Source organism: Micromonospora psammae, from assembly GCF_036902725.1.
Taxonomy (GTDB): Bacteria; Actinomycetota; Actinomycetes; order Mycobacteriales; family Micromonosporaceae; genus Micromonospora.
Genome location: NZ_JBAKHM010000025.1, coordinates 1 through 57671, shown reverse-complemented (window position 1 = coordinate 57671; position 57671 = coordinate 1). Strand labels below are relative to the sequence as shown.

General features: G+C 74.0%; 51 protein-coding genes (1 of these 51 running past the window's edge). 31 read left to right on the top strand and 20 right to left on the bottom strand.

What is annotated here, in order from left to right:
* Positions 1-355 carry the 5' portion of a thioesterase family protein gene (locus tag V6U79_RS24600; RefSeq protein WP_334527422.1) on the bottom strand. It extends 50 nt beyond the left edge of the window, so 355 of the gene's 405 nt are visible here — the first part of the coding sequence; its start codon is at positions 353-355; its stop codon lies beyond the left edge, outside the window.
* A gap of 135 nt (positions 356-490) precedes the next feature.
* Between V6U79_RS24600 and V6U79_RS24595 the strand changes: the two genes are divergently transcribed.
* Positions 491-1561 carry a phosphatase PAP2 family protein gene (locus V6U79_RS24595; RefSeq protein ID WP_334527419.1) on the top strand — a complete coding sequence of 357 codons (1071 nt, stop codon included), beginning with the start codon at positions 491-493 and terminating at the stop codon, positions 1559-1561.
* Positions 1562-1633: 72 nt separating this feature from the next.
* Here the strand turns inward: V6U79_RS24595 and V6U79_RS24590 are convergent, their stop codons facing one another.
* From V6U79_RS24590 to V6U79_RS24580, 3 genes are read right to left on the bottom strand one after another with little or no spacing between them, the layout of a single operon-like run.
* Positions 1634-3211, bottom strand: a complete 1578-nt coding sequence (locus tag V6U79_RS24590; protein ID WP_442933819.1) for a PH domain-containing protein — start codon at positions 3209-3211, stop codon at positions 1634-1636.
* Positions 3208-3726: a PH domain-containing protein gene (locus V6U79_RS24585; protein ID WP_334615980.1), complete on the bottom strand. Its 519-nt coding sequence runs from the start codon at positions 3724-3726 to the stop codon at positions 3208-3210. Before V6U79_RS24585 ends, V6U79_RS24590 begins: the two co-directional genes overlap by 4 nt.
* A gap of 22 nt (positions 3727-3748) precedes the next feature.
* Positions 3749-3979 carry a hypothetical protein gene (locus V6U79_RS24580; RefSeq protein ID WP_334615979.1) on the bottom strand — a complete coding sequence of 77 codons (231 nt, stop codon included), beginning with the start codon at positions 3977-3979 and terminating at the stop codon, positions 3749-3751.
* A 235-nt stretch (positions 3980-4214) separates the two neighbouring features.
* On the opposite strand from V6U79_RS24580, the gene V6U79_RS24575 reads away from it, so the two are divergent.
* From V6U79_RS24575 to V6U79_RS24565, 3 genes are read left to right on the top strand one after another with little or no spacing between them, the layout of a single operon-like run.
* Positions 4215-5324 carry an AAA family ATPase gene (locus tag V6U79_RS24575; RefSeq protein WP_334527410.1) on the top strand — a complete coding sequence of 370 codons (1110 nt, stop codon included), beginning with the start codon at positions 4215-4217 and terminating at the stop codon, positions 5322-5324.
* Positions 5303-6304, top strand: coding sequence for a DUF58 domain-containing protein (locus tag V6U79_RS24570; protein ID WP_334527508.1), 1002 nt, complete (start codon positions 5303-5305; stop codon positions 6302-6304). The genes V6U79_RS24575 and V6U79_RS24570 overlap by 22 nt, the downstream gene beginning before the upstream one ends.
* Positions 6301-7251, top strand: a complete 951-nt coding sequence (locus tag V6U79_RS24565; protein WP_334615978.1) for a VWA domain-containing protein — start codon at positions 6301-6303, stop codon at positions 7249-7251. Before V6U79_RS24570 ends, V6U79_RS24565 begins: the two co-directional genes overlap by 4 nt.
* A 45-nt stretch (positions 7252-7296) precedes the next feature.
* Here the strand turns inward: V6U79_RS24565 and V6U79_RS24560 are convergent, their stop codons facing one another.
* Entirely contained in the window at positions 7297-7455 is a 159-nt protein-coding gene (locus V6U79_RS24560) for a hypothetical protein (RefSeq protein WP_334527404.1), read from the bottom strand.
* 176 nt (positions 7456-7631) lie between these two features.
* Complete coding sequence (locus tag V6U79_RS24555) at positions 7632-8237, bottom strand: hypothetical protein (RefSeq protein ID WP_334615977.1); 606 nt, start codon at positions 8235-8237, stop codon at positions 7632-7634.
* A 266-nt stretch (positions 8238-8503) separates the two neighbouring features.
* Between V6U79_RS24555 and V6U79_RS24550 the strand changes: the two genes are divergently transcribed.
* The 5 genes from V6U79_RS24550 to V6U79_RS24530 all read left to right on the top strand — a co-directional run bounded on the left by V6U79_RS24550 (position 8504) and on the right by V6U79_RS24530 (position 12517).
* Entirely contained in the window at positions 8504-8809 is a 306-nt protein-coding gene (locus tag V6U79_RS24550; RefSeq protein ID WP_334615976.1) for a hypothetical protein, read from the top strand.
* A 264-nt stretch (positions 8810-9073) separates the two neighbouring features.
* Positions 9074-9778, top strand: coding sequence for a 3-oxoacyl-ACP reductase FabG (fabG, locus tag V6U79_RS24545; RefSeq protein WP_334527396.1), 705 nt, complete (start codon positions 9074-9076; stop codon positions 9776-9778).
* 24 nt (positions 9779-9802) lie between these two features.
* The gene (gene fabI, locus V6U79_RS24540) at positions 9803-10570 is read left to right on the top strand and encodes an enoyl-ACP reductase FabI (protein WP_334527393.1); all 768 of its coding nucleotides are present in this window, start codon (positions 9803-9805) and stop codon (positions 10568-10570) included.
* A 100-nt stretch (positions 10571-10670) separates the two neighbouring features.
* Positions 10671-11702 carry a ferrochelatase gene (locus V6U79_RS24535; RefSeq protein ID WP_334615975.1) on the top strand — a complete coding sequence of 344 codons (1032 nt, stop codon included), beginning with the start codon at positions 10671-10673 and terminating at the stop codon, positions 11700-11702.
* On the top strand, positions 11651-12517 hold the full coding sequence (locus V6U79_RS24530; protein ID WP_334527388.1) for an HAD-IIA family hydrolase: 867 nt from the start codon (positions 11651-11653) through the stop codon (positions 12515-12517). Before V6U79_RS24535 ends, V6U79_RS24530 begins: the two co-directional genes overlap by 52 nt.
* 33 nt (positions 12518-12550) lie before the next feature.
* Here the strand turns inward: V6U79_RS24530 and V6U79_RS24525 are convergent, their stop codons facing one another.
* Entirely contained in the window at positions 12551-13345 is a 795-nt protein-coding gene (locus V6U79_RS24525; protein ID WP_334527379.1) for an Rv1486c family protein, read from the bottom strand.
* Positions 13346-13624: 279 nt separating this feature from the next.
* Here V6U79_RS24525 and V6U79_RS24520 point away from each other — a divergent pair, with 279 nt between their 5' ends.
* Positions 13625-14437: a DUF3097 domain-containing protein gene (locus V6U79_RS24520; protein ID WP_334615974.1), complete on the top strand. Its 813-nt coding sequence runs from the start codon at positions 13625-13627 to the stop codon at positions 14435-14437.
* A gap of 28 nt (positions 14438-14465) precedes the next feature.
* Here V6U79_RS24520 and V6U79_RS24515 read toward each other — a convergent pair whose 3' ends face one another.
* Complete coding sequence (locus V6U79_RS24515; RefSeq protein WP_334615973.1) at positions 14466-15782, bottom strand: serine hydrolase domain-containing protein; 1317 nt, start codon at positions 15780-15782, stop codon at positions 14466-14468.
* An 88-nt stretch (positions 15783-15870) separates the two neighbouring features.
* Between V6U79_RS24515 and V6U79_RS24510 the strand changes: the two genes are divergently transcribed.
* From V6U79_RS24510 to V6U79_RS24485, 6 genes are all read left to right on the top strand, one after another.
* Positions 15871-16344: an NfeD family protein gene (locus V6U79_RS24510; protein ID WP_334527370.1), complete on the top strand. Its 474-nt coding sequence runs from the start codon at positions 15871-15873 to the stop codon at positions 16342-16344.
* A gap of 5 nt (positions 16345-16349) precedes the next feature.
* Positions 16350-17456: an SPFH domain-containing protein gene (locus V6U79_RS24505; RefSeq protein WP_334615972.1), complete on the top strand. Its 1107-nt coding sequence runs from the start codon at positions 16350-16352 to the stop codon at positions 17454-17456.
* Between the two features lie 153 nt (positions 17457-17609).
* Positions 17610-18416, top strand: a complete 807-nt coding sequence (locus V6U79_RS24500; protein ID WP_334615971.1) for a hypothetical protein — start codon at positions 17610-17612, stop codon at positions 18414-18416.
* 167 nt (positions 18417-18583) lie between these two features.
* Positions 18584-20824 carry a transglycosylase domain-containing protein gene (locus V6U79_RS24495; RefSeq protein ID WP_442933818.1) on the top strand — a complete coding sequence of 747 codons (2241 nt, stop codon included), beginning with the start codon at positions 18584-18586 and terminating at the stop codon, positions 20822-20824.
* A 49-nt stretch (positions 20825-20873) separates the two neighbouring features.
* On the top strand, positions 20874-21749 hold the full coding sequence (locus V6U79_RS24490) for a TrmH family RNA methyltransferase (protein ID WP_334615969.1): 876 nt from the start codon (positions 20874-20876) through the stop codon (positions 21747-21749).
* A gap of 53 nt (positions 21750-21802) precedes the next feature.
* Positions 21803-23584 carry a PucR family transcriptional regulator gene (locus V6U79_RS24485; RefSeq protein WP_442933817.1) on the top strand — a complete coding sequence of 594 codons (1782 nt, stop codon included), beginning with the start codon at positions 21803-21805 and terminating at the stop codon, positions 23582-23584.
* Positions 23585-23715: 131 nt separating this feature from the next.
* Here V6U79_RS24485 and V6U79_RS24480 read toward each other — a convergent pair whose 3' ends face one another.
* Positions 23716-25071: a MurL-like N-terminal domain-containing gene (locus V6U79_RS24480; RefSeq protein WP_334615967.1), complete on the bottom strand. Its 1356-nt coding sequence runs from the start codon at positions 25069-25071 to the stop codon at positions 23716-23718.
* Positions 25072-25161: 90 nt separating this feature from the next.
* Here V6U79_RS24480 and murD point away from each other — a divergent pair, with 90 nt between their 5' ends.
* Positions 25162-26511 (top strand): UDP-N-acetylmuramoyl-L-alanine--D-glutamate ligase, encoded by a 1350-nt coding sequence (gene murD / locus V6U79_RS24475; protein ID WP_334615966.1) that lies wholly within the window; start codon positions 25162-25164, stop codon positions 26509-26511.
* A 42-nt stretch (positions 26512-26553) separates the two neighbouring features.
* Here murD and V6U79_RS24470 read toward each other — a convergent pair whose 3' ends face one another.
* Complete coding sequence (locus V6U79_RS24470; RefSeq protein ID WP_334615965.1) at positions 26554-29157, bottom strand: MXAN_6230/SCO0854 family RING domain-containing protein; 2604 nt, start codon at positions 29155-29157, stop codon at positions 26554-26556.
* A 193-nt stretch (positions 29158-29350) separates the two neighbouring features.
* The gene (locus tag V6U79_RS24465; protein WP_334527343.1) at positions 29351-30325 is read right to left on the bottom strand and encodes a hypothetical protein; all 975 of its coding nucleotides are present in this window, start codon (positions 30323-30325) and stop codon (positions 29351-29353) included.
* A 257-nt stretch (positions 30326-30582) separates the two neighbouring features.
* Here V6U79_RS24465 and V6U79_RS24460 point away from each other — a divergent pair, with 257 nt between their 5' ends.
* On the top strand, positions 30583-31884 hold the full coding sequence (locus V6U79_RS24460) for an aspartate aminotransferase family protein (protein ID WP_334527340.1): 1302 nt from the start codon (positions 30583-30585) through the stop codon (positions 31882-31884).
* On the top strand, positions 31881-33371 hold the full coding sequence (locus tag V6U79_RS24455) for a CoA-acylating methylmalonate-semialdehyde dehydrogenase (protein ID WP_334527337.1): 1491 nt from the start codon (positions 31881-31883) through the stop codon (positions 33369-33371). The genes V6U79_RS24460 and V6U79_RS24455 overlap by 4 nt, the downstream gene beginning before the upstream one ends.
* Here V6U79_RS24455 and V6U79_RS24450 read toward each other — a convergent pair.
* On the bottom strand, positions 33343-34770 hold the full coding sequence (locus V6U79_RS24450; RefSeq protein ID WP_334615963.1) for an acyltransferase family protein: 1428 nt from the start codon (positions 34768-34770) through the stop codon (positions 33343-33345). The genes V6U79_RS24455 and V6U79_RS24450 overlap by 29 nt on opposite strands.
* A gap of 192 nt (positions 34771-34962) precedes the next feature.
* On the opposite strand from V6U79_RS24450, the gene ngcE (V6U79_RS24445) reads away from it, so the two are divergent.
* From ngcE (V6U79_RS24445) to V6U79_RS24435, 3 genes are all read left to right on the top strand, one after another.
* Complete coding sequence (gene ngcE / locus V6U79_RS24445) at positions 34963-36378, top strand: N-acetylglucosamine/diacetylchitobiose ABC transporter substrate-binding protein (RefSeq protein WP_334615962.1); 1416 nt, start codon at positions 34963-34965, stop codon at positions 36376-36378.
* 63 nt (positions 36379-36441) lie between these two features.
* Positions 36442-37350: a carbohydrate ABC transporter permease gene (locus V6U79_RS24440; protein ID WP_334527328.1), complete on the top strand. Its 909-nt coding sequence runs from the start codon at positions 36442-36444 to the stop codon at positions 37348-37350.
* On the top strand, positions 37347-38246 hold the full coding sequence (locus V6U79_RS24435) for a carbohydrate ABC transporter permease (RefSeq protein ID WP_334527325.1): 900 nt from the start codon (positions 37347-37349) through the stop codon (positions 38244-38246). The genes V6U79_RS24440 and V6U79_RS24435 overlap by 4 nt, the downstream gene beginning before the upstream one ends.
* A gap of 591 nt (positions 38247-38837) precedes the next feature.
* On the opposite strand, the gene V6U79_RS24430 is transcribed toward V6U79_RS24435, so the two are convergent.
* Positions 38838-39827 (bottom strand): N-acetylglucosamine kinase, encoded by a 990-nt coding sequence (locus V6U79_RS24430; RefSeq protein ID WP_334615961.1) that lies wholly within the window; start codon positions 39825-39827, stop codon positions 38838-38840.
* A 198-nt stretch (positions 39828-40025) separates the two neighbouring features.
* On the opposite strand from V6U79_RS24430, the gene V6U79_RS24425 reads away from it, so the two are divergent.
* Genes V6U79_RS24425 through V6U79_RS24405 form a run of 5 tightly spaced genes read left to right on the top strand, consistent with a single transcriptional unit; the run spans position 40026 to position 45041 of the window.
* A complete protein-coding gene (locus V6U79_RS24425) occupies positions 40026-40973 on the top strand; it encodes a MurR/RpiR family transcriptional regulator (RefSeq protein ID WP_334527320.1) in 948 nt (315 codons plus the stop codon).
* Positions 40970-41719: a sugar isomerase domain-containing protein gene (locus V6U79_RS24420; protein WP_334615959.1), complete on the top strand. Its 750-nt coding sequence runs from the start codon at positions 40970-40972 to the stop codon at positions 41717-41719. The genes V6U79_RS24425 and V6U79_RS24420 overlap by 4 nt, the downstream gene beginning before the upstream one ends.
* Positions 41720-41744: 25 nt before the next feature.
* Complete coding sequence (gene ngcE / locus V6U79_RS24415; protein ID WP_334615958.1) at positions 41745-43181, top strand: N-acetylglucosamine/diacetylchitobiose ABC transporter substrate-binding protein; 1437 nt, start codon at positions 41745-41747, stop codon at positions 43179-43181.
* 20 nt (positions 43182-43201) lie between these two features.
* Positions 43202-44110 (top strand): carbohydrate ABC transporter permease, encoded by a 909-nt coding sequence (locus V6U79_RS24410; protein ID WP_334615957.1) that lies wholly within the window; start codon positions 43202-43204, stop codon positions 44108-44110.
* A gap of 1 nt (position 44111) precedes the next feature.
* Positions 44112-45041: a carbohydrate ABC transporter permease gene (locus tag V6U79_RS24405; RefSeq protein ID WP_334615956.1), complete on the top strand. Its 930-nt coding sequence runs from the start codon at positions 44112-44114 to the stop codon at positions 45039-45041.
* 37 nt (positions 45042-45078) lie between these two features.
* On the opposite strand, the gene V6U79_RS24400 is transcribed toward V6U79_RS24405, so the two are convergent.
* Together V6U79_RS24400 and V6U79_RS24395 are read right to left on the bottom strand one after the other, a co-directional pair.
* On the bottom strand, positions 45079-46809 hold the full coding sequence (locus V6U79_RS24400) for an ABC transporter ATP-binding protein (protein WP_334615955.1): 1731 nt from the start codon (positions 46807-46809) through the stop codon (positions 45079-45081).
* A complete protein-coding gene (locus V6U79_RS24395) occupies positions 46806-48623 on the bottom strand; it encodes an ABC transporter ATP-binding protein (protein ID WP_442933816.1) in 1818 nt (605 codons plus the stop codon). The genes V6U79_RS24400 and V6U79_RS24395 overlap by 4 nt, the downstream gene beginning before the upstream one ends.
* A 123-nt stretch (positions 48624-48746) precedes the next feature.
* On the opposite strand from V6U79_RS24395, the gene V6U79_RS24390 reads away from it, so the two are divergent.
* Positions 48747-50426: a bifunctional 3'-5' exonuclease/DNA polymerase gene (locus V6U79_RS24390; protein ID WP_334615954.1), complete on the top strand. Its 1680-nt coding sequence runs from the start codon at positions 48747-48749 to the stop codon at positions 50424-50426.
* A 93-nt stretch (positions 50427-50519) separates the two neighbouring features.
* On the opposite strand, the gene V6U79_RS24385 is transcribed toward V6U79_RS24390, so the two are convergent.
* Both V6U79_RS24385 and V6U79_RS24380 read right to left on the bottom strand, forming a co-directional pair.
* The gene (locus V6U79_RS24385) at positions 50520-51398 is read right to left on the bottom strand and encodes a PhzF family phenazine biosynthesis protein (RefSeq protein WP_334615953.1); all 879 of its coding nucleotides are present in this window, start codon (positions 51396-51398) and stop codon (positions 50520-50522) included.
* A gap of 300 nt (positions 51399-51698) precedes the next feature.
* Positions 51699-51995, bottom strand: a complete 297-nt coding sequence (locus V6U79_RS24380; RefSeq protein ID WP_334615952.1) for a winged helix-turn-helix transcriptional regulator — start codon at positions 51993-51995, stop codon at positions 51699-51701.
* 163 nt (positions 51996-52158) lie between these two features.
* Between V6U79_RS24380 and V6U79_RS24375 the strand changes: the two genes are divergently transcribed.
* From V6U79_RS24375 to V6U79_RS24365, 3 genes are all read left to right on the top strand, one after another.
* Positions 52159-53148 carry an NAD(P)H-dependent flavin oxidoreductase gene (locus V6U79_RS24375; RefSeq protein ID WP_334615951.1) on the top strand — a complete coding sequence of 330 codons (990 nt, stop codon included), beginning with the start codon at positions 52159-52161 and terminating at the stop codon, positions 53146-53148.
* Between the two features lie 658 nt (positions 53149-53806).
* Positions 53807-54400 carry a nucleotidyltransferase family protein gene (locus V6U79_RS24370; RefSeq protein WP_334527301.1) on the top strand — a complete coding sequence of 198 codons (594 nt, stop codon included), beginning with the start codon at positions 53807-53809 and terminating at the stop codon, positions 54398-54400.
* Between the two features lie 85 nt (positions 54401-54485).
* Positions 54486-54986 (top strand): hypothetical protein, encoded by a 501-nt coding sequence (locus V6U79_RS24365; protein ID WP_334615950.1) that lies wholly within the window; start codon positions 54486-54488, stop codon positions 54984-54986.
* 79 nt (positions 54987-55065) lie between these two features.
* Here V6U79_RS24365 and V6U79_RS24360 read toward each other — a convergent pair whose 3' ends face one another.
* The 3 genes from V6U79_RS24360 to V6U79_RS24350 form a co-directional block, all read right to left on the bottom strand.
* Complete coding sequence (locus V6U79_RS24360; RefSeq protein ID WP_334615949.1) at positions 55066-55992, bottom strand: amidohydrolase family protein; 927 nt, start codon at positions 55990-55992, stop codon at positions 55066-55068.
* 3 nt (positions 55993-55995) lie between these two features.
* Complete coding sequence (locus V6U79_RS24355) at positions 55996-56805, bottom strand: metal-dependent hydrolase (protein WP_334615948.1); 810 nt, start codon at positions 56803-56805, stop codon at positions 55996-55998.
* Between the two features lie 99 nt (positions 56806-56904).
* The coding region (locus tag V6U79_RS24350) for a serine/threonine kinase C-terminal domain-containing protein (protein WP_503629764.1) at positions 56905-57671 on the bottom strand (767 nt) is incomplete at its 5' end.

Genomic DNA, 57671 nt, shown 5'->3' with positions numbered 1-57671 from the left:
CGCGCTCCACCCGGCCCCGCGCCACCTGCTCGCCGCCGTCGGTGACCGTCACCTCGAACACCAGCCGCCGGCCGTCGGCCTCGGCCAGCCGGGCCTGCGCCACCACCGTCCGCCCGACCGGCGTCGCGGCCAGGTGCTCCAGCTCGACCCGGACCCCCACGGTGGTCGACCCGGCCGGCATCCGGCCGGCGGTGGCGGCCACGGTGGCCGCCTCGGCCAGGGCGAGCACCCGGGGCGTGCCCAGCACCGGCACGTCTCCCGAGCCCACCGCCTGCGCGGTGTCGGCGTCGCTGACGGTCAGCTCGACCCGGGCGGTCAGCCCGGGCGGGAAGGGAAGGTCCGGCTGCTCCTGCATGCGCTCAGCCTAGGTGTTGCGCGGCGGCCCGGGGCGCCGGCGGCGGCGAACCCACCGACCCTCGACGGCCGCGGCGGAGCCGGGAACGGTGGTCGGCGTGGGTCGATCCGTCGCCCGCCGTTAACCTTGACCGCGATGGCCGTCGTGACTGACCCCCAGCCCCCCGCCCCGACCGGACCCCCCGCGTCCCCCGACGGCGGGCGCCGCCGCGTGACCGCGATGGCGGTCTGGGGCGTCGCCTTCGTCGCCGCCTGGCTCGGGATCGGCCTGCCCACCGACCCGGCGTACGCGTTCCTCTGGATCTGGGCGGCCACCGTCGCCTGGAACTCGTCCCGGCCGTGGCGCAGCCACCTGCGCTTCGCCCGGGACTGGGTGCCGGTGGTGCTGCTGCTGGCCGCGTACAACCTCTCCCGGGGGTTCGCCGACAACGGGGCGACCCCGCACGCCTACGAGCTGATCGTCGCCGACCGGTTCATGTTCGGCTGGGCCACCGGCGGCGAGGTGCCGACCGTCTGGCTCCAGGAGCGCCTCTACCGGCCCGACGTGCACTGGTGGGACGTGCTGGTCAGCTGGGTCTACTTCTCGCACTTCGTGGTGGCGCTGGCCGCCGCCGCGGTGCTCTGGCTGCGGGACCGGGGGCGGTGGGCCGCGTTCATGCGGCGCTGGGGCTTCCTCTGCGCCACCGGGCTGGTCACCTACTTCCTCTACCCGGCGGCGCCGCCCTGGTGGGCGGCGCAGAACGGGCTGCTCACCGAGGTGGCCCGGATCTCCACGCGCGGGTGGAAGGCGTTCGGCATGCACGGCGCCGGCAACCTGCTCAACGCCGGTCAGATCGCGTCCAACCCGGTCGCCGCGATGCCCTCGCTGCACACCGCGTTCGCGCTCTTCGTGGTGCTGTTCTTCCTGCGCGCCGCCCGCAGGCGGTGGTGGCCGCTGCTGCTGGCGTACCCGCTGGCGATGACCTTCACCCTGGTCTACTCCGGCGAGCACTACGTGATCGACGTGCTGGTGGGCTGGGCGTACGTGGGGATGACCTTCCTGGTGGTCGGGCTGGCCGAGCGGTGGTGGGCGGCCCGGCAGGCGCGCCGCCGCCCGCCGGCCGAGGTCCCCTCCGCCGAGGAGGCCCCCGTCGAGGCCACCGCGCCCGTCGAGGAGACCGTCCCGTCCCGTCCCGCCGGGGAGCCGGCCACGCCGGTCCGTCGCTGAGGCGGCCACCGGCCCGGCGGCCCCGATCGGTGCCGGCGACGTTCGTCGCCGCCGGCCCGCGCGGGGCCGCGGTCAGCGGTGACGCCGGGCCGCGTGCGACCGGGCGGTCAGCTCCGCGGCGAGGGCCCACGCCTCGGACAGGTCGCGGTCGTACGCCGCCGCGCCCGCGCCGCCCGCCGTGTCGGCGTGCACCGTCGCCAGCCGCAGCAGCCGCTGCACCGGCCCCTGCACCACCCGCACGCTCTGGATCCGGGCGTACGGCACGATCGCCAGCTGGCGGGTGAGCAGCCCGTACCGGACGGTGAAGACCTGCTCGCCCAGCCCCGCGCCGAGCACCCGTACGCTCAGCGGCCGCCGCCAGCGGGCGCGCTCCGGCGGTGGCGTCAGCGGCAGCGCCGCCAGCCGTACCCCGGGCAGCACCTCGGCGACGATCGCCTCGCCGGTGGGCAGGTCCCCCACCGGGAGCAGCCGGTCCGGCCGGTTGCGATCGTCCGGCTCGCCGCCGGAGTAGCCGGCCACCTCCAGCCGCAGCCGCAGCCAGCCCTTCACCCGCCAGAGCAGCGGCCAGGTCACCCCGACCGTCTGCACCCGGTCCAGCGGCACGGTCTGCACCCGGGTCTCCAGCAGCCCGTTGCGGACCCGGAGCCGGTCGGACTCCCGGTCGAGCCGGAAGTTCCAGTCGTCGAGGACCCGGCGGGCCGGTTGCAGGAGGACACCCGCCATCGCGGTCAGGGTGCTGGCCACCGCGATGAACGACCAGGAGCCCCGCGACAGGAACTGCATCACCACGAACGCCACGCCGAAGGGGAGCAGGAACGCCTGCGGGGTGAGCAGCTGGCTGACCAGCACGTCGGCGTTGCGCACCGCGTACAGGGGCCGACCGGGCGGCTCCGGCGGCGGCCCCGCCGGCGCACCGGCCGGGGCGACCTCCCCGCCGGGCACCCGGCCGGCGACCGCGAGCAGCCGGTGCCGCAGCAGCTCGGCGTCCGCGACGCTCAGGTACGCCAGCGGCGCCTCGGTACGGCCGCCGCCGACCACCTCCAGGCGCAGCTCGGCCAGGCCGGTCAGCTGGGCGAGCAGCGGACGCACCACCTCCACGGCCTGGAGGCGTTCCAGCGGGATGGCCCGGGTACGCCGCCAGAGCAGCCCCTCGTGCACCCGCAGTTCCCGCCCCACGATGTGGTAGCCGGTGTTCCACCAGCTGATCACCGCGAGCACGGTGGCGCCCAGCGCCAGCGCCGTCGCCATCGCGGCGAACCAGCCGAAACCCACCCGGGACAGCGTCGACCAGGAGAGCCCGGCGATCACCACCACCAGGGACTTGGCGCCGTGCAGCACCGGGCTGAGCGGGTGCAGCCGCTGTCGCGGCTCCGCGCCGGTCGGGCCCGACGGCTGCCCGCCGGTCGGGCCGTGGCGCTCCGCGCCGACCGGCCCGGCCTGCTCGGCGTTGATCGGTGCCGGCGGCTGCCCGCCCGTCGGGCGGTACGGCCCCGGACCAACCGGCCCGGGCGGCTGCCCGTCGGTCGGGTCGGGTGGTCGCGCGTCCGCCGGTGCCGGCGGCGGCGCGCCCGGTGGAGCGGGCGGCTCCGCCCCGACCGGCTGCGGACCCGTGTCGGGTCGGGCCGGCACCGGGCCACGGCCGTCGGTCACAACCCCTCCGCGCGGTCTTCACCGAGCGCGGTGAGCCGGTCGCGCAGCCGGGCCGCCTCGGCCGGCCGCAGCCCGGGCACCCGGGCGTCGCTGGCTGCCGCGGCCGTGTGCAGTTGCACCGTGGCCAGGTCGAAGGCCCGCTCCAGCGGCCCCGCGCTGACGTCGACGAACTGCATCCGCGAGTACGGCACGATGGAGAGTCGGCGGACCAGCAGCCCGTGCCGCACCAGCAGGTCGTCCTCCCGCTCGGCGTACCCCCAGGCGTGCACGGCCCGGACGATCGCCGCCGCCCGCCAGACGCTGAGCAGCACCACCGCGCCGAGCGCCGCGCCGAAGAGCCAGTGACCGCTGAAGGCCCAGCCCAGGCCCAGCCCGGTGAGCAGCACCGCCAGTCCGGCCGCGAGCCGGAGCAGCTCCACCCAGATCAGGTCGTGCGAGATCGACTGCCACCGCACCGTGTCCGGCCAGGGTTCCAGGGCGCTGACCGGAGGCCGGGGCGGTTCGGGGTCGGTCACCGGGTACGTCCGCTGTGCGCGTTCACCCTTCGAGCGTAGGCGATCCGGGCAGGGGAGCGACCTCGCGCAGGAAGCCCCGCGCGTCGAGGAAGTCGCCGAGGGAGACCCGGTGCTCCGGGCAGGCCAGCCAGGTCTTGCGCCGGTCCGGGTCGTGCAGGCGGGGATTGTTCCAGCGCAGCGCCCAGACGGCGGAAGCGCGGCACCCACGGGACGAACAGATCGGAGCCTCGTCGGCGGGGGTGGGAGCGGTCACCCGGGGCAGTCTAGGCCGGGGTGCCGGAAGCTTGAGCGCCGGGCGGCCACGGGGGGAGCCGCCCGGCGACGGGGTGAATCGTACACGTTGCGGACCCCTTCGTGTCCACCCTCGTTCAGCGATTCGGCCAACCGGACGTCGCGCCGCAAATCGCCTTCTCCCCGCGTCGGCACTCGGCCGGGCATGCGAGTCTTGACACGCACCAGCCGCGACGACCGATCTTGCTGGAGGACCGGTGGCCCAGCCGACCACGCCCGACGCCCCGACACCGAACGGGGCGGCCCCGGAGACACCCCCGCCGGTGATCACACCGGCGCAGGACGCCAGCCTGCTGGAACGGGCGTTGTTCGAGATCAAACGGGTCATCGTCGGGCAGGACCGGATGGTGGAGCGGATGTTCGTCGCGCTCCTCGCCCGCGGGCACTGCCTGCTCGAGGGCGTTCCCGGCGTGGCCAAGACGCTGGCCGTGGAGACGTTGGCCAAGGTGGTCGGTGGCGACTTCGCCCGGGTGCAGTTCACCCCGGACCTGGTCCCGGCGGACATCATGGGCACCCGGATCTACCGGCAGTCCAGCGAGAAGTTCGACGTCGAGCTGGGGCCGGTCTTCGTCAACTTCCTGCTCGCCGACGAGATCAACCGGGCCCCGGCGAAGGTGCAGTCGGCGCTGCTGGAGGTGATGAGCGAGCAGCAGGTCTCCATCGGCGGCGAGACGCACCGGGTGCCCAACCCGTTCCTGGTGATGGCGACCCAGAACCCGATCGAGCAGGAGGGCGTCTACCCGCTGCCGGAGGCGCAGCGGGACCGCTTCCTGATGAAGATCGTGGTCGGGTACCCGACGGACGCGGAGGAGCGGGAGATCGTCTACCGGATGGGGGTGGCCCCGCCCGAACCGGCGCAGGTCTTCACCACCGACGACCTGCTCGCCCTCCAGCGCCGGGCCGACCAGGTCTTCGTGCACAACGCGCTGGTCGACTACGCCGTCCGGTTGGTGCTCGCCACCCGGGCCCCCGCCGAGCACGGCATGCCGGACGTGGCCCGGCTCATCCAGTACGGGGCGAGTCCGCGCGCCTCGCTCGGCCTGATCCGGGCGACCCGGGCGCTGGCCCTGCTGCGCGGCCGGGACTACGCCCTGCCGCAGGACGTGCAGGACATCGCCCCGGACATCCTCCGGCACCGGCTGGTGCTCAGCTACGACGCGCTCGCCGACGACGTGCCGGCCGACCACGTGGTGCACCGGGTCATGTCGACCATCCCGCTGCCGTCGGTGGCGCCGCGGCAGCAGGCCGGTCCGGTGCATCCGGGCAGCGCGCCGCCGGCCGCCGGCTGGCCCGGGCAGCGGCCGTGACCTCTCCCGTCCGCCCGGCCGACGCGGGTGGGGAGCGCACCGAGGCCGTGCTGTCCCGGTTGCAGCTGCTGGTCACCCGCAAACTCGACGGCCTGCTCCAGGGCGACTACGCCGGGCTGCTGCCGGGGCCCGGCAGCGAGGCGGGGGAGTCCCGGGAGTACCGCCCCGGTGACGACGTGCGCCGGATGGACTGGCCGGTCACCGCCCGGACGACCATGCCGCACGTGCGCCGTACGGTGGCCGACCGGGAGCTGGAGACCTGGCTGGCGGTGGACCTCTCGGCGAGCCTGGACTTCGGCACCGGACGCTGGCTGAAGCGGGAGGTGGTCATCGCGGCGGCGGCGGCGCTCACCCACCTCACCGTCCGGGGCGGCAACCGGATCGGGGCGGTGATCGGCACCGGTGCCGAGCCGGCCCCGCCCGCGGGCCGGTGGCGCGGCGCGCCGCCACCGGCCGGGCCCGGGGTGCTGACCCGGGTGCCGGCCCGGCCCGGGCGGCGGGAGGCGCAGGGCCTGCTGCGGGCGCTCGCCGGCACCCCGGTCCGTCCGGGCCGCAGCGACCTCGGCGCGCTGGTGGACCTGCTGAACCGCCCGCCGCGCCGCCGGGGCCTGGCCGTGGTGATCTCCGACTTCCTCGCGCCGCCGCAGCAGTGGGGTCGGCCGCTGCGTAAGCTGCGGGTCCGGCACGACGTGCTGGCGATCGAGGTGGTCGACCCGCGCGAGCTGGAGCTGCCGGACGTGGGGGTGCTGCCGGTGGTCGACCCGGAGACCGGGGAGCTGCACGAGGTGCAGACCGCCGATCCCCGGCTGCGCCAGCGGTACGCCGACGCGGCCGCCGCCCAGCGCGAGGCGATCGCCGCCGAGCTGCGCGCCGCCGGCGCCGGGCACCTGCGCCTGCGTACCGACCGAGACTGGCTGTTGGACATGGTGCGTTTCGTGGCCGCGCAACGGCACGCCCGCACCCGGGGGACGACTCGATGATCCGTTTTCTGCAACCGTGGTGGCTGCTGGCCCTGCTGCCGGTGCTCGCCCTGGCCGCGCTCTACCTCTGGCGGCAGCGTCACCGCCGGGCGTACGCGATGCGGTTCACCAACGTCGACCTGCTGCGGACCCTGGCGCCGAAGGGGCTGGGCTGGCGGCGGCACGCCGCCGCCACCGCGTTCCTGCTCTGCCTGGTGGCGCTCGCCACCGCGATGGCCCGGCCGGCGGTGGACACCCGGGAGCCGCTGGAACGGGCGACCGTCATGCTCGCCATCGACGTCTCGCTGTCGATGCAGGCCGACGACGTGGCGCCGAACCGGTTGGAGGCCGCGCAGGAGGCGGCCAAGCAGTTCGTGGGCGAGCTGCCGGCGAGCTACAACCTGGGGTTGGTCTCCTTCGCGAAGGCGGCCAACGTGCTGGTCGCCCCCACCAAGGACCGGGCGGCGGTGACCGCCGCCATCGACGGGCTCACCCTGGCCGAGGCGACCGCCACCGGCGAGGCGGTCTTCACCTGCCTGGAGGCGATCCGTTCGGTGCCCGCCGACGGCGCGGCCGGCATCCCGCCGGCCCGGATCGTGCTGCTCTCCGACGGCTTCCGCACCTCCGGCCGGTCGGTGGAGGAGGCCGCCGCGGCGGCGCAGGCGGCGAACGTGCCGGTCTCCACCATCGCCTTCGGCACCGACTCCGGCCAGGTGGACATCGGCGGTCAGCTCCAGCGGGTGCCGGTGGACCGGCTGGCGCTGGCGCAGCTGGCCGAGACCACCGAGGGCTACTTCTACGAGGCGGCCTCGGTCGCCGAGCTGAAGCAGGTCTACCAGGACATGGGGAGCTCGATCGGGTTCCGCACCGAGCCTCGCGAGGTCACCCAGTGGTACGCCGGGGTGGCCCTGCTGCTGGCGCTCTGCGCGGGCGGGATGAGTCTGCTCTGGACGTCCCGGATGCTGTGAGGCCCGGGTGTCGGGCACCCGGGGACGCCGGGTGCCCGGCGGGGGTCAGTGACCGCCGCCGGCCAGCATGAAGATGACGGCCACCCAGACGGCGGCGAGGGTGAAGCCCAGCGGGGCGACGTAACGGCTCATGGACGGCTCCGGGTGGCGACTGGACGGTCCGCGTGCGGGGGGCGGACCGCAGAGCTGGATCAGGAAGCGCACACGAAGTCGTGACCGGGGTGCTCCGCCGCGGCGCGTTCCGGACCGGAACGGCGCAGGCCGGCCGTCCCGGCGGTCGGCCGGGAGGCGGTGCGGGGAGCGGGAGCTGGGTCAGCTCTGCCGACTGAGTCGTGGCTCAGCGGGGCTGACGGACGGCCCGGCCACGACTGGGAGGATCGCTATCTCGCACAGCGATCACCTCCTGCGGTCGGTGGGGCCCGGAACGCGGACCGCACACCGGCCCGCAGACGCCGATCATCGTACAACGGGGACCCCGCGCCCGCGCACTCGGCCGATCGGCTCCACCGCTCAGGCCGCCACATTCTCCCGCCGCACGTCGAGCGGGGGCGGGCGCCCGACGACGCGGCCAGCCGGGCCAGCGCGGCCGCCCGTTCGCGCGCCGACTCGTGCCGCTCGGCGAGCTCCCGCCCGTACGCTCGGATCAGCTCGTGCAGCTGGAAGCGGCCGGGCCCGGCGGTGCCGACCAGGCTCACGTCCACCAGCCGGAGCAGCTCGTCCTCCGCGACGGCCGGAGGCCGGTCCAGCAGCGCCGCGGCGGCGCCCAGGGCCAGCGGGCGGGCCGGGGCCAGCGCCAGGAGCCGGAACGCCCGGGCGGCGGCGGACGACAACTGGTCGACGCTGGGCCGCAGGGCCGCCCGGAGGTCCAGCTCACCCACCCGCAACTCGTCCAACCGTCGGCGCGGGTCGGCCAGGCGACGACTCAGGTCGGCGACGGCGCTGCGGGCCCGGGTGGCCAGGCGTACCCCGGCGATGCGGAGCGTCAAGGGCAGGTGACCGCAGGCCGAGACGACCTCCAGGGTGGCCGCCGGCTCCGCCCCGGCCCGGCCGGGGCGACCGCGGCGAACAGGTCGAGGGCCTCGGCGGTGCTCAGGGTGGTCAGGTCGATCCGCCGGGCGGCCTCGAGGTCCACCAGCACCTGAAGAACAGCCTCTCCGGCGGGACGGCCGACCTCAGCTTCAACTACGGCGACGCGGACACGGTCCCGCTGGCCGGGGACTGGGACGGCAACGGCACCTTCACCCCGGGCGTCGTGCCCAACGAGGACGGTGCCCGGCGGTGGCACCTGCGCAGCAACACCACGGGCGTGGGTGACGTCACCTTCCGCTACGGCAACGCCAACACGCTGCCGGTTCCGGGCGACTGGGACGGCAACGGCAGCTGGACGCCCGGCATCGTGGCGGACGACCCGGAGGGCGGGCGCCGCTGGTACCTGAAGAACTCGCTCACCGGCGGGGTCGACGACCTCGAATTCAAGTACGGCAACCGGGGCAGCTACCCGGTGCCGGCGGACTGGGACGGCAACGGCACGGTCACGCCGGGAATCGCGGAGAACTAGGAGAACCGGGTCCGCCGCTGGTACGTGAACTCGCTGAGCGGCGGCTTCGCCGACTCGTACTTCGACTACGGCAACGACGCCCCCTACCCCTACTGACACACCGCCGCTTGCGGGGGCCGGCCCAGTGGGCCGGCCCCCGTCGCTCCTGCTGTGGGGCCGGATCCGACGCTCGGGGCCCCGCGGTGACGTGGTCGGAGTTAGCGCTTACCTGTCGGTAACGCCTAGGCTCCGACCGACGCAGAGATCAGGAGCAGAGGGGGACCCGTGGCCCGTACCGTGCTGGTGACCGGCGGCAACCGGGGGATCGGCCTGGCCATCGCGCAGGCCTTCGCCGAGCAGGGCGACCGGGTCGCCGTGACGACCCGCAGCGGCGAGGCCCCGGCGGGGCTCTTCGCCACGAAGTGCGACGTCACCGACTCCGCCTCCGTCGACGCCGCCTTCGCCGCCGTCGAGGCCGAGCTGGGCCCCGTCGAGGTGCTGGTGGCCAACGCCGGCATCACCGACGACACGCTGCTGATGCGGATGTCCGAGGAGCAGTTCACCGGGGTGCTGGACACCAACCTGACCGGCGCCTTCCGCTGCGCCAAGCGGGCCTCGTCGAAGATGCTCCGGGCGAAGTGGGGCCGGATGATCTTCATCTCCTCGGTGGTCGGGCTGTACGGCGGCGCCGGCCAGGTCAACTACGCCGCCAGCAAGGCAGGCCTGGTGGGCGTGGCCCGCTCGATCACCCGTGAGCTGGGCAGCCGCAACATCACCGCCAACGTGGTCGCGCCCGGCTTCATCGACACCGACATGACCGCCGCGCTGCCCGAGGAGCGCCGCACCGAGTACCGCAAGGCCATCCCCGCCGGCCGGTTCGCCGACCCGGCCGAGGTCGCCGGGGTGGTCACCTGGCTGGCCTCCGACGCGGCCGGCTACATCTCCGGCGCCGTCATCCCGGTCGACGGCGGCCTCGGCATGGGTCACTGAGAAGATCTGACGGAGGAAACTGCAATGTCCGGACTGCTCGCCGGTAAGCGGCTGCTGGTCACCGGCGTCATCACCGACGCCTCGATCGCCTTCTCGGTGGCGAAGCTCGCCCAGGAGAACGGCGCCCAGGTCGTGCTCACCGGCTACGGCCGGCTCTCCCTGGTCGAGCGGATCGCCAAGCGGCTGCCCGAGCCGGCGCCGGTGATCGAGCTCGACGTGACCAACCCGGAGCAGCTCGCCGGCCTGGCCGACAAGGTGCGCGAGCACGTCGACGGCCTGGACGGGGTGGTGCACTCGATCGGCTTCGCCCCGCAGAGCTGCCTCGGCGGGGGGTTCCTCGACGCGCCGTGGGAGGACGTGGCGACCGCGTTGCAGGTCTCCACGTACTCGTACAAGTCCCTGGCCATGGCGGCGCTGCCGCTGATGTCCGCCGGCGGCGCGGTGGTCGGCCTCACCTTCGACGCCACCAAGGCGTGGCCGGTCTACGACTGGATGGGCGTGGCCAAGGCCGGGCTGGAGTCCGCCTCCCGCTACCTGGCGCTGCACCTGGGCAAGCAGGGCATCCGCAGCAACCTGGTCGCCGCCGGGCCGCTGCGCACCATCGCCGCCAAGTCCATCCCCGGCTTCGACCAGTTCGAGGACGCCTGGACCGAGCGCGCCCCGCTCGGCTGGAGCCTCACCGACCAGGAACCGGCGGCCCGGGCCTGCCTGGCGCTGCTGTCGGACTGGTTCCCGGCCACCACCGGGGAGATCGTCCACGTCGACGGCGGTTACCACGCCATCGGCGCCTGACCCTGACCCGGCGGCGTCCCCGACCGCCGACCGCGCGACCCGCGTGGCCGGAGCAGGGGGCGTCGCCGCAGTGCCCGGGCCAACCGGCAAGAATGGACGCATGGCGTACGACGCGTTGGTGCTGGTCTCATTCGGCGGCCCCGAGCGGCCCGAGGACGTGCTGCCCTTCCTGCAGAACGTGACCCGGGGCCGGGGGGTGCCGCCCGAGCGGCTCGCCGAGGTCGCCGAGCACTACCTGCACTTCGGTGGGGTCTCGCCGATCAATCAGCAGTGCCGGGAGCTGCTCGCCGCGATCCGGGCGGACTTCGCGGCCAACGGCGTCGACCTGCCGGTCTACTGGGGCAACCGCAACTGGGACCCGATGCTCGCCGACACCGTCGGGCAGATGCGCGACGACGGGGTGAAGCGGGCGTTGGCCTTCGTCACCAGCGCGTACGGCGGTTACTCCTCCTGCCGGCAGTACCAGGAGGACATCGCCGCGGCCCGCGCCGCGGTCGGCCCGGACGCCCCGCTGATCGAGAAGCTGCGTCAGTTCTGGGACCACCCGGGCTTCGTCGAGCCACACGCCGACGCCGTGCGGGCCGCGCTGGCCCAGCTCGACCCGGCGAAGCGGGAGACCACCCGGGTGGTCTTCACCGCGCACTCCATCCCCAACTCGGCGGCGGCGACCGCGGGCCCCAACGGGGGCCGGTACACCGCCCAGATGGCGGAGACCGCCCGGCTGGTGCACGCGGCCGCCGCCCCCGACCTGCCGTACGACCTGGTCTGGCAGAGCCGGTCCGGCCCGCCGCAGGTGCCGTGGCTGGAGCCGGACATCAACGACCACCTCGCCGCGCTCGCCGGGTCCGGCGTGACCGGCGTGGTGGTCAGCCCGATCGGTTTCGTCTCCGACCACCTGGAGGTGGTCTGGGACCTGGACACCGAGGCGTTGGAGACGGCCAAGCAGCTCGGCCTGGACTTCGTCCGGGCCGGCACCCCCGGCACCGACCCGCGGTTCGTGGCGATGGTCCGGGAGCTGGTGACCGAGCGCACCACGCCGGACGGGGAGCGGCTGCGTCGCCGCCTCGGTGAGCTGCCGATGTGGGACACCTGCCCCACGCCGTGCTGCGTGCCCGCCGCCCGCCGGCCCTGAGCCGACCATCCCCCGACACCCCCTGGGACGAACAGATGCATGACCGCAAGCCGGTGCAGAGCTGGCTCACCGACATGGACGGCGTGCTGGTGCACGAGGGCCAGCCGGTGCCGGGCGCGCCGGAGTTCGTCAAACGGCTGCGCGCCTCCGGCAAGCCCTTCCTGGTGCTCACCAACAACTCGATCTACACCCCGCGCGATCTCCGGGCCCGGCTGGTCCGGATGGGGCTCGACGTGCCGGAGGAGGCGATCTGGTCGTCGGCGCTGGCCACCGCCCAGTTCCTCGCCGACCAGCGGCCGGGCGGCACGGCGTACGTGATCGGGGAGGCCGGGTTGACCACGGCCCTGCACGCGGTGGGGTACGTGCTGACCGACTTCGCCCCGGACTACGTGGTGCTGGGGGAGACCCGCACCTACAGCTTCGAGGCGATCACCAAGGCGGTCCGGCTGATCAACGACGGGGCGCGGTTCATCTGCACCAACCCCGACGTGACCGGCCCGTCGGTGGAGGGCGCCCTGCCCGCCGCCGGCTCGGTGGCCGCGATGATCTCCAAGGCGACCGGGGTGGAGCCGTACTTCGTCGGCAAGCCCAACCCGATGATGATGCGCTCGGCGTTGAACACCATCGAGGCGCACTCGGAGAGCACCGCGATGATCGGCGACCGGATGGACACCGACATCCTCTGCGGCCTGGAGGCGGGGCTGGAGACCATCCTGGTGCTGACCGGGATCAGCAGCCGCGTCGAGGCGGAGCGCTACCCGTACCGGCCGTCGCGGATCATCAACTCCGTCGCGGACCTGATCGACGAGATCTGACATCCCCGGGGGCAGCGGCCCACGCCGCCGCCGTCAGGGGCGCAGCGGGGCGTTGCAGGCGGCGACGAGGGCCTGCCGGCAGGCGGTGGTGAGCGGCCGGAGCGCGGCGTCGCGCTGCTGGGCCTCGTAGTTGTTGATCGCTCCCCCGGGGGCGCTGTGCCCGGCCAGGGCGAGCACCCGGTCCAGCACCGCGGCCCGGGCGAAGAGCCGGCGGGCGCGCGGGTCGAAGCCGGGTGGCAGGTCGGTGGCGCCGTCCGGGCGGCGCAGCGCGGCGAGGGCCCCGGCCAGCTCGGGCCGCCACTGCGCCACGTCGAGCCGGGTCAGCGCGGCGGTCGTCTCGGCCAGCGCCGTGGCCAGCTCCGCCTCCGCCTCGGCCGCGCCGGGCGTGCCGAGCGACGCCTTCGGCGCGTCGACGGGCAGCGGGTAGACCCGCCAGAGCACGGTCTCGAAGGTCACCCCGGAGCCGGAGGTGTGGGTGCGGACCTCGGGGATGAACCCGAGGGAGCCGGCGACGACGGCCTCACCGGCGAGCAGCGCGGCCCCGGCGAAGTCGCCGGGCCCGGGGAGCCCGCGCGGGTCGCCGGGGGCGGGCAGCACCAGCCGGATCTCGTCGGGTGAGGTCCGGGCCAGGCTGGGCAGCGCGTCCCGCAGCGGGACGTCCGTCCAGGTGCCGGGGGCGTCGGCGACCAGGTGCTCCTCGTCGCCGGCGATCTCCTCGGCGACCTCGTCGAAGGGCACCAGGCCGGCGCGCCAGGCGCGCACCCAGGCGACGAAGCGGCTCGACCGGCGTGCGGCCAGGGTGGCCGCGCCCGTTGCGGGGGAGGACATGCGGAAAGGGTACGTGCTTCCCGCCGTCGCTGTCTCGACTGCCGCGCCACCCCCGCCGCGCCCCTGTCGATCATGCGGTTGTCCTGGGCGGAACGCCCCGATCCGAGCCCTTCGTGCGGCCCCGGACCGCGCCGGGCCCGGCCGCGGCGCTTGATCGTGCCACTTCCTGGACGTGGTGGCCTCGCCCCGACCCGGACACCACTGCTTCCAGGATCCAGCGCGATCCTGCCCCGGGATGGCGGCGGGACGGATGGTGCCGCTGGGGTTAGCGTGGTGGGCGTGGTGGGGCGTTATGGGGACGACGTGTTGGCGGGGGACTGGCGGCGGCGGAAGGTCACGCCCGAGGTGGACGCCGAGGTCGACCTCGTGGTGGAGGACGCCGACTCGGGGTTCTGCGGCGCGGTGGTCGGTTTCGAGTCCGGGGCGGTGGTGCTGGAGGACCGGCACGGCCGGCGGCGCAACTTCCCGCTGCTACCGGCGGCGTTCCTGCTCGACGGCCGGCCGGTCACGCTGCGCCGGCCGGCGCGGAACCCGGTGCCGGCGGCCCGGCGGCGGACCGCCTCCGGCTCGATCGCGGTCGACAACGTCCGGGCGCAGGTCGCCAAGGCCAGCCGGATCTGGGTGGAGGGCATCCACGACGCCGCGCTGGTGGAGCGGATCTGGGGTGACGACCTGCGGATCGAGGGCGTGGTGGTGGAGCCGCTGGACGGCATCGACGCCCTCGACGCCGAGGTGCGCGACTTCGCCCCCGGCCCGACCCGCCGGCTGGGGGTGCTCGTCGACCACCTGGTGCCCGGCTCCAAGGAGAGCCGGATCGTGGCGCGGGTGACCTCGCCGTACGTGCTGGTCACCGGTCACCCGTACGTCGACGTCTGGCAGGCGGTCAAGCCGTCGGCGCTGGGCATCGCGGCCTGGCCGGTGGTCCCGCCCGGCCGGCCGTGGAAGGAGGGCGTCTGCGCGGCGCTCGGGGTGGCCGAGCCGGCGGCCATGTGGCGGCACATCCTCTCCCGGGTGGACAGCTTCGCCGACGTGGAGACCCCGTTGATCAACGCGATGGAGCGGTTGATCGACTTCGTCACCGAGCCGGCCTGACGCTCGGTCGAGGCGTGTCCGGGCAGGCTCAGGGGGCCTGGTCGGGGGTGCGGGTGAAGACGAAGGTGGCGATGTCCAGGGCGACCACCCGACCCGCCCCGTCCCGGACGACGGTGAGGATCTCCCCGTCCTGGCCGCCGGAGTGGCCCCGCCAGCGGTCCGGCCCCTCCCGGGTGAACCGCAGGGCCCGCTGGCCCACCGGCCCGCCGTGCAGTTCGCCGGTGCCGCCGTCGATCCGGAACTCGTACTCGATCCCCATCCACCACCAGCGGCCGGTCAGCTCGGTCAGCTCCGCCGGGGGCGGCGCGGCGGCGGGGCGCCACGGCGTCACCGGCGCCGGCTCGGCGTCCAGCACCAGGGTGAGCACCTGCCGCGCCAGCCCACCGAGGTGGGTGCCGCGCAGGCCGTACGAGTTGGCGAAGCCGACCACCGCGGTACGGCTGGGCCGGTGCACCGCCAGCGTCGCGACGTACCCGGGCATCGAACCGCCGTGCCCGACGTGCACCCGGTCACCCTCGCGGTAGAGCTCCAGCCCCAGGCCGTGCCCGCCGCGCCAGGAGTCGAGATCGCTGATCGCCACCGGCGCGCACATCTCGGTCAGCGTCGCCGGGGCGAGCACCGCCGGGTCGGGGTCCGCGAGGAAGGCCGCCCAGCGGGCCAGATCGTCGATGGTCGACCAGAGCTGCCCGGCCGGCGCCATCGCCCCGGTGTCGGTCCGCGGCTCCTCCCGCAGCGTCTCGTGCCAGGGGTGCACCACGTAGCCGCGGGCGTACGGCTCGGTGGCGTGGTAGGTGGTGCGGGTCAGGCCGAGCGGCGTCAGGACGCGCTCCCGCAGCAGCTCGGCCCAGGGCGTCCCGGTGACCCGCTCCAGCACCCCGCCGAGCAGCCCGTACGCCAGGTTGGAGTAGTGGTAGGCGCGATGCGGCGGGTAGGCGATCTTCGCCGGGGTCAGCGCCGCGAGCAGGGTGGCCAGGTCGGTGCCCTCGGTCCGCTCCCACCACTGCCCGTCCGGCTCCCGTTGCAGGCCACCGGCGTGCCCGAGGAGCTGCCGCAGGGTCGGCGCGCCGACCGCGGTGCCGGGCAGGTGCCGCTCCAGCGGGTCGTCCAGGGTCAGCCGGCCGGCGTCGCGCTGCTGCATCACCAGCACCGCGGTCATGGTCTTGCTGATCGAGCCGAGCCGGTACTGCAGGTCGGCGTCGGGACGCGGGTGGTCACCGGCGGCGGCGAGGTGGGTGAGCGTCCCGTCCCGGACCACGCCGAGGACCAGCGACGGCGCGCGGCCGGTGGCCTGGGCCCCCGCGACGAGGATGTCGACCTGTCGGGCGGTTTCGGGCAGCAGGGGCACGCGGTCCTCCTCGGCGGGTGCGGGTCCGCCCGAGCTTACTGATCATGCGGGGCGGCGGGGACGTGCATCGGCGTGTCACGATCGTGGGGTGGACGCCGTGGTGTGGATCGTGCTGGGTGTGCTGTTGGCGGTCGCCGAGATCTTTACGACGACGCTTTTTCTGATCATGTTCGCGGCGGGCGCGTTCGCGGCGGCCGGTGCCGCGGCGCTCGGCGCCCCGATCCCCGTGCAGGCCTTGGTCTTCGCCGTGGTCTCGGCGTTGTCGGTGGCGGTGGTGCGGCCGGTCATCCGGCGGCACGCGGGCAGCGCGCTGGAGACCGGCGACCGGCCGTTCGGGGTGGAGGCGCTGGAGGGCGTCACCGCGCTGGTGCTGGAGCGGGTGGACGCCGAGCGCGGGCTGGTCAAGATCGACGGTGAGTTGTGGAGCGCGCGGCCGTACGACGCGACGCAGGCCTTCGAGCCCGGTGAGCGGGTGCAGGTGATCAAGGTCCAGGGCGCCACCGCCCTGGTCTGGCAGGACGACATTTCCTCCCCCGGCGAGTTGCCGGAAGCGAAAAGGTGAGCGGTATGGAGTTTGCAGCGGTCCTGTTGGTGGCCGTCGCGCTGATCGTCGTGGTGGTGCTGGTCAAGGCGGTACGCATCGTGCCGCAGCAGCGTCAGGACGTGGTGGAGCGGCTCGGAAAGTACAAGCGCACCCTGAACCCGGGGCTGAACCTGTTGGTCCCCTTCATCGACGCGGTGCGCACCAAGGTCGACATGCGCGAGCAGGTGGTCAGCTTCCCGCCCCAGCCGGTGATCACCTCGGACAACCTGGTCGTGTCGATCGACACGGTCCTCTACTACAAGGTGGTCGACGCGGTCCGGGCCACCTACGAGATCGCCAACTTCATCCAGGCGATCGAGCAGCTCACCGTGACCACCCTGCGGAACGTGATCGGCTCGCTGGACCTGGAGCGGGCGCTGACCAGCCGCGAGGAGATCAACCGCCACCTCTCCGGGGTGCTGGACGAGACCACCGGTCGCTGGGGCATCAAGGTCACCCGGGTGGAGATCAAGGCGATTGAGCCGCCGGCCAGCATCCGGGACTCGATGGAGAAGCAGATGCGCGCCGAGCGGGACCGCCGGGCGGCGATCCTGACCGCCGAGGGGCACAAGCAGTCGCAGATCCTCACGGCCGAGGGCGAGAAGCAGTCGGCGGTGCTGCGCGCCGACGGTGACCGGCAGGCCCGGATCCTCCAGGCCGAGGGGCAGGCCAAGGCGATCCGTACCGTCTTCGACGCCATCCACCAGGCCAACCCGAGCCAGAAGGTGCTGGCCTACCAGTACCTCCAGGCGCTGCCGCAGATCGCCAACGGCACCGCGAACAAGGTGTGGATCGTGCCGGCGGAGCTGACCAAGGCCCTGGAGGGCATGGGCGGCGCGCTGGGCGGGCTGGCCGGCATGGTCGGGGACGTCCCGGCGCCGGAGGCGGCCGACCACGCCAGCCAGGTGGAGCGCGAGGCCGCGGAGGCGGCGCGGGCCGCGGCCAGCGCGGCCCAGGAGATCCACGACGAGGTACGCGTCGCCGAGGCGCAGGCCAGCGGCGGCAAGACCCCGCAGGGGCTGCCCGCGCCGGAGCCGGTCTCCCCGGCGAGCCTGGTCAACGACCCGGCGGACCAGCGCGAACGGGGCTGACCCACGCGTCGTCGCCCACCGGCGGCAAATGCGAGAAAGCCTCATGCGGCGCCCCGGCGCCTGCCACGATCGGTCCTGATGGACGGGTGGTGTTCAGGAGCCGGGGCGCCGGATGCGTCCCCCGCCGCTCGTCGGAGTCGAGCGAGGTGAGGCATGAAGGACCCGGCGCAGAGCCTGTTCTCCCGCACCCCCGTCCCCGGCGCGCACGACCCGGCCGGCCCGCTGGGCACCCGCCGTACCGGTGGGGGCTTCGGGGTGCTGCCCTTCGTCGGTGACCCGGGGCCGGTCGCGCCGGCCACCAACGCCAGCTGGGCCTGGTCGCTGCGGCGCTTCGCCCGGGCGTCGGTCTGGCTGCTGCCGGCGTACGCGGTGCTCTACGGCGTGGTCGCGATGGCCAGCGACGGCGGGGTCGGCAACGACCCGTACCCGGCCGACGGGCAGCCGCTCTACCTGGTCGGCTGGGTGGCCGCGGTCTGGCTGGGCCTGCTCGCCCTGCTGGCGCTGACCGGCCTGCTGGCCGCGACCCGCAGCCGCCGGGTCGCCGTGGCCGGGCTGCTCACCAGCATCGCCGGCACCGTGCTGATGCTGCCCTTCGCCGGGCTCGCCGAGCTGACCCCGGTCTTCGGCACCACCGCCCGGATGCTGGTGCTGGTCGGCGCCACCTGCTACAGCGCGGGCTGGCTGCTGATCGGCTGGTCGGTGGCCCGCTCCGGAATGTTCAGCATCGGCGACGGGACGATGCTGATGATCGCCGCGCCGCTGCTCGGGCTCGGTGGGGCGCTGATCGGGTCGCTGCAGACCTTCGGCGCGATCTTCGTGCTGATCGCCGGCATCGGCATCGGCTACCGCTCCGGCCGCCTGGTGCCGGCGGCCATCGCCCGGGACGCCGCGAGCGCCAGCGTCTCCACCCCGGCGGCCCCGGGCCCGGACGGACCCCAGGGCCCCCTCCCCGCCGCCTGACCACCCCGCCCCCCGCGCCCCGGCCCCGGTGATCAAGAGGTTTGCGTCAGCCCGGCCCGTCGGGATGACGCAAACCTCTTGATCGGCACGGCGGGGGACGGCGGGCGCGGGAGGGGACGGGTGGGTGGGGGAAGGGCCGGAAGTGGGGAAGTCGCCGCGCGGTCACGGTGAGTTGGCTGACATTCGTCGGTCCAACTGGCCCACTCGTGTCCCACCTGGCAATCCTGGGTGTCATGCCCCGCCCCCGGTCGCCGCTGTCGCGGCTCTTCACCGTGCTGCTCGCCGGCCTGCTCGCCGGCCTCGCTCTCGCGGTCGCCGCGCTGCCGGGCAACCTGCTGGCCGGCTTCGCCACCCGGTCGGTCCTCGGGGCCTTCGCCGACCTGCCGGCCGCGCTGCGCACCCCGGCCACCCCGCAGCGCTCCTACGTCTATGCCAACGACGGCACCACGCTGCTGACCACGTTCTACGACGTCAACCGCACCGACGTGCCGCTGGCCGAGATCGCCCCGGTGATGCGGCAGGCGATCGTCGCGATCGAGGACCGGCGCTTCTACTCCCACGGCGGCGCCGACCTGCGTGGCCTGGCCCGCGCCCTGGTCGCCAACGCGGCCGGCGGCGCCGCCCAGGGCGGCTCCACCCTGACCATGCAGTACGTCCGAAACGTGCTCAAGACCGACCCCAGCCGCACCGCGGCGGAGCGGGCCGCCGCCACCGAGCAGACCGTCGGGCGCAAGCTCCAGGAGATCCGGTACGCCACCGCGCTGGAGAAGACCCTCGGCAAGGACGAGATCCTCAACCGCTACCTGAACATCGCCTACTTCGGCTCCGGGGCGTACGGGATCGCGGCGGCCAGCCAGCGCTACTTCGCCAAGGCGCCGGCCGACCTGACCCTCGGCGAGGCCGCCCTGCTGGCCGGTCTGGTGCAGTCCCCCGAGGAGTACAGCCCGATCGACGGTGACGCGGACGCGGCGCTGACCCGACGCGGGCAGGTGCTCGACGCGATGGCCGACACCGGCGTGATCACCGCCGCGCAGGCGGCGCAGGTCCGTGCCGAGAAGCTCACCCTGCGCCCCACCGCGCAGCCCAACGGCTGCACCGCCACCCGCGCCGACGGCGCCGGCTTCTTCTGCGACTACCTGCGCCGCTGGTGGCTGGAGCAGCCCGCCTTCGGGGCCACCGCCGAGGAGCGGGAGCAGGCGCTGCGCCGCGGCGGCTACCGGGTGGTCACCTCGCTCGACCCGGACGTCCAGGCCACCGCCGTCGAGGAGGTCCGGAAGGTCTACGCCGCCGACGACGAGCGGGCGCTGCCGATCGCGGCGGTCGAGCCGGGCACCGGCAGGGTGCTCGCGATGGCGGTCAACCGCCAGTACGGCGTCGGCGAGAACCAGACCGTCAACCCGCTGGTCTCCGGCGGCGGCAGCGTCGAGGGCTACCAGGCCGGGTCGACGTTCAAGCTCTTCACCATGCTCGCCGCGCTGGAGTCCGGCCGGACGCTCTCCACCGGCTTCGACGCGCCCAGCCGGCTGCCCACCCGGTACCCGGCCGAGGGTGAGGCCAGCTGCGACGGCAGGTGGTGCCCGGCGAACGCCAACCCGGCGCGGATGGACGGCTACCGGATGATGTGGGACGGCTTCGGCCGCTCCGTGAACACCTACTTCGTCTGGCTCGCCGAGCAGGTCGGCCAGGACAAGGTGGTGGAGATGGCGCAGCGGCTGGGCATCAGGTTCCGCGCCGACGCCGACGCGTCCTTCGCCGAGAACGACGCGGCCGACTGGGGCGCGTTCACCCTCGGGGTCGCCGCCACCACCCCGCTGGACCTGGCCAACGCCTACGCCACCGTGGCGGCCGAGGGGACGTACTGCACGCCGACGCCGGTGGAGTCGGTGACGGCGCCGGACGGCACCCGGCTGCCGGTGGGCGATCCGTCCTGCAAGCGGGTGCTGAGCCGGGACGTGGCCCGCGCGGCCACCGACGCGGCGCGCTGCCCGGTGGGGCAGCAGTCGGCGTACGAGCAGTGCAACGGCGGCACGGCCAGCGGCGTGGACCGGATCGTCGGCCGCCCCGTCGCCGGCAAGACCGGCAGCTCGGAGCGGAACGCCACCGAGACCTTCGTCGGGTTCACCCCGCAGGTCGCGGTCGCCGGCATCGCCGCCAACCCGGACGACCCGAGCGACGCGGTCGGCGGCCCGGTGCAGGCGCAGGTCATCGCGGCGGTCGCCCGCACCATCCGCAGCGCCGTCGAGGGCGAACCGGTCCGCGACTTCACCGCGCCCAGCCGCGAACTGGCCGGCGAGCCGCGCCGCCCCGAACCGCCGCGCCCGTCCCCGAGCCCGCGGGAGCGTCAGCCGGAGCGGGAACGGGAGCTTCCCGCCGACATCCTGCGCTGGCTCCAGGGCCGCCGCGGCTGAACCGGAGCGGGGCCCCGCGCCACGGGAAGGGGCCCCTGCCGACCACCGGGTGGCGTACGCCGCTCGGCGGGACCGCCCCGTCCGGCGCGTCACCGGCACCGGGCAGAATCGGCCGGTGGCCGTCCACCAGATCACCGACCCCGACGACGACCGGATCGCCGACTACCGTGCGCTGACCGACGTCGAGCTGCGTACCCGCTGGGAGCCCCCGCACGGGCTCTTCATCGCCGAGGGGGAGCTGGTGCTGCGGCGGGCGCTGCGCGCCGGCTACCCGGCCCGGTCGTACCTGGTGGACGCCAAGCGGGCCGACCAGCTCGCCGACCTCGACACCGGGGACGCGCCGGTCTACGCGGCCACGCCGGACGTGCTCCAGCGGGCCACCGGCTTCCACGTGCACCGGGGCGTGCTCGCCTCGTTCCGGCGCAAGCCGCTGCCGGACGCGGCCGACGTGCTCGCCGCGGCCCGGCGGGTGGTGATCCTCGAAGACGTGAACAACCACACGAATCTGGGCGCGATCTTCCGGGCGGTGGCGGGCCTGGGGGTGGACGCGGTGCTGCTCTCGCCGACCTGCGCCGACCCGCTCTACCGGCGCAGCGTCCGGGTCAGCATGGGCGAGGTCTTCGCCGTGCCGTACGCGAAGCTGGAGCCCTGGCCGGACGCGCTGGCCGAGGTCCGGGCGGCCGGTTTCACGGTGCTGGCGATGACCCCCGCCCCGGACGCGGTGCCGATCCAGCGGCTCGACGCGGCGCAGCGGGCCCGCGCGGCGCTGCTGCTCGGCGCCGAGGGGGCCGGGCTGACCGGGGCGGCGATGCGGGCCAGCGACGCCCGGGTGGTCATCCCGATGCGCCGCGGCGTCGACTCGCTCAACGTGGCCGCCGCCACCGCGGTGGCCTGCTGGGAGCTGGGCCGCGACGACCCGCTCTGACCGGGCCGGGCGGGCTGTCGGGGTACGGAGTCACGGACGGTAGCGTGTCGCCCGTGTTCCCCACCGTCCGTGAGGTCCTGGCGCTCGACCCGGTACGCCACGGCGCTCCGCGCCTGGTCGCCGGGGACGCCGCCCTGGACCGGCCGGTCCGCTGGGTGCACGTCGCCGAGGTGCCCGACATCGCCACCCTGCTCGGCGGCGGGGAGCTGGTGCTGACCACCGGCATCGGGTTGCCCGCCGACGACGCCGGGCTGCGGGCGTTCATCACCGACCTGGCCGACGTCGGCGTCTCCGGGCTGGTGGTGGAGCTGGGCCGACGGTACGTCAGCGGGGTGCCCCGGGTGATGGTGGCGGCCGCCGAGCGGCGCGGGCTGCCCCTGGTCGAGCTGCGCCGGGCCACCCCGTTCGTGCGGATCACCGAGGCGGTGCACGCGCTGATCGTCGACGCCCAGCTCACCGAGCTGCGGGCCGCCGAGGAGATCCACCAGCGGTTCACCGAGCTGTCCGTGGAGGGCGCCGGCCCCGCCGAGGTGGTCCGGCAGGCGGCCGAGCTGGCCGGCTGCCCGGTGGTGCTGGAGAACCTCTCCCGTCAGGTGCTGGCGTACGACCCGGCGGGGGAGAGCGCCGAGCTGCTGCTGGACGGCTGGGAGCAGCACTCCCGCCGGATCCGCCCGGCCGGACGGACCGCGTACGACGCCGACAGTGGCTGGCTGGTGACCACGGTGGGCGCGCGGGGGCAGGACTGGGGTCGGCTGCTGCTGCGCTGGCCCGGCGCCGGCGACCTGACCGGCGCAGGCGTCGACGCGCGCCCGGCCGGCGGACCACCGACCCGGCTGACCATCCTGATCGAACGGGCCGCCTCCACGCTGGCGCTGGGCCGGCTGATCCGGCGCGACGCCGAGGGGCTGGAACGGCAGCTGCACCGCACCCTGCTCACCGCCCTGCTCGACCACTCCCGCCCGGTGGACGAGGTCGCGCTGCGGGCCAGGGCGCTCGGCGTCACCCTCGACCGGCGGCACCTGGTCGGGGTCGTGGTCCGGCACCGCCTCGACGAGCCGGCCGGGGAGCCCGGCGTGCCGGGGGAGGGTGGCCTCTCCGTCGACGCTGCCCCGGAGGCCGGTCCGGCCCGGCTGCGGGATCTCGCCGAGGCGGTCGGCCAGGCGCTGCGGGAGGCGAAGCTCACCGCGCTGACCAGCGCCGTCGACGACCAGGCCGTCGGCGCGCTGCTCGCCCTCGCCGACCCGGCCGCCGAGGAGCGCGCCCTCGCCGCGTTCGCCACCGCCCTGCGCCGCATCCGGCTGGACGCCACCCCGGCCCGCCCGGCGGCCGGCCGCGCCGACGCCGCACCGCCGGGGGCCGCGGGTCGGGCGGGCGGCGCGACACCGAACGCCGTCATCGTGGCGGCCGGATCCGGGGTGGGCAGCCTGCGGGAGGCGCGCCGGTCCCTGATCGAGGCCCGGCAGATCGCCGACGCCGCCCGGCGGGACCGGCGCGACCTGCCGATCTTCCGGCTGCCGCACGTCGGGCTCGCCGGCCTGCTGCACCTGCTGCGCGACGAGCCGCGGGTGCAGACCTTCGTCGAACGGGAACTGGGCGCGCTGCTCGCCCACGACGCCCGGCACCCCCGCGAGCAGCTGCTCGGCACGCTGCGGGCGTACCTCGAACAGGGCCGCAACAAGTCGGCGGCGGCCGCCGCGGCGCACCTGTCCCGGCCGGCGTTCTACGAACGGCTGGCCCGCATCGCCCGGATCCTCGACGTCGACCTGGACTCGGTCGACGCCTGCCTCTCACTCCACGTCGCCCTGCTGGCCCTGGACGCCATCCGCACCCCCTGACCCGCCCCCCACCCTCCAACCGGCCCACCCGACCTCAACCGGGGTCGATCATGAAGTTGGCGGCACCGAAAGGGACGAAACGCCACGGTAACTTCATGATCACCGCCGGAGGGCGGGGTGGGGGGTGGGGGTCAGCTCTGGGGGAGAGCTTCGAGGGCCTTGGCGTAGGGGGCGGGGACGAAGTTCGGGCCGCCGGGGGTGAAGACGTCGGAGTTGGCGGCGGCCGACCAGGCGGTCTCCGGGACGGCGTCGACCAGGGCGCGCACCACCGGGGCCTCGCGCCACTGCTCCTGCTCGGCGAGCAGGCCCAGCGCCACCACCGACTCCTCCACCTCGCCGACGCACTCGAACGGCTTGTGCCCGTCCACGCCGAGCAGCTCCCGGTAACCGGGGAGCTGGGTGGCGTCGGCCAGCAGGTCGCCGCCGAAGATGCCGACGATCCGCTCCCGCGGCATGAACGGCGCCATGGCGAGGAAGACGAACCGGCACTTCGGGCAGTTCCGGCACCAGCGCTCGCTGGCGTCGCGCAGCTTGAACGCCGCGTTGCAGCTGGTCACCACGGCGTCGTACCGGTCGATCCCGGCGAAGAGCCGGGCGATGTGCAGCTCCGACAGCGACCGCAGCAGGGAGAAGTACGGCTCGGTGAGACCGGCGTGCTCGGCCAGCGCCGCCCGCAGCAGCCCTTCCGCCGCGACCCCCTTGGACCACTGGTGGTTGATCTCGTGACCGTTCCAGACCAGGTTCGGATCCGAGGCGGAGCGCTCGTTGGACATCACCACCGGGCCGAGGCCGTGCAGCACCGCCGTGGCGACCGCGATCAACGAGTTGATCGCGGTGACCGGGATGTGGCCGTTGAGCGCGCCGGCCGCGTTGAGGTCGAACAGCACCGGGTCGATCCGCCGCCGGGCGGCGAGGGCGTCCAGCCCGGACGCCTCGTTCACCGAGACGATCACGTGGTTCGGGTTGACCGAGAAGGGCACCGGGTCGAAGCCGGCCCGGCGCAGCGCCTCCAGGCTGACGATCGAGTCCTTGCCGCCGCCGACCGCGGAGAGCGGACGTCGGTCGGAGTCGTCGTACACCCGGGCGGGGGAAACCTCCCCGGCCGGCACCTCCGGGCGCAGCTCGAGCACGTGCGGCAGCTGGTTGCGGTAGGCGTACTCGGCCAGGCCCTGGGTGTAGACGGCCGTGACCAGCTCGGCGGCGGCCGAGCTCAGCGGCGCCGGCAGCACCAGCCGGCGCGGCGCGGCGGCCTTGTAGTAGCTGACCCCGGCGATGACGTGCAGCAGCTCCAGGACCCGGCCCAGGCTGGCCACCGTCTCGTCCGACGGCGGGTCGGCCGGCAACGGTAGCGTGATCACCTCGGTGAACCGCTGCTCGCCGTCGGGGCCGGTCAGGGCGTAGTCGAACAACGCCTCACCGGTGGCGAGATCGATCGAGTAGGACGGGAAGGTGAAGGCGTCCATCCGCCGGAGCTGCTCGTTGGGCACACGCCATACTAGGCCCTGGTTCGTCCGGCCGTGTCCGGCTGCGTCGGACCCCACCCGTCGAACGCCCCGCAACGCCCCGGAGGAGAACAAGTGCGTTTGTCTGACCTGCGCGGACGTAGAGTCGCCGTCTGGGGGGCCGGCCGGGAGGGCCGGGCCGCCGTGACCGCCATCGCCGCGCACGGCCCGGCCGACCTGGTCGCCGTCGACGACAGCGCCAACTTCCTCAGCCTGCCCTGGGAGGGTCCGCTGGCCGAGGCCGCGCCCCTGGTCACCGGCGAGGAGGGCTTCGCCCGGCTGGTCGCCGCCGACGTGGTGGTCCGCTCCCCGGGCGTGCCGAACACCCACCCGTGGCTGGTGGAGCTGCGCGGGCGCGGGACCGTCGTCACCCAGGGCACGGCCCTCTGGATGGCCGACCACGCCGAGCGGACCGTCGGGGTCACCGGCAGCAAGGGCAAGAGCACCACCTCCAGCCTGATCAGCCACCTGCTCGCCGCCGTCGACCGGCCGAACGTCTTCGGCGGCAACATCGGCGTGCCCACCCTCGACCTGCCCGAGGCCGACCGGTACGTGCTGGAGCTCTCCAGCTACCAGTGCAGCGACCTGACCGACTCGCCCCGGGTCGCGGTCGTCACCTCGCTCTTCCCCGAGCACCTCGACGCGCACGGCGGCGAGCGGGAGTACTACCGGGACAAGCTCAACCTGCTGGCCCACGGCCCCGAGACCGTCGTGGTCAACGGCACCGACCCGCGGCTCGCCGCCGAACTGGGCGACCGGCCGGCGGTCCGCGCCGGCACCCCGGACACCGCGCACGTGGCCACCGGTCCCGACGGCGCCCGCTGGTTCCACCTCGGCGACCAGCCGCTCTTTCCCCGAGCCGTGCTGCCGCTGGTCGGCCGGCACAACGAGGGCAACCTCTGCGTCGCGCTCGCCGTCCTCGACGCGCTCGGCGTCGACGTGGTCGCCCGCCGGGACACCCTGGCCGTGGCGGTCGCCGGGTTCCAGGGCCTCGCCCACCGGCTCACCGAGATCGTCGACCCGTCCGGCCTCACCTTCGTCGACGACACCCTCGCCACCAGCCCGTACGCGGCCATGCACGCCATCGACGCGTACGACGACCGGCCGCTGACCGTCATCGTCGGCGGCACCGACCGGGGGCTGGACTACTCGCCGCTGGCCGAGCACCTCGCCGAGCGGGAGGTCACCGTGATCGGCATCCCGGACAGCGGCACCCGGATCGTCGAGGCGCTCGCCGGGCTGCCGAAGGTGCGCACCGAGCTGGTCGACGACCTGGTGGACGCCGTCCGGCTCGCCCGGGAGGTGACCCCGGCCGGCGGGGTGGTGCTGCTCTCCCCGGCCGCGCCGAGCTACGGGCGGTTCCGCAACTTCGAGCACCGCTCCGAGGTCTTCGCCCAGGCCGTCCGGGACACCGCCGCCGGGTAGCCGGTGGACGGCCGGTAGCCGCCCACCGGCCATGGCCGGGGGTCAGTCGCCGGGGGCCAGCCCGGCGACCAGGTCGGCGGCGTCGAGCAGGCGCACCCGCTCCGCGTCCAGCTCGCCGCGGTACAGCGCGTACACCTGCGCGCCCTCGGCCAGCGGCAGGTCACCCCGGACCAGCGCCGCGAATCCCGGCGCGGCGGCCGGGACGCCGCCGACCGTCGTCGGGCCGAGCGCGGTCAACCGGCCGGTGAAGGCCGCCTCGTCCTCACCGGGCTCCCGCCGGTACGTCGACGTCCCGCCGTCGCGGTGCCGGACCAGCACGGTGCGGGCCCGGGCGGCGGCGTGCCAGCACGCCACCTCCCAGAGGTCCACCCGCCGTCCGGCGGCGAAGTGTCCGTCCGCCGCCGCGCTGAGCCGGGCGAGCGTCCGCGAGTAGCGGGCCACCGAGTGGTGGCCACCGGTGCCGGTCATCGTGGCGTCGATCCAGCGCATCGACCCGGCCCGCAGGTCCAGCACGAGCGGGGTGGCGACCTTGACCTGGCCGGTCAGGTCGAAGCGCTGCTCGACGGCCTTCGGCTCGAACGGCTGCCCCCGCCCCGGGTCGGCCATCAGGCCCGCGAACGCGTCGGTCATCGCCTCGAACGCCACGTCGTTGTAGCTGAACACCACCATCGCCACGTACCGGACGCCGCGCTCGCGCAGCGCCGCCACGTCGAGGTCGACGAACTCGCTGGCGCCCAGCGGGGCCGGCGCGGAGGTCAGGTCGCCGGAGTGCACCGCCGCGCGGTCGCCGAAGCGCAGCCGGGTGTAGTCGCACCAGCCGACGAAGCCGCCGTCGTCGGCGATCATCGCGACGGAGAGGTCCAGGTCGACCCGGGTGCCGGCCGGCTCGGTCCAGTGCAGGAAGAGCCGGACGCGCCGGCCCGGCGGCAGCGGCTGGCTGCTGCCCCGGGGCAGGGCGAGCAGCGCCGCCGAGGCGGTGCGCTCGGTGAACGGGGCGGTCAGGTCGGCCAGGCCGGCGTCGACCACCGCGACCTCGACCGGGGGCAGCAGGCCGGCGCGTCGCCGCAGCTCGCCGGTGAGCAGGCCGTCCAGCTCCCCGCCGGGGCCGGACGGCAGCCGGGGGCGCCGGTCCGGCTCGGCCCAGAGCCGGGCCCGCCCGCCGCGCGGGAAGTAGAGCCGCGTCACCGCCGGCCAGGTGGCCCCGCGGACCGCGCCCAGGGCCGCGACCAGCACGCCCGGCGAGACGGTACGCGCCGCGGTCGCCACGGTGCCGAGCAGCCGCCGCGGATCGTCGGCGCGGGCGGTCACCGCCACCAGCCGGCGCAGCAGCTCGCCCGGGCGGTGGGCCAGCAGGCCGACCGCGCGGTCCACCTCGCCGGCGACCAGCGCGCCCTCCACCCGGCCGCCCCACGAGGTGGCGCGCAGCCGGCCGCCCTCGACCCGCAGCAGCGCCGGGTGGGTGCCGGCCGCCGCGCGCAGCAGCCGGCCCAGTGTCGTGGTGTCGTCGACCGTCGTGCCGCGCAGCACCGCGAAGGCGACCGCCACCCGGGGGTGCCGGTCGGGCCGCTCGAACGGGTGCAGCGACTGCGCCGCGCGCAGCCAGCGGGACCGGTGCCGCAGCAGGTCGTCCACGAGGGACCCCAGGTCGAGCGCGTCCAGCCGGGCCAGCAGGGCCCGGCGCAGCGGCCGGGGCAGCGACCCGTGCCGCTTCGGCGGCTCGACCAGGCCGGCGTCGCCGCCGTGCAGCACCCACAGCAGCCGCAGCGCGTCGGTGGCGGTGTCGACGTACCGGTCCAGCAGCCTCACCACCCGGCCCGGGGCGGGCGGGTCGGCCAGCAGCCGGCCCAGCAGCAGCGCCCGCGTCTCCCGGACCGGGACCTCGGTCGGCAGCCAGCCGAGGTCGGCGGTGCCGGCGTGGTCGAGCAGGACCGACAGGTCGGCCCGGTCCGCCGGGGACAGCGGCGTCCGCCGGGCGAGCAGCGCGGCCAGCGCCCCGTGCACCGCCCGGTCGACGTCGTCGGCGAGCTCGAGCACGGCGGCGCGACGCGGCAGGGGCAGCGCCGGGCCGGCGCTCGGCGCGGCGGCGACGGGGTGGAACGGCCCGTCCCCGGTGAGCCGGCGGTGGCACAGCGGGCAGCCGGTGTAGCCGTCGTCCCAGCAGGCGGGGCAGACCAGGTGCGCGCACGGCGAGACCGGCGCCACCGTGTCCACCCGGCCGCAGAGCACGCAGGGCTGGAGGGGTTCCTGGAGGAGCAGCGTGAAGACCCGGCGGAGGTAGAGCTCGCCGGTGTCGGCCGGCACCCGGCGGGGGAAATCGCGGAACAGCGGCACGTGCGGGGTGTGCGCGCCGACCGCCGACTCCAGCACGGCCAGCAGCCCGAGGCCGGTGGCCGCCAGCCGGTCGGCGGGCAGCCCGGCCAGCTTCGCCCGCAGCCGCGGCCCGACCAGCCAGCCCAGCGCCAGCACGTCGGCCTCCAGGGCGGTCAGCCCCGCGTCGACCGTCGCCGGACGCCGGCCGGCCCGCTTGACCTTGCGCCGGGCGCCGCCGAGCAGACCCGTCGCGACCAGGCCCGAGCGTCGCACCAGGGCGACCGCCACCGGATGCACCGCCGTGCCGGTCGCCGGCGCCGTCAGCCGTGTCGTCACCGCGTCCTCCCCCGAGAAGCAGAACGGCGAGGGCGGAGATCGGGCGCACTAGGTTTCACCAAGAAAGGGGATGAGAAGGAAGCACGCCCAGGAGCCGCCCTCGCCGTGCCGCGAAGGCTACCGGCCGGCACCGACGTGGCGCAGCCCGGTTTCGGGCGACGAACCGGTCGGGCCGGCGCCGCGCGCGGGCGGGTCAGGCCGCGACGAGGGCGTCGTGCAGGGCGCGCATCGAGCGGATCGCCGAGCGGATCTCCTGGAGGTAGCGGCCCGGGGTGAGCGCCGGCTCCGGCAGGGCCGCCAGGTCCGGCAGGGCCGGGTCGACACCGACGGTCTCGATCCCGCAGCCGTACGGCAGGGCCAGGGTGCGCAGCGCGTCGCAGTGCTGGAACGGCACGTAGATCGGCGCGGTGACGGTCAGCACGAGGTCGCCGGGGGAGAGCCGCACGTGTTCGGCCCAGAACCGCTGGGTGTCGGCGGTGTGCGCGCGGCGTCGTCCGGGATCGCTGGACGGGGCGGCGAGCACCCGGACCGGCGGCAGCCCGTCCGGCCGGTAGGTCCGCGAGGACCAGGAGTGGTGCGGGTGAGGCGCGTCGTGCCCGTCCTCCTCGGCCGGCGCGGCGACCCCGAAGGCCCGCCGGACCGCCGCGTCGAGGGCGTCCACCTCGGTGTCGCCCGGTACGCCGGCCGCCGCCAGCGCCGACCGCTCCACCTCGGACAGGGGCCGGAAACTGCCGAGCACGGCCACCTCCCCGGTCACCGACGGGCCGGTGCGCAGCAGGTGCCGGGCGTACGCGACGCGCCGCAGGCAGGCGTGCGCCAGCCCGCCGAGCACCACCAGGTGGGTGTAGCGGGGCCGGGCGGGCGGCCCGGAGTCGACCAGTCCGAGCCGGTCGGCCGCGGCGAGCACCAGCCCGGCGGTGGCCCGGTCGAGCGCCGGTTCCCGGGCCTCGGGGCGTTCCCGCCCGCGGCGGAAGTCCCAGTGCCGCGCGGAGAAGTCGTCCAACCCGGCCAGCACCGCCGTCAGGTCGCCGGTCGGCCAGTCCCCGCCGAAGTGGCCGACGAGGGCGCGCAGCGGCGCGGAGTCCACCCAGGAACGGACGCCGACCGCGAGCTGCCCGACCGTCGCCCCGGCCGCGCCGGTGGGCAGTGCCACCTCCGTGTTCCGCACCGCCGGATCGTATCGGCGGGGCGCGGCGTGCCGCGGCAACCGACGACACGGGTGTCGCCTGCGGAATCAGTGGCCGTAGCCCCGGTCGACCAGCGGGACGGGAGGCGCCGGCTCGCTGGCGCGCCGGAAATCGTAGTGAGCGCTTGACGTGCTGTCAGGCGTGGACGGTCGCTGCGCTACACAGTGACAGTTGTCCCTGCGGGCGGGCGGTGGGAGCGTGCGGGGAAGCGAAACCGCCACCGTTGAAGGGTGCGACGATGACCACCGACGATCTGCTGGCCCGGCACCGGGCCGTCCTGCCGTCCTGGATGCCGCTGTACTACGCCGAGCCGATCGAGCTGGTCTCCGGCTCGGGGCGCCGGGTGACCGACGCCCAGGGGCGCACCTACCTGGACTTCTTCGGCGGCGTGCTGACCACCATGATCGGTCACGACATCCCGGAGATCCGGGAGGCCGTCGAGCGGCAGCTGCGCACCGGCATCGTGCACAGCTCGACGCTCTACCTGGTGCGGCAGCAGATCGAGCTGGCCGAGAAGATCGCCCGGCACTCCGGCATCCCGGACGCGAAGGTGTTCTTCACCAACTCGGGCACCGAGGCCAACGAGGCGGCCCTGCTCTTCGCCACCAACCACCGCCGCTCGTCGCAGATCCTCGCCGTGCGCAACAGCTACCACGGCCGGTCGTACGCCACCATGGGCGTCACCGGCAACCGGAGCTGGTCGGCGAGCGCGCTCAACCCGTTGCAGGTGGCCTGGCTGCACTCCGGTGAGCGGCTGCGCGGCCTGCTCGCCCGGCTGCCCGAGTCCGACCGGGTCGACGCCGCCGTGGAGGACCTGCGCGAGGTGCTGGCCACCCAGACCGCGGGCGACGTGGCCTGCCTGATCGCCGAGCCGATCCAGGGCGTCGGCGGCTTCGTGCACCCGCCGGACGGGCTCTTCGCCGCCTGGAAGAAGGTCCTCGACGAGCACGGCATCCTCTTCGTCTCCGACGAGGTGCAGACCGGCTGGGGGCGCACCGGCGAGCACCTGTGGGGCTACCAGGCGCACGGCGTCACCCCGGACCTGCTCACCTTCGCCAAGGGCATCGGCAACGGCTTCGCCCTCGCCGGCGTGGTCGGCCGGGCCGAGCTGCTGGAGTCGGTCCCCGCGATCAGCTTCTGCACCTTCGGCGGCAACCCGGTCTCCACCGCCGCCGGCAACGCCGTCCTGGACTACCTGCTCGACCACGACCTCCAGGCCAACGCGGCCCGTACCGGGGCGATCCTCGCCGACGGTTTGCGCGCCGAGGTGGGCGGCCTGGACTGTGTGGCCGAGGTACGCGGCAAGGGGCTGATGCTCGGCGTGGAGTTCGTCCGCCCCGGCACCACCGATCCCGATCCGGCGCTGGCCACCCGGGTGCTCGAGGCGTGCCGGGCCGGCGGCCTGCTCGCCGGCAAGGGTGGCCTGCACGGCAACGTGCTGCGGATGGGTCCGCCGCTGACGCTGACCGAGGACGAGGCCCGGGAAGGGCTGGCCATCCTGGTCGACGCGATCCGCTCGTCGGCCGAGGTGCCGGCGTGAACCTGATCGGCCACTTCGTCGACGGCAAGCGGATCTCCGGCGGCTCCCAGCGGCGCGGCGACGTCTTCGACCCGGCCACCGGCCGCCGTACCGGTCAGGTGGAGTTGGCCTCCGGCGGGGACGTGGCGATGGTCGTCGAGTCCGCCGAGCGTGCCGCGCGGAGCTGGCGCGACACCTCCCTGTCCCGGCGGACCGCGGTGCTCTTCGCCTTCCGCGAGCTGGTCCACGCCCGCCGCGACCGGCTCGCCGAGGTGATCACCGCCGAGCACGGCAAGGTCCTCGCCGACGCCGCCGGCGAGGTGCAGCGCGGTCTGGAGGTGATCGAGTACGCCTGCGGCATCCCCTCGGCGCTGCGCGGCGGCTTCAGCGAGAACGTCTCCACCGAGGTCGACTCGTACAGCCTGCGCCAGCCGCTCGGCGTGGTGGCGGTGATCTCGCCGTTCAACTTCCCGGTGATGGTGCCGCTGTGGTTCGTGCCGGTCGCGGTGGCCTGCGGCAACGCGGTGGTGCTCAAGCCCAGCGAGAAGGACCCGAGCGCGGCGCTGCTGCTGGCCGAGTGGTTCGCCGAGGCGGGCCTGCCGGCCGGGGTGCTGAACGTGGTCAACGGCGACAAGGAGGCGGTCGACGCGCTGCTGGAACATCCCGCGGTGAAGGCCGTCTCGTTCGTCGGCTCCACCCCGGTCGCCCGCTACGTGCACCAGCGCGGCGCGATGGCCGGCAAGCGGGTGCAGGCGCTCGGCGGGGCGAAGAACCACATGGTCGTGCTCCCCGACGCCGACCTGGACCTGGCCGCCGACGCGGCGGTCAACGCCGGCTTCGGGTCGGCGGGGGAGCGGTGCATGGCCATCTCGGCGCTGGTCGCGGTTGAGCCGGTCGCCGACGAGCTGGTCGCGAAGATCGCGCAGCGGATGGCGGGGCTGCGCACCGGGGACGGCCGGCGGGGCTGCGACATGGGCCCGCTGGTCACCGCGGCGCACGCCGAGCGGGTCCGGTCGTACGTGGCCTCCGGGGTGGCCGCCGGCGCGGTGCCGGTGGTGGACGGGCGCGACGTCGAACCGGACGGCGAGGCGGGCGGCTTCTGGCTCGGCCCGACCCTCTTCGACCGGGTCACCCCGGACATGGCGATCTACACCGACGAGATCTTCGGCCCGGTGCTCGGCGTCGTCCGGGTCGGCTCGTACGACGAGGCGGTCGAGCTGGTGAACGCCAACCCGTACGGCAACGGCACGGCGATCTTCACCAACGACGGCGGCGCCGCCCGGCGCTACCAGCACGAGGTGGAGGTGGGCATGGTCGGGATCAACGTGCCCATCCCGGTGCCGATGGCGTACTACTCCTTCGGCGGCTGGAAGTCGTCCCTCTTCGGGGACCTGCACGCGCACGGCGAGGACGGGGTGCGCTTCTACACCCGGGGCAAGGTGGTCACCAGCCGCTGGCTGGACCCGCGCCACGGCGGGGTCAACCTCGGTTTCCCCACCCAGACCTGAGCAGCCGCAGGGTGCCCGCCCCGGCCAGGTACGCCACCAGGGCCGGGACGGGCATCCCGAGCGGCTCGGGCGCCGACTTCGGCGTCACCGCGTTGACCACCAGGGCGTACACCACGGCGGCGAAGCCGGCGGCGACGAGCGCGGTGCGCGCGGTCGCCCACCCGCCGGCCCGCCGCCGGTCGGCGTCGCCCGGGCGCCGGCGGTCCGTCCGGCGGCGCCCGGCCCGGGCCTCGACGGGCCCGAAGACGGCGACCAGGACGGCCAGCACGACGGTCAGCATGAGCACCCAGGGCACCCGCCAGGCCAGCCAGGCGGCCGAGCCCGCCGGCGGCGTCGGCAGCAGCCCCACCGCGTCCAGGGCGCCGACCAGCAGCACCGCGGCGCTCAGGTGCCACAGGAAGATCGTGAGCACGACGGCGTTCACCGCGATCACCGCCTGCCACGGCCGGGTGCGGTGCAGCCACCGCTCGGCCCGGTCGCGCAGCAGCAGGATCAGCCCCAGCTGGGCGGTGGTCAGGGTGAGCAGGGCCAGGCTGGGCGGCGCCGCGTTGTCCAGCCGCTCACCCGGCATGTTGAGCATGGCGACCGGGTACGGGCCGACGCCGGTCAGCAGCACCGTCGCGGCCAGCCCGCCCAGCAGCGCCGTCCAGCCGGCCCGGCGCGACAGCGGCAGGCGGCGCGACCGCACGCCGCCGGGTCGCGATGGCCCGGCGGACCGCGGTGCGCGGTCGTCCTGCCGGTCCGGCCGCCGGGCCTCGTACCAGGCGAAGCCGAGCTGGTGGACGGCGAGCCAGCCGAAGAGGTAGTTCGGCAGCGCCAGCTCCGCCGGGCCCACCGCCCGCCCCACGTCGCCGACCGCGACCAGCGTCGCCAGCACCAGCGGTACGGCCAGGCCGAAGCGCCGGTGCAGCGCGTACGTCAGCGGGGTCAGCGGCACCACCACGAGGTAGGCGGCGAGGAACCAGAGCGGGATGCTGGCGAACCAGACGACGGTGCGGACCATCGGCGCCTCGACGCCGGCCGCGCGGGCCACCACCGCCCCGGTGACGAGCACCACCAGCAGCGCGGTGGTGGGCCGCAGCAGGCGGGCGCCCCGGTCCAGCAGCCAGCCCGTCACCTCGCCAGCGCGGTCCCGGTGCCGGGTCAGCGAGGCCGCGTTGGCGTAGCCGCCGACCAGGAAGAAGATCGGCATCACCTGGGCCGGCCAGGTGAACGGGTACAGCCAGGGCAGGTCGGTGAGCGCCGACCGTCCGGTGGGCTGGCCGCCGGCGTCCCGGCCGATCACGGCGACGGCCCAGTGACCGAGGACGACCATCGTGATGGCCAGCGCGCGGAGCAGGTCCACGTAGCGTTCCCGGCTGGCCGGGGTGCGCTCGGCGAGCTGTCGCAGGCGGCGCATGGGATCAGGCTATGCCAGCCCGGGGACGGCCGGTGGTGATAACGATCGGCCGCCGGGGCTTGAAGTCGGCGCGCTCCTGCCGTAGAAATTCTTCAGCAACACGACATGAACTGAAGACATTCGACGTGCCTCGCGCGGTGGACGCCATCCCCCATGCACCGGCGCCCGCCCGACCCGATCCGAGGAGAGCTGATGAACAGGCGTGACATGCTCCGGCGTACCGCCGCCGCCGGCCTGCTGGCCACCCCCGCTGCCGGTCTGCTCGCCGGCTGCGCCACCGGCGGTGGCGACGACAAGGCCAAGGGCGGCACCTACCAGGGCACCAAGAGCGAGCAGAACCCCCTTGGCGTCAAGGAGGACGCGCCGCTGGAGGTGGTCATCTTCAACGGCGGCTTCGGCGAGGAGTACGCCAAGGCCCACGAGGCCATGTACAAGGAGAAGTACCCGAAGGCCGAGATCAAGCACTCGGCCACCCAGGAGATCAGCAAGACCCTCCAGCCGCGCTTCGTCGACGGCACCCCGCCGGACGTGGTCAACAACTCCGGCGCCGGCCAGATCGACTTCAACGGCCTGGTGTCGCAGAACGCCCTCGCCGACCTCGGCGAGCTGCTCGCCGCGCCGAGCCTCGACATCCCCGGCAAGACCGTCAAGGACACCCTGCTGCCCGGCGCGGTCGAGGTCGGCTCGTACGACGGCCGGTTCCTGGTCTTCAACTACACCTACACCGTCTACGGCATCTGGCACTCCGCCAAGCTCTTCGGCGAGCGCAACTGGGCGTACGCCAAGACCTGGGACGAGCACATCGCGCTCTGCAAGCAGATCAAGGCCGCCGGCATCGCCCCCTGGACGTACGCCGGCCTGCACCCCCGCTACATGAGCTGGCCGCTGATCTCGACGGCGATCAAGTTCGGCGGGCCGTCGGTCGCCACCGCGATCGACAACCTGGAGCCCAACGCCTGGAAGTCCGACGCGATGAAGGCCGCCGCCGACGCCTGGCACCAGATCGTCAAGGACAAGTACATCCTGGAGGGTTCGCCGGGCCTGGACCACAAGCAGTCGCAGACCGCCTGGTGCCAGGGCAAGGCCGCCTTCATCTCCTGCGGATCCTGGCTGGAGAGCGAGCAGAAGGACGTCACCCCGGCCGGGTTCAACATGACCATCGCGCCGACCCCCAGCCTGGGTAGCGGCGACAAGCTGCCGTACGCCGCGCTCCGCGGCACCGCCGGAGAGCCGTTCATGGTGCCGGCCAAGGCGAAGAACATCGCCGGCGGCCTGGAGTTCTTCCGGACCATGCTGTCGAAGAAGGGTGCCCAGGACTTCACCCGCAGGGTCTCCAGCCTGACCGTGGTGGCCGGCTCGACCGAGGGCGTGGAGCTGCCCTACGGGCTGGACACGGTGGTCAAGGCGCTGGACGCCTCCGGCGCCAACGGCTTCAACTGGGTCTACAACAACTACTACCGCAAGCTGGAGCGGAACCTGGTCGACGCCGCCTGCGGCGAGTTCTTCAGCGGCCGGATCGGCCCGGCCGAGTTCCTCGACCAGTGCCAGAAGGGCGCCGACTCGATCGCCCAGGACAGCTCGGTCAAGAAGTACAAGCGGGCCGTGTGACACCCGGCCGGTGGGGGCGGGCCACCCGTCCCCACCGGCCCCCGAGGTAGGTAGGTCCCCATCGTGAGACATGGCAAGTACCCGCTGATCGTCACCTTCCTGGTGCCGCCGGTGCTGCTGTACGTCGTCTTCGTCGTCTCGCCGTACCTTCAGGCGTTCCAGATCTCCACCACCGACTGGCTCGGCTACTCCGCCGACGCCAACTCCGTCGGGCTGGCGAACTTCAAGGCCCTCTGGCGCGACGACTACGTCTGGAACGCGCTGAAGAACAACGCGATCCTGCTCGCCCTGGTGCCGGTGCTGACCATCGTGCTCGGGCTCTTCTTCGCCACCATGCTCAACATGGGCGGACGCAAGGGCCGCGCCGGGGTCACCGGGGTACGTGGCACCGCGCTCTACCGGACCGTCTACTTCTTCCCGCAGGTGCTCTCGGTGGTGATCATCGCGCTGCTCTGGAAGGAGGTCTACCACCCCAACAAGGGCCTGCTCACCAGCCTGCTGCACGCGGTGGGGCTTGACTCGCCCACCTGGCTCGGCGACCCTCGGACCGCCTTCTGGTGCGTGCTCGCCGTGATGGTCTGGAGCAACGTCGGTTTCTACGTGGTGCTCTTCGGCGCGGCCATGTCGGCGGTGCCGAAGGAGATCTACGAGGCTGTCATGCTCGACGGCGCGTCCCGGCTGACCACGCTGCGCCGGGTCACCCTGCCGCTGCTCTGGGACACCGTCCAGGTCGCCTGGGTCTACCTGGCCATCTTCGCCCTGGACGGCTTCATCCTGGTCCAGCTGATGACCAACGGCGGGCCGAACTTCTCCACCGACGTGATCGGCGTGCGGATGTACGACACGGCGTTCGGCAGCGAGACCAAGTTCGGGTACGCCTCGGCGATCGGCGTGGTGATGTTCTTCCTGACCCTGTCGGTGGCGGCGCTGTCGCTGCGCGTCGGCCGGCGTGACCGAATCGAGTACTCGTGACCACCCTGGACGAGGTCGCCCCGATCACCGCGGCGACCGAGCGAACCGCCGACCGGCCGGTACGTCGGGAACTCGGCGTCGCCAACGTCTTCTCGCACGGTTTCCTGCTGTTCTGGGCGGCGCTGACCGTGCTGCCGCTGCTCTGGATGTTCGTCAGCTCGTTCAAGAGCAACGGCGAGATCCTCGCCGACCCGTGGGGGATGCCCGAGACGCTGCGCTGGGACAACTGGGTCCGGGCCTGGACCGGCGCGCACATCGGCCGGTACTTCCTGAACAGCCTCGTCGTGGTGGCCGGCTCGGTCAGCCTGACCATGCTGGCGGGCGCCACCGCCGCGTACGTCTTCGCCCGGTACGAGTTCCGGGGCCGGCAGTTCGTCTACTACCTGTTCGTCGGCGGCCTGATGTTCCCGGTCTTCCTCGCCCTGGTGCCGCTCTTCTTCGTGGTCCGCAACGCCGGCCTCTTCGGCACCTGGACCGGCCTGATCCTGGTGTACGCGGCCTACTCGCTGCCGTTCACGGTCTTCTTCCTGACCGCCTTCTTCCGCACCCTGCCCACCTCGGTGGCGGAGGCGGCCATGGTTGATGGCTGCGGACACTTCCGGCTCTTCTTCCGGGTGATGCTGCCGATGGCCCGTCCGGGACTGATCAGCGTGGCCATCTTCAACTTCCTCAGCCACTGGAACCAGTTCCTGCTGCCGCAGGTGCTCATGCAGGGCGACGAGTCGAAGTGGATGCTCGCCCAGGGCCTCTTCGCCCTCTCGGTCAGCCAGGGCTACGCGGGTGACTACGCCCGGCTCTTCGCCGGGCTGAGCATCGCGGTGCTGCCGGTGCTCGCGGTCTACGTGGCCTTCCAGCGGCAGGTCCAGTCGGGCCTGACCGCCGGTCAGCTCAAGTGATGATTGACCGTTAGCGATCGCTGGTTTCGGACCCCTGCCGGGAGGGTGGGCCGCCGCGCGGTCGGCGCTCGCCCTCCCGGGCGGCCGGCCTTTCCAGGTCGGGTCCCGGCTGGAGCCGGCCCTCGCCACCACCTGACGCCCGCCGGCCCCGTCAGCTCGGCCGGATCGCCCGCCCCGCCGAGTTCGCCGGCCCCGCCGGCCCCGCCGACTTCGCCACTTCGGCCGGATCGCCCCGCCCGCCCACCGTGCTGGCCCTGCTGGTCCTGCACACCCGCCAGACCGCCGGCACCCCGGCAAGATCGTGCTGGATCCTGGAAATAGTGGCTTCCCAAGCCGTGCGAGGGGACTACATCCAGGATCCAGCACGATCTTGCCGGGGTGCCGGCGGATCAGGTGGTCTTCGGGACCTGGGGGGATCAGGTGGTGTCGGGGGTGGCGGCGGACCAGGTGGACTCCGGTACCCCCGGCGGATCAGGCGGTGTCGGGGGGCGCCGGCGATCAGGCGGACTCCGGGACCCCGGCGGATCAGGTGGACTCCGGGATCCCGGCGGATGCGGGATACCGCGGGGGTCAGGGGGCAGGGCGGCCGGGTCAGGGGGTGGTCGGGACCAGGCGGGCGTGCAGGGCGGCCGGGTCGGTCACCTCGGGCAGGTCCAGGGCGGCGAGCCAGGCCGCCGCGGCGGCCCCGTCGCCGGCGGTGCGCACCGGCGCGTCCGGCCAGCGCCGGTGCGCCTCGACGCGGACGGCCGCGGCCAGCGGGGTGTCCCCGGTGAGCAGTCCGCCGCCGAGCACGAGCGGCGTGACCGCGCCGGCCGGCCGAATCCGTCCGGCGCTGTCGGCCAGGTGGGCGGCGGCGCGTTCGATCAGCGGGACCGCCTCCGGCTCGCCGTCGACGGCGGCGGCCACCACCAGCGGCGCGAGCCGGGCCAGCTCCACCGGAGGGCGTCGGGTCACCGCCTGGATCAGCGCGTCGACGGTGTCCCGGGAGCGGGCCGCCACGTCGGCGGTGCCGAGCAGGTCGGTGAGCACCCGCCGACCCAGCGGGCCCGGCGGGTCGCCGCTGTCCAGGGTGGCCAGTAGCGAGCGGACCGTCTCGCGGCCCAGCCAGAACCCGGAGCCGGCGTCGCCCAGCAGCCAGCCGTGGCCGTCGGCGACCCGGTCCAGCCGCAGGTCGCGCACCTGTGCGGCGATCGCGCCGGTGCCGGCGACCAGCACCGTGCCGTCCGGTGCGGCGGTGCCGGAGGCGTACGCGACGAGGGCGTCGCCGTGCACGGCGTACGGGCAGCGGAGTCCGGCCCGGGCCCAGGCCTGGTCGAAGGCGGCGCGTCCCGCCGGGTCGGCGAGCAGCCGGGCCGCCCCGGCCAGTCCGATCACGCCCGCCCGCACCCGGGACGGGTCCACGTCGGCCAGCGCGCCGCACAGGGCGGTGAGCAGTTCGGCCGCGGCCCGTTCGGCGCCGTGGCTGGTCGGGTTGCCGCCGCCGCCCCGGCCGGTGCCGAGCCGTTCGCCGCTCAGGGTCAGGGCGGTCGCCCGGGTGGACGTACCTCCGACGTCGAGACCGACCACGACGGTGTCGGACATGCTCACGGGCCTCCCGGGTGTGGCGTTGCGGCGGGGTTCATGCTGGTCGGCCGGGTGCCGCAGGGCAAGGTCGGGGGCCGTCCAGGCGCTGTGCGCCAGGTAACAGTTTGAAAACTTCGCCCACACTCTTGACACGGAGGGTCGTTTAGTAAGAACTTTTACCACTAACAGTTAACACTCTTTTCCGAAAGGCTCCCGATGGTTGATCAAGAGGTGGACGTCGCCGCGGGGACCGCGGTGGTCGACGCCGATGCGGTCGACCGGCGGAGCACGGACGGAGTGCTGGCCCGGGTCCGGGCCGGCACGGGGGAGTTGACGGGGGCGTTGCGCCGGGTCGCCGAGCACGTGCTCAGCGACCCGGAGGCGGCGGCCCGGGCCACCATCGTCGAGCTGGCCGAGCGCAGCGGCACCTCGCCGGCCACCATCACCCGGTTCTGCCGCGCGATGGGCTTCGACGGCTACGCCGACCTGCGGCTGGGCATCGCCTCGGAGACCGGCCGGGCCCGCTCCGCCGGCTGGACCGTCGACATCGGCCGGGAGATCCAGCCCGGCGACCCCCTCGCCCGGGTGCTGGACCAGATCATGGCCGCCGACACCCGCGCCATGCACGACACCGCCGCCCTGCTCGACCTGACCGAGGTGGAGCGGGCCGCCGTCGCCATCGCCGGCGCCAACCGGGTCAACATCTTCGGCGCCAGCGGCAGCGCGCTCGTCGGCGAGGAGATGCAGTTCAGCCTGCACCGCATCGGCGTGGCCGCGTGGGCCTGGAGCGACGTGCACGAGGGACTGGCCAGCGCCGCGCTGCTCGGCGCGGGGGACGTCGCGCTCGGCATCTCGCATACCGGGCAGACGCGGGAGACCATCGAGATGCTCGCCGAGGCGGACAGCCGGGGCGCGACCACGGTGGCGCTGACCGGCTTTCCCCGCTCACCGCTGGCCGAGCTGGCCGACATCGTGCTGCTCACCGCCAGCCAGGCCACCACCTTCCGGCCCGACGCGCTGTCGGCCCGGCACCCGCAGCTCGTCGTGCTCGACCTGCTCTACATCGCCGTGGCGCAGCGGACCCACGACCGCGCCCACGCGGCCTTCCGGCGTACCGCCCAGGCCGTCGACGGGCACAAGGCCGCGAAGGGAGCCACGTCATGATCAGTGCTCAGGGGTACGCCGAGGCGGTCCGCCCGGTGCTCGACCGGGTGGTCGACTCGCAGGCCGAGGCGATCGGGCGGGCCGCCGACCTGATCGTGGCCAGTCTGCGCGCCGGCGGCGTGCTCCAGGCGTTCGGCGCCGGCCACTCCGAGGCGTTCGCCGCCGAGCTGGTCGCCCGCGCCGGCGGGCTGGTCCCCACCAACCGGCTCTCCCTGCACGACCTGGTCCTGCACGGCGACGCCCCCCGCGACCTGCTCGCCGACCCCAAGCTGGAGCGCGACCCGGCCGTCGCCCACCAGCTGCACGCCCTGGCCGCCCCGCACCCGGCCGACGTCTTCGTGGTCGCCTCCCAGTCCGGCATCAACGGCTCGGTCGTCGAGCTGGCGCTGCTGGTCAAGTCCGGCGGCCATCCCTTGATCGCGGTCACCTCGGTGGCCCACACCGAACGGGTGGCCCCCCGGCACCCGTCCGGTCACCGGCTCGCCGATCTCGCCGACGTCGTGCTGGACAACGGCGCGCCGTACGGCGACGCACTGCTGCCGCTCGAGGGCGGCGGCGCGGTCTGTGCGGTCTCCTCGGTCACCGCCGCGCTGCTGGCGCAGCTGCTGACCGCGGAGGTCGTACGACGGTTCCACCAGGCTGGAGAGGTACCCCCTATCTACCTCTCCGCCAACGTCCCCGGAGGGGACGAGCACAACCTCGCCCTCGAGTCGCGGTACGCCGGGCGTCTCCGGCGCACCGCCTGACCCGAACATCCAAGGAGAGACGACGATGTCGATTACCCCCGAGAACCCGACCGACCTGAGCCGTCGGACCGTGCTGCGGCGGGCCGCCGCGGTGGGCCTGCTCGCCACCCCGGCCGTCAGCCTGCTCGGCGCCTGCGCCACCAGCGGCTCCGACGAGGGCGGCAGCAAGGCCGAGGAGGGCACCAAGAGCGCCGCCAACCCGCTGGGCGTCAAGGACGACGCTCCGCTGGAGGTGGTCATCTTCAACGGCGGCTACGGCGAGAAGTACGCCACCGACGTGCACCAGCCGCTGTACAAGAAGGCGTTCCCCAAGGCCGAGATCAAGCACCAGTCCACCCAGGCGGTCTCCACGGTGCTCCAGCCGCGGTTCGCCTCGGGCAACCCGCCGGAGTTCGTCAACAACTCCGGCGAGAAGCTGATCGACTTCGGCTCGCTGGTCGCCGACGGCCAGCTGATGGACCTTACCGAGCTGTGGGACGCCCCGTCGGTCGACGACCCGTCCAAGAAGGTCCGCGACACCGTGGTGCCGGGCACCGTCGAGGCGGGCTCGTTCAACGGCAAGCCGTACGTCCTGTACTACGTCTCCACGGTCTTCGGCATCTGGTACTCCGGCAAGCTGTTCAAGGACAACGGCTGGGCGCCGGCGAAGGACTGGTCCGAGTTCACCGCCCTGCTCGACAAGATCAAGGCCAAGGGCATCACCCCGTACGGCTACGCCGGCGCGAACGCGGCCTACTACCAGTGGAACGTGATCCTCACCCACGCCGCGAAGATCGGCGGCACCGACGTCCTCAAGAACATCGACAACCTGGAGGACGGCGCCTGGCAGCAGGACGCGGTCAAGCAGGCCGCCGAGGCGTGGGCCGAGATCGGCGCCAAGTACGTCGACAAGAGCTTCGAGGGGCTCAAGCACACCGACGTGCAGCTGCGGCAGAACCAGTACAAGGTGGCGTTCTACCCCAGCGGTGACTGGCTGGAGGGCGAGCAGAAGAAGGACACCCCGGCCGGCTTCGAGTACCAGCTGATGCCGGTGCCGAGCCTGTCCGCCTCGGACAAGCTCCCGGCCACCGCCGTGCGGGCCACCGCCGGCGAGGGCTACTTCGTCTCGGCCAAGTCGAAGAACCCGCGTGGCGGCCTGGAGTACATGCGCCAGATGCTCTCCACGGCCGGCGCGAAGGGCTTCACCGAGGTGGTCAAGGCTCCGACCGTGGTCACCGCCGGCTCCGAGGGCTTCGCCTTCCCGCCCGGTGTGGCCAGCTCGCAGGCCGCGCTCAAGGCGGCCGGCCAGGACGTGTTCAACCTGTACTTCGACGGCTGGTACAAGGAGCTCGACACGGAGGCGCGGACCGCCACCAACGAGCTGATGTTCGGCCGGATCAAGGCGGACGCCTTCGTGGAGCGGATCCAGAAGCGGGCCGACGCGATCAAGAAGGACAGCTCCGTCGCCAAGTTCAAGCGCTGACCGAACGGAGTAGCGGGATCATGCGGCACGGCAAGTATCCATTCGTGATCGGGTTCCTCTTCGCCCCGGTCACGCTGTACGTGGTCTTCGTCATCGCGCCGTACGCGCAGGCGTTCCAGATCTCGATGACCAACTGGCGGGGGCTCTCGGCCCCGGAGTGGGTGGGCTTCGACAACTACCGGCGGCTGCTCGACGACGGGAGCTTCTGGAAGGCGGTCCAGCACCACGGCGTACTGCTGCTTGCCCTGCCGCTGATCACCATCGCCATCGCGCTCTTCTTCGCCTTCCTGCTCAACGTGGGCGGGCGGAGCGTGGGCGGGCAACGCCAGGGGGTCCGGGGGTCGAAGTTCTACCGGGTGGTGTTCTTCTTCCCCCAGGTCCTCGCGGTGGCGATCATCGCGGTGCTGTTCCAGATGGTGTACCGGCCGAACGAGTCCGGCCTGATCAACGGCGTGCTGATGGAGCTCGGGCTCGACCCGGTGCTCTTCCTGATCCGGCCGAACCTGGCGCTCTGGTCGATCATCGCGGTGCTGGTCTGGCAGGCGGTCGGCTTCTACGTGGTGCTCTTCTCGGCCGGGATGGCCTCCATCCCGGGCGAGATCTACGAGGCGGCCGAGATGGACGGGGCGAGCAAGGTGACCCTCTTCTTCCGGGTCACCCTGCCGCTGCTCTGGGACACCCTCCAGGTGGCCTGGGTCTATCTCGGCATCGCCGCGTTCGACGCGTTCGCCATCGTCGCGGTCCTCTCGGTGGACAACGGCGGCCCGGACGGCGCGACGACGGTGCTGGCGGTGGAGATCTACCGCAACGCCTTCGTCTACTCGAAGTACGGTTACGCCTCGGCGATGGGCGTGGCGCTGTTCTTCCTCACCCTCACGTTCGCGGCGCTGACGCTGCGGCTGACCAAGCGGGAAAGCGTGGAGTACTGAGATGAACCCGCAGACGACGCTGCCGCCGACGCCGGCGGCGCTACCGCCGAAGGCCGGCGACCCGGACGCCAAGGGCGGGCGCGCCCGCCGGAGCCCCCGCTCGGAGGTGAAGCTCTTCGCCGGGCTCGGCCACGCCGCGCTCGCCGTCTGGGCGGTGATCGTCATCGTGCCGATCCTCTGGACGTTCCTGGCCGCGTTCAAGAACACCGGCGAGATCTTCAGCAGCCCGTGGACGCTCCCGGCGGAGCTGCGCTGGGAGAACTTCGGCCGGGCCTGGACCAAGGCGAACGTCGGCCGGTACTTCCTCAACAGCGTCCTGGTCGTGTCGTGCAGCACCCTGGGCACCATGCTGCTCGGCTCGATGGCCGCGTACGTGCTGGCCCGGTACAAGTTCTGGGGCAACCGGGCGATCTACTACCTGTTCGTCTCCGGGCTGGCCTTCCCGGTCTTCCTGGCCCTGGTGCCGCTCTTCTTCGTGGTGAAGAACCTCGGCCTGCTGGACACCCACACCGGGGTGATCCTGGTCTACATCGCGTACTCGCTGCCGTTCACGATCTTCTTCCTGGCCGCGTTCTTCAAGACGTTGCCGAACTCGGTGGCCGAGGCCGGGATGATCGACGGCTGCTCGCACACCCGGCTCTTCTTCCAGGTGATGCTGCCGATGGCCAAGCCGGGCCTGATCAGCGTGGCGATCTTCAACATCATCGGCCAGTGGGCGCAGTACCAGCTGCCCCTGGTGCTGCTCTCCAACGCCAAGGACAAGTGGGTGCTCACCCAGGGCATCGCCGACATCTCGGTCAACGCCGGCTACGAGGCCGACTGGTCCGGCCTCTTCGCCGCCCTGACCATCGCCATCCTCCCGATGATCATCGTCTACGCGATCTTCCAGCGTCAGATCCAGTCGGGCCTCACCTCCGGCGCCGTCAAGTAGCCCGGGGCCCCGCGTCACGCGGGGCCCCGGCGCCACGTCAGGGGTGCCAGGAGCGCCAGAGGGCGGCGTACGCCCCGCCGGCGTCGACCAGTTCGTCGTGGCTGCCGAGTTCGGTGATCCGACCGTCGGAGAGCACGGCGACCCGGTCGGCGTCGTGCGCGGTGTTGAGCCGGTGCGCGATCGCGATGACGGTACGCCCGGTCAGCACGGCCGCGAGGGCCCGCTCGGTACGCCGGGCGGTGGTCGGGTCCAGGGCGGCGGTCGCCTCGTCGAGGATCAGCGTGTGCGGGTCGGCGAGCACCAGCCGGGCCAGGGCGAGCTGCTGCGCCTCGGCCGCGCCGAGCTGCCGCGCCCCGTCGCCGAGCGAAGTGTCGAGATCGTCGGGCAGCTCGGCGTACCAGTCGGCGCCCACCGCGACCAGCGCGGACCGCATCTGCTCGTCGGTGGCGTCCGGGGCGGCGAAGGCCAGGTTGTCGCGCAGCGAGCCGATGAAGACGTGATGTTCCTGGGTGACCAGGGCGATCCGGCGGCGGCGCTCGGCCGGGTCCAGCTCGGTGACCGGGCAGCCGCCGATGCTGACCACGCCGTGCCGGGGCGCGTCGATCCCGGCGAGCAGCCGGGCCAGGGTGGACTTTCCGGCCCCGGACGGGCCGACGATGGCCAGCCGTTCGCCGGGCCGTACCTCCAGGTCGATGCCGTGCAGGACGTCGCGGCCCCCGCCGTAGGAGAAGCGCGCGTCGCGCACCACCAGCCGATCTCCCGGCGGCGCGGACGTCCTGCCGGGCGGTTCCGGCGGCACCTGGCCGACCCCGAGCACCCGGGCGAACGAGGCCAGGCCGCGCTGTGCCTGCTCGGTGAACTGGAGGATCCGGTCCAGCGGCTCGATCGCCTGTTGCAGGTAGAGCGCGGCGGCGACCACCGCGCCGAGCGAGACCATGTCCCGGGAGAGGAGGTACCCGCCGACGAGCAGCACCGCGGCGATCGGCAGCGGATAGCTCGCCTCCACCACCGTGAAGAACACGGTACGCAGCGCGAGGGTGGCCCGCCGGGTGGCCCACAGCCGGGCGATCCGGGCGGTGCCGTGGCCGATCCGCTCGTCGGCGAGGCGCAGCGCCTCGACGGTGCGGGCGCCCTCGGCGGTGGTGGTCAACGTCTCGGTCAGCTCGGCCGTGGCCGCGCCCTCGGCCAGGTACGCGGCGCCGGCCCGCCGCAGGTACCAGCGGGTCACCGCCCAGATCGACGGCAGCCCGGCCAGCGCGGCCACGCCGAGCAGCGGGTCCAGCAGGAAGATCGCCCCGAACAGCAGCGAGAGCTGCACCGAGGCGATGACGATGGCGGGCACCACGTCCCGCACCGTGGTGCCGACCGTCGACACGTCGACGGAGCTGCGGGTGGCCAGCTCTCCGGAACCGGCCCGCTCGACCACGGAGACGGGCAAGGCGAGCGTGCCACGGACGAAGTCCTCCCGCAGCCGCGCGACGGCCCGCTCCCCGAACCGGTGGCCGGCGTACTGGGCGTACCGGGAGAGCAGCGCCTGCACCAGGACGGACCCGCCGATCGCCAGCGCCAGCCGGTCGACGGTGGCGACGCTCCCGCCCGCGGCGACCTGGTCGACGATGCTGCCGAGCAGCCACGGCGCGGCGAGCCCGGCGACCGCGGCGGCGCCGTGCAGCGCCAGCACGACGAGGACCGCCCGCCGGTCCCGGCCGAGCAGGCCCAGCGTCGCCCGGCGTACGGCGGCCCGGTCCGCCACCGGCAGCCGGCTCACGGGTACGCCCCCTCGGCGTCGGCGGGCTCGTCGAACTCGGCGTCGGTGCTGTCCCGGGCCACCAGCCGCCGGTAGCCGAGGTCCTCGTCGAGCAGGTCGGTGTGGGTGCCGGTGGCGACGATCCGGCCGGCGCGCAGGTGGGCGACCAGGTCGGCGTGGCCGAGCAGCAGCGGCGACGTGGCGAGCACGACCGTGGTGAGTCCGGCCCGCGCGCTGCGCAGCCGCTCGGCGATCCGCGCCTCGGTGTGCGCGTCCACGGCCGACGTCGGGTCGATGAGGATCAGCACCTCCGGTTCGGCGAGCAGCGCCCGGGCCAGGCGTACCCGTTGGCGCTGGCCGCCGGAGAGCGTGCGGGCCCGGGCGTCGATCGGGGTGTCGAGCCCGTCGGGCAGGGCCTCGGCGACGTCCTCCGCGGACGCGGCACGCAGGGCGGCGGTGATCTCGTCGTCGCCGTTGCCGGGCCCGTCCCGGTGGTCGTCCGGCCGGCGACGCAGGATCTCCCGCAGCGTCCCGGCGAAGAGGTACGAGTCGTGGTCGGCGACCAGGATCCGGGCCCGGACCTCGTCCAGGCCGATCCCGGTCAGGGGCGCCCCACCCCAGGTGACGTCGCTGACCACGTACCGGCCGAGCCGGTCGGCGAGCGCGATGGCCTCGGCCGGGTCGTCGGCGGCGACGCCGGTCAGCCGGCCGGCGGGGACGGTCAGTCCGGTCGCCGGGTCGTGCAGGTCGGCGGGGCGGGGCGGCGCGGGCACCGCCTCCGGCCGGCGGGCGCCGGGCACCGCCGCCGCGCCGGTGCGGGAGCGGGGACCACCGACGTCGTCGGGGGTCAGGTTGAGCAGGGCGATGATCCGGCGGGCGGCGACCCGGCCCCGGATCAGCTGGTAGCTGCCCTCGAGCAGGAACCAGACCGGCACGATGAGGGTGGCCACGTACCCGTAGACCGCGACCAGCTGCCCGATCGTGATCTCCCCGGCCACCGCCATCCGGGCGGCGAGCCAGACCACCGCGGCGAGGAAGCACCCGGGCAGGGCCACCGTGAGCGCGTCGATCCAGCTGTTGACCGCGCCGACCCGGTACCCCTCGGCGAGCAGGCGTCGGGAGCGCTCGGCGTAGCGGCGGGCGAAGAGGCCGCGCCCGCCGACGCCGGCGAGCACCCGCAGCCCCGCCACGATGTCGCCGGCCCGGGTGGTGAGCAGCCCCTGCTGCTGCCGGTAGACCGACTCCGCCCGTTCGAGGCGGCGCAGTAGCGGCCCGACGACCAGCGCGATCGCCGGCACGCCCAGCAGCACGCAGAGCGCGAGGAGGGGGGAGACCGACCAGAGCACGACGGCGATGACCCCGTACGCGACGACCGCGCCGACCCCGGGACCGGTCAGCGTGAGCACCTGCGACGTCCAGCCGATGTCGGAGCCGCCGACGGTGGCCACCTCGCCGGTGGCGAGGCGGCGCGGCAGCACCGCGCCGATCCGGGAGAGCTGGCGCAGCAGGACGGCCGCCGAGCGGGCGGTGGCGTCCTCCCGTACGAACGTCATCGTGCGGTGCCGCATGATGCCCAGGTACGACAGGAGCAGCCCCGCGACGACGATCGCCGCGACCCAGCGCAGCAGGGCCGGGGTGTCGTCGGCGCGCAGACCGTCGTCGACGGCGCGTGCGATCAGGTAGGGCCGCACCGACAGCCCGATCATCCAGGCCGTCCCGATCACGCTGCCGCGCAGCACCCGCCAGGGCTGGCAGCGGACCAGCCACCAGATGTAGCGCAACGGCCCCCGGGTGTCCGGGACGCCGGGGTCGGCGTGGGGGATCTGCGGCGGCACCCCGGTCACGCTACCGAGCCGGCCGGCGATCCACCGACCCGTCGGCGCCCGGGCAGGGTGGGCGACGCGCCACCGGCGGCGTCCGGGGCTGCGCTGTCGTAGGGGCGAGGCAGAATCACGTCCGTGCTGGTGGCGGTGGTGGCGGACGAGCGGGGCGGGGGAGTGCTGCAACCGCTCGGCGGTGACGGCCGTCCCACCGGGCCGGCCGAGCCGGTGACCGACCTCACCGCCGCGGTCGCCGCGCGGGAGGCCGCCGGGCACCCCCGGTGGGTCTGGGCGTCCGGCGCGACGACCTACCCGGCCCTGCTGCGCTCCGGGGTCCGGCTGGAGCGCTGCCACGACGTGGAGCTGACCGAGGCGTTGCTGCTCGGGCACGCCGGCCGCTGGGGTGAGCCGCGCTCGCTCGCCGCCGCGTACGCCCGGCTCACCGGGGCCGCGGTGCCACCCGATCCGCCACCGCGTCCGCCGGCCCCGCCCGGCCACGGCCAGGCCGCGCTCTTCGACGCCGTCCCCGGGCCGCTGGGTCCGGGCATCGAGGCGCTGGTCGAGGTGTACGCCGACCAGCTCGCCCGGATCGCCGCGACCGGACACCCCGGCCGGTTCCGGCTGCTGGTCGCCGCCGAGTCGGCCGGGGCGCTGATCGCGGTGGAGATGGGCGTCGCCGGCCTGCCCTGGCGGGCCGACGTGCACGACGCGATCCTCGCCGAGCTGCTCGGCGAGGCGTCCCCGATGGGCGGGCCGCCCCGCCGGCTGGCCGAGCTGGCCGCCCGGATCGCCGACGCCTTCGGCGTACGCCAGCTGCACACCGACTCGCCGGCGGAGCTGTTGCGGGCGTTCGCCCGGGCCGGGGTGGAGGTGCCCAACACCCGGGCCTGGGTGCTGCGCGGCGTCGACCACCCGGCGGTGCCGCTGGTCCTGGAATACAAGGAGCTCTACCGGATCTGGACGGCGCACGGCCGGGCCTGGCGGGACGCCTGGGTGCGTGATGGCCGCTTCCAGCCGGAATACGTGCCCGCCGGGGTGGTCTCCGGCCGGTGGGCGACCCGCGGCGGCGGCGCGTTGCAGATTCCCAAGGTGATCCGGCGGGCGGTGGTGGCCGACCCGGGCTGGCGCTTCGTCGTCGCCGACGCCGGCCAGCTGGAGCCCCGGGTGCTCGCCGCGGTCTCCGGCGACGTCCGGCTCGCCGCCGCCGGTGGCGCCGGCGACCTCTACGCCGCCCTCGCGCAGGACGCCTTCGGCGGCGACCGGGCCCGGGCCAAGGTGGCCCTGCTCGGGGCGATGTACGGCCAGACCGGCGGGGCGGCCGTCCCCGCGCTGGCCGTGCTCAAGCGCAGCTATCCGACCGCCTTCGGGTACGTGGAGGCGGCGGCCCGCACCGGCGAGGCGGGCGGCCTGGTCCGGTCCTGGCTGGGGCGGACCTGCCCGCCGGGGACGGCCGGTTTCACCGACGGCGACGAGGGCGCCCCGGATCCGGACGCCGGCGCCGACCCGCGGTCGCCGCGCGCCCGGGCCGCCCGCTCCCGGGGCCGGTTCACCCGCAACTTCGTCATCCAGGCCACCGCCGCGGAGTGGGCCTCCACCCTGCTCGCCACCCTCCGCGGCGAGCTGGCCGGCACCGCCGCCGAGCTGGTCTTCTTCCAGCACGACGAGGTGATCGTGCACTGTCCGGCGGAGCAGGCGGAGGCGGTCGCCGACGCGGTGACCCGCGCCGGGGCGCGGGCGTCGGGCCTGCTCTTCGGGGACACCCCGGTCCGCTTCCCGTTGGATCTGTCCATCGTCGACTGCTACGCCGACGCGGCCTAGGTGTTCCGTCACGGAAACCGGATGATGGCGGCGATGAGGTGCCGGAGGCGGCTTCGCGATGGTACGACGGTAGCCGGTCGACCTGCAGCAGGCTCACTGTGCCTTCGATGATCGCCAAAATTGCCAGGCCCCGTCCCGGTGACCGAAGCCAGAGGTGCTGGCTGAGCCTCCGATTCTGGTCCTGATGCCGTCTCTGTCGCGGACCGCGGTGGCGCAAACCGATGAAGGGCGGCCGAGTGCGTCGCCCTGGTGGACTTCGATCCTGCCAGCGTGGCCTGTGTCGAGCAGGTGGGCGGCGAGGCAGCCAGTGCTGTTGGCGTTGACGATGTCCTCGTCGACACCGATTGCGGGGGCGAACATGCGGGCGGTCGCCTTCGTCCCAGTCGGCGTCAGTGCGTAAACGAAGCAGCCGAGGTAGCCGAGTCGGCGACAATCGGCAGCCAGGCGATCGTGATTTGGCTGAATCGAAAGCAGAGTGCGGCGGTCCCGGACCGGCACGAGCAGCCGTGGTGTGCCGGGCGAAGCGACCCGCAAGTCGCCGGTGACGTCGTGAGGCTTCAGTCCGAGCGCTGCGACGATGCTGCCGCTCTCGCCGCTGGCACAGTCTTGAAGCTTGATGATGCCCTGGTCGAACCACACCTCGATGCCGTCGGGGCGGCGGACAGCGGTCGTGGCGAACGTGCGGCCGCCGGTGCTTTGTTGTCCTCGGTGGTGGCTGGCGCCGCTGCGTTGCAGCTGTACCGCTTGCGCGGCGACGGTGCCGTGGCCGCAGTTGGTGAGTTCGCCGGCGGTGGTGAAGAACCGCACGACCGGCGCGCCGCGGCTACTCGTGTCGATGAAAGCGGCGTGGGAGGTACCGGCCGCGCGTACGATCGCCTGCCGTTCATCGTCGCCGAGGGTGCTGTCGTCGATCACGACCGCGGTCGGACTGCCCCCGCGTCCGTCGCGGGTGCACGCGTTGACCACCGTCACCTGCCTGCGGTGCATCACGACGCCCTCATGTCGGAGGAGTCGAACGGACGGTGCGCCACCCGGATCGGCACTCGTTCGCTGCTGCTGGTCCTCCGCTGATTCCCGGGCAGGGAGGGGATTCCGTCGCCGGTGAGCGGGGCGCGGCCGGTGAAGACCATCAGGTGCAGCCCTCGGGTTCGCAGCGGTAGCGCTCGGGTGCGGAGGGTGGCAGTCTCCCGCTCGCGGCCGCCTCCGGCGCTTCGGATCGAGAAGCACTGTAGCGCTTCGTGATCGGAGGCACCAGCGCCCTGCCGGAAGGGTCTACGGCTCGGTGGCTTCGGTCTCCTCGGCCATGGCGGATGCCCACTCGTCGGCCCAGCCGACGAGGGGCCGCAGGGCGCGGTAGGCGCCGTGGCCGAGCTCAGTGAGGGCGTAGGTGGTGTCCGGCTGTTGCTCGACGAGGTGGGAGGCGAGCAGTTCGGTGAGTCGTTGCCGCAGGACGCTGGAGGACATGTTGTCGCAGCGTTGCTGCAGTGCGCGGAAGCCGACCGGCCCGTGTCGCAGTTCCCAGACGATGCGCAGGTTCCACCGGCGGCCGAACAGGTCGAGTGCGGCCATCAGTGGCCGTCCGGTATTCGATCCTCGTACCGGCCGTCCTGGCCTTGGCGCCGACATTTTTTGCCCCGTCCCTCTTGATGCTTCGATTTCCGATACAGTACCGTTCCCGTGCGGTGATTCGATTTCCGAAGCGGACGAGGATGGGCGGGGCATCGTGACGGTGTTGAGTACTCCGTTGTGTGACCGGCTGGGCGTCGCTGTGCCGATCGTGCAGGCACCGGTGGGTTCGGCGGCGGCGCCAGAGTTGGTGGCGGCCGTGTCGGAGGCCGGGGGTCTCGGCATGCTGGCGCTGACCTGGCAGAGTCCCGCGCAGGCGCGGCGCAGCATCCGGCGGGTTCGAGAGCTGACAGCGCGGCCGTTCGGCGCGAATCTGGTGCTCGAGTTCCCGGTGGCCGACCTGCTGCGGGTGTGCCTCGACGAGGCCGTGCCGATCATTTCCACCTTCTGGGGCGAGCCGGCGCCGGTAGGTGCGCGTATTCGCGAGGCGGGTGCTCTGCACATGCACACGGTCGGGTCGGTCAAGGAAGCCGCCGATGCCGCCGCCGGCTGCGTGGATGTGATCGTGGCGCAGGGCTGGGAGGCAGGCGGCCACGTCCGCGGCCGGACCACGACCATGGCCATGGTGCCGGCTGTCGTGGACGCGGTTGATCCGGTGCCGGTCATGGCCGCGGGTGGCATCGGTGACGGCCGCGGCGTCGCGGCCGCACTCGTGCTCGGCGCGCAGGGCGCCTGGATGGGTACGCGCTTTCTGGCCGCCGCGGAAGCGTTCACTCACGACGTGTACCGGCAACAACTGATCGCCGCCGCTGCCGACGACGCCGTCCATACCGGCTGCTTCGACGGCGGATGGCCGGACGCGCCGCACCGGGCGTTGCGCAATCCGACCCTGCGCCGGTGGGAACAGGCCGGGTCCCCACCGGCGCCGAGGCGTCCCGGCGAGGGCGACGTCGTCTCCGTCGCTGCGGCCGGCCGCGCCCATCTCCGGTACGAGGACCTGATGCCCTTGCCCGGCATGACTGGCGCTCTGGCGGACATGGCCATGTATGCCGGCCAGTCGGTGCATCTCATCCGCGAATTCCGGCCGGCCGGAGAGCTTGTCGGCAGCATCGCCGCGCAGGCCGCTGCGATCCTCCAAGGCATGCGGTGCCCTTGATGGCTACTCCTGCGCAACGCGCCGTCACCACCCCTGGCCGCCGACCCGGCGACACCGTCGTGGCCACGTCTCGATGCTGAGGCCGAATACCAGCTGGTCCGGCAGATCATGGCGGGAAGGCGACGCCTGCCCGGTCTGTCCCGACGATGCCGCGGTGCTGGGACCGCTGCGTGACCGGCGGTGGGGCGTGGCCACCTCCGGCCGCGCCCGGACGGTCCGGCCACGTCTACGCGCGGGCGCGCTGCCGGACCCGCCGGTCCTGGTGCACAGCGGCCAGGTCCGCTCTGGCAGACCCGACCCGGAGGGCTGCCCGCGCGGGGCAGAACTGCTCGGTGTGCCAGCAATACGCTGCCTGGCAGTTGCGACCTTCGACCATCCCACCCGCTCCCGGGAGCGATCACCGTCCACGCTCGTCGGTGAACTCACCACGACGCACCACTGGCACATCGTCAACGACCCGCCCTACAAGATCGATGGAACATCCAGCCGGCCGCAGCGCAGCCGCCGCGCCCGGCGCGGCATAGCGCACGAATTTCCGATTTGCCCCGCCACCCCCGCCCCGGCGCGCTCGTTGGGTCCGATGTGCGCGAACGGACCGGGCGGCTCTGCCCGGTCCGTCTTCACGACGGAGGTGGCGCAGCTGAACCGGATCGCAGGAATGATCATCGCCGCGGGCGGGGGACGCCGGATCGGCGGCCCTGAGGCCCTCCTGCACCAGGGGGAGAAGCCCCTGGTCAGCCGAATGATCGACACGATGACCGAGGCGGGCTGCGAGCAGATCGTGGTCGTCCTGGGCGCGGCCGCCGACCAGGTCCGCGAGGCGGCCGACCTGGACCGCGCCACGGTGGTGGTCAACCGGGCCTGGGGGACCGGGGTGGGCTCCTCCATCCGGGCCGGCCTGGCCGCGCTCACCGACCCGGAGATCGAGGCGGTGGTGGTGGTACCGGTGGACATGCCCGGCCTCACCGCCGCGGCGGTACGCCGGGTCACCGCGCTGCCGTACCCGGACGTGCTGGTCTGCGCCACCTACGGCGGGCTGCGCGGCTACCCGATGCTCTTCGGCCGCCGGCACTGGTCCGGCATCGCGACGCTGGCCAGCGCCGACGTCGGCGCCCGGCCGTACCTGCTGGCGCACAAGGACCAGATCGTCGACATCGGCTGCGACTCGATCGCCGACGGCAGCCGGGTCGACACCCCGGAGCTGATGGCGCTCTACGGGCTCACCGTCCCGCCGCAGCGCGTCGGGGTCTGACCGGGTCCCGGGAGAACCACCCGCTGAACTATCGTCTGGGGACGCGGGCGGAACGACCCACCCGCGGCACGGGGAGGGGCGGTCGATGACCGGTGCGGTGGCCCGGCACGTCGCCGGGGCGGTGGTCGCCTGGGTCGTGTTCCCCGTCGAGAGTCTGGCCTGCTACCTGCTGCTGCTCGGCTACGCCCTCGTCACCGGCGAGGGCACCGGTGGCCCGCTGGCGGGGCCGGTGTTGGTGGTGGTGGGCGCGCTGGCCGGCCTGGTCGTGGTGCCGCTGGTCGTCGTGCCGGCCGGGGTGCTCGCCGAGCTGATCGGCCGCCGGCGTGGTGGTCTGGCCGGGACGCTGGTCGCCGCCGGCACGGCCGGCGCACTCACCCTGCTCGCCGTCCTCGCTGGCGCGTTCGTCGCCGGTGGCTCACCGCTCGGCATCACGGTGGCCTGCGCCGTGGGGGTGCTGCTGGTGCTCCCGCCGACCCTGGTGCACGTCGGCATCGTGCGGGGCACTCGGGAGGTGCCCCGACTGCTGGCCCGGCTGCGCGGGACCGGGGCGGCCGTCGTGGACCCGCCGCCGGTCGTCACGCGCTGAGCGGCCCGCGCGTCTCGGCGCCGTCGACGTCGCGCGGCCCCACCGGACCGGCAGCGCCACCGTGGCTGAGCGGCGTGGATCAGGAGGCGGGTGGCGCCACCGGGCGGTCCAGGTCGAACAGGGCGGCGGCGCTGTCCCAGCAGACCGCCCGCAGCCAGTCGTCGCCCAGGTCGAGCCGGGCCAGCCCGGCCAGCTGCTCCGCGTACGGGTAGGGGATGTTGGGGAAGTCGCTGCCCAGCAGCACCTTGCCGGCCAGGCCCAGCTCCCGCAGCCGGGGCAGCTCAGCGGCGGGGAAGGCCACGAAGCGGTCGAAGAACCGGGTGAACGCCATGGTGGTGTCGAGTCGTACCCGCTCGTACCGCTCGGCGAGGGCGAGGAAGTCGGTGTAGTCGGGCGCGCCGAGGTGCGCCACGATCGCGCTGAGCCGGGGATGCCGGGCCAGCAGGGCCGCGAAGCCCGCCGGCCCGGTGTGCGCGGTGCCGACCGGGGCGTGCCCCGCGTGCACCACCACCGGCACGCCGGTGTCGGCGAGCAGCCCCCAGACCTTGTCCAGCGCCGGGTCGGTCGGGGCGAAGCCGCCGACCTGGACGTGCACCTTGAACACCCGTGCACCGGCGTCCAGCGCGTCGGTGACGTACCGGTCCGCGCCGGGTTCCGGGTAGAAGGTCGCCGAGGGCAGGCAGCCCGGGGTGGCCCGGGCGAAGTCCAGCGTCCACCGGTTCAGCTCCGCCGCCATGCCCGGCTTGTGCGGGTACGCCAGCGCGCTGAACGCGTGGACCCCCATCCGGCGCAGGTGGTCGACCCGTTCGGCGTCGCCCCACCGGTACCGGATCGGCCACTCGGTGCCGACCAGCGGCCCGGCCGCGTCGAAGTACGCCCACACCCGCTTCAGCAGCCGGGGCGGCAGGAAGTGCACGTGCACGTCGGCCAGCCCGGGCAGCCCGAGCCGCTGCCAGAACGCCGGAACGTCGGCGTCGCCGACCGGTTCGGTCTCCGTGACCGGCACCGGTCAGACCTCGATGTTGAACCGTTGCAGCACCGACGGCGCGACCAGGCCGATCGCCGCGAGCACGGAGAGCGCGGTCAGCGCGCCCCGCAGCACCACCACCTCGGCCTTGCTGCCGGTCCGCAGCGCGATGCCGTTGGGCAGTCCGATCATCATCCACATGCGGCGCTTGATCGGGATCGGCCAGAGGATCGGCACCCCGGCCTTGGTGATCATGTCGCCGAGGATGTGCACGAAGCAGCCCACCCCGACGGCCAGCCCGATCATCGGATAGCCGCGGTCGCCGGGCAGGTTGGCGAAGGTGTACCAGGCGGCGGCGGCCGAGGCGAGGGTGACGATCACCCAGCCGGCGCGCTCGGCCCACCGGTCGAAGAGCCCCCGCAGGGCCAGCCCGATCATGAAGAAGAGGATGCCCACCACGGCCCACTTGCCGTACGCCGTGCAGAGGGCGGTGGTGCCCCAGCCGACCAGCCCGGTGAACGGCAGGGTGTGGGTCAGCGTGCGGTGCCCGTTGTTGCGGCGCGGGTCGCGGCTCAGTTTGGTCGCGTAGTAGACGCCGAGCGAGATCTTCTCCATCACCTCGGCGAGGAAGAGGGAGAAGACGCCGAACGTGCGGGCCACCGTCGCGCCGCCCTGGTTACGGGTCACCTTGCCGGAGAGGTCCAGGTCGGGGAAGAGCGCCCCGCCCGCGCAGACCGCGGTGCCGACCGCCAGGGCCAGCGGGGACTGGTGGTAGTCCGCGAACTGGTCCAGCGCCCACGAACCGGCCAGCCACACCGCCGCGCCAGACAGCGCGTGGGACGGTCCCATCATCTCGCTCGCCCCTCCCCGGGTTCTTGATCGACAAGCTACGCCACTGTGTCAGAGCCGTCGCGCAGGGGGCAATCACCCGGACGGTCCACTGAGGAGGCTTCAGGCGGCGGCGGGCCGGAAGCTCTGCCGGATCATCAGGAAGTATGTCGCGTTGACCTGCCAGTCGAACTCCTCTGTCAGCCATGAGACGGTGTAGGCCAGCGTCGGGGTGACCGTCACGATCAGCCGCGCGGTGTGCACCAGGTCGCCGGCGTCGTTGGTCCACGCGCACTCCCACAGGGCCCCGCCCCGGAACATGTCCAGCGCGGAGATGTCCACCCGCCGGTAGCCGGCCAGCTTCCCCGCACCGGTCAGCCGGCGCTCCTCGGACTCCCAGTACGCCACCGGGTCCGCAGGGGCCGCGCCGGAGGTCACGCTGAGCACCCGGGACCCGTCGGGCTCCCGGAAACAGGTCACCGGGCCGTCGGTGAAGCGCAGCCAGCGCGCCGGCGCGGCGATCCGGAAGCCGGTCGGGTCCTCGTACCAGGTCCAGCCGGTGACCAGGGCGAGCTCGCCGTCCGGCGGGGGCGCCGAGGGCACCGGCGTGGCGTCGGCCGGCGCGGGCCTGCCGCAGGGGAAGGCCGCCGGCTGGGCCACGGTCGCGCCACCGCCACCACCGGGGACGCGGCCCGGCTCGTCCCGCCCGGTCAGCTGCAACGCCACCACCCCGGTCGCGGCGAGCAGCACGGCCGCGACGCCGGCCACGACCAGGGCCCGGCGGCGTCGCGCGCGGGTCGCCGCCCGGCCGTCGACCGGCGGCGCGGGCGGGTCCGACCCACCCGTCGCCGGGCCGACCGGGTCCGGGCCGGCGCTCGTCAAGTCGGAGG

Bases quoted from the DNA above. Each gene is read 5' to 3' on its own strand.
- V6U79_RS24505 (WP_334615972.1), top strand. From the start codon at position 16,350: ATGGAGTTTGCAGCGGTCCTGTTGGTGGCCGTCGCGCTGATCGTCGTG.
- V6U79_RS24500 (WP_334615971.1), top strand. From the start codon at position 17,610: ATGAAGGACCCGGCGCAGAGCCTGTTCTCCCGCACCCCCGTCCCCGGC.
- V6U79_RS24450 (WP_334615963.1), bottom strand. From the start codon at position 34,770: ATGCGCCGCCTGCGACAGCTCGCCGAGCGCACCCCGGCCAGCCGGGAA.
- V6U79_RS24420 (WP_334615959.1), top strand. From the start codon at position 40,970: ATGATCAGTGCTCAGGGGTACGCCGAGGCGGTCCGCCCGGTGCTCGAC.
- V6U79_RS24410 (WP_334615957.1), top strand. From the start codon at position 43,202: ATGCGGCACGGCAAGTATCCATTCGTGATCGGGTTCCTCTTCGCCCCG.
- V6U79_RS24370 (WP_334527301.1), top strand. From the start codon at position 53,807: ATGATCATCGCCGCGGGCGGGGGACGCCGGATCGGCGGCCCTGAGGCC.
- V6U79_RS24355 (WP_334615948.1), bottom strand. From the start codon at position 56,805: ATGATGGGACCGTCCCACGCGCTGTCTGGCGCGGCGGTGTGGCTGGCC.
- V6U79_RS24405 (WP_334615956.1), top strand. From the start codon at position 44,112: ATGAACCCGCAGACGACGCTGCCGCCGACGCCGGCGGCGCTACCGCCG.
- V6U79_RS24595 (WP_334527419.1), top strand. From the start codon at position 491: ATGGCCGTCGTGACTGACCCCCAGCCCCCCGCCCCGACCGGACCCCCC.
- V6U79_RS24525 (WP_334527379.1), bottom strand. From the start codon at position 13,345: ATGTCCTCCCCCGCAACGGGCGCGGCCACCCTGGCCGCACGCCGGTCG.
- ngcE (WP_334615962.1), top strand. From the start codon at position 34,963: ATGAACAGGCGTGACATGCTCCGGCGTACCGCCGCCGCCGGCCTGCTG.
- V6U79_RS24365 (WP_334615950.1), top strand. From the start codon at position 54,486: ATGACCGGTGCGGTGGCCCGGCACGTCGCCGGGGCGGTGGTCGCCTGG.
- V6U79_RS24535 (WP_334615975.1), top strand. From the start codon at position 10,671: ATGGCGTACGACGCGTTGGTGCTGGTCTCATTCGGCGGCCCCGAGCGG.
- V6U79_RS24430 (WP_334615961.1), bottom strand. From the start codon at position 39,827: ATGTCCGACACCGTCGTGGTCGGTCTCGACGTCGGAGGTACGTCCACC.
- V6U79_RS24460 (WP_334527340.1), top strand. From the start codon at position 30,583: ATGACCACCGACGATCTGCTGGCCCGGCACCGGGCCGTCCTGCCGTCC.
- fabI (WP_334527393.1), top strand. From the start codon at position 9,803: ATGTCCGGACTGCTCGCCGGTAAGCGGCTGCTGGTCACCGGCGTCATC.
- V6U79_RS24380 (WP_334615952.1), bottom strand. From the start codon at position 51,995: ATGGCCGCACTCGACCTGTTCGGCCGCCGGTGGAACCTGCGCATCGTC.
- V6U79_RS24425 (WP_334527320.1), top strand. From the start codon at position 40,026: ATGGTTGATCAAGAGGTGGACGTCGCCGCGGGGACCGCGGTGGTCGAC.
- V6U79_RS24565 (WP_334615978.1), top strand. From the start codon at position 6,301: ATGATCCGTTTTCTGCAACCGTGGTGGCTGCTGGCCCTGCTGCCGGTG.
- ngcE (WP_334615958.1), top strand. From the start codon at position 41,745: ATGTCGATTACCCCCGAGAACCCGACCGACCTGAGCCGTCGGACCGTG.